This window comes from Cupriavidus phytohabitans, from assembly GCF_017815025.1.
Classification (GTDB): domain Bacteria; phylum Pseudomonadota; class Gammaproteobacteria; order Burkholderiales; family Burkholderiaceae; genus Cupriavidus.
In genome coordinates, this window is sequence record NZ_JAGIQB010000057.1 from 1 (window position 1) to 41,875 (window position 41,875).

At 64.4% G+C, this 41,875-nt stretch carries 32 protein-coding genes and 1 pseudogene; 13 read left to right on the forward strand and 20 right to left on the reverse strand.

The genetic code is table 11. The features are described from left to right. Positions 1–271 precede the first annotated feature (271 nt). The 9 genes from J8I34_RS28630 (at position 272) to J8I34_RS28670 (ending at position 10,618) form a co-directional block, all read left to right on the forward strand. Positions 272–1,171: an EboA domain-containing protein gene (locus J8I34_RS28630; RefSeq protein ID WP_051320608.1), complete on the forward strand. Its 900-nt coding sequence runs from the start codon at positions 272–274 to the stop codon at positions 1,169–1,171. Positions 1,172–1,277: 106 nt separating this feature from the next. After that, on the forward strand, positions 1,278–2,174 hold the full coding sequence (locus tag J8I34_RS28635; RefSeq protein WP_029049120.1) for a TatD family hydrolase: 897 nt from the start codon (positions 1,278–1,280) through the stop codon (positions 2,172–2,174). A 97-nt stretch (positions 2,175–2,271) separates the two neighbouring features. Continuing rightward, the gene (locus J8I34_RS28640; RefSeq protein ID WP_209775449.1) at positions 2,272–3,459 is read left to right on the forward strand and encodes a 3-dehydroquinate synthase; all 1,188 of its coding nucleotides are present in this window, start codon (positions 2,272–2,274) and stop codon (positions 3,457–3,459) included. Then, positions 3,456–4,598, forward strand: coding sequence for a metabolite traffic protein EboE (gene eboE / locus J8I34_RS28645; protein WP_209775450.1), 1,143 nt, complete (start codon positions 3,456–3,458; stop codon positions 4,596–4,598). The genes J8I34_RS28640 and eboE overlap by 4 nt, the downstream gene beginning before the upstream one ends. Further along, complete coding sequence (locus tag J8I34_RS28650) at positions 4,576–5,943, forward strand: alkaline phosphatase family protein (RefSeq protein WP_209775451.1); 1,368 nt, start codon at positions 4,576–4,578, stop codon at positions 5,941–5,943. Before eboE ends, J8I34_RS28650 begins: the two co-directional genes overlap by 23 nt. Before the next feature lie 50 nt (positions 5,944–5,993). Further along, positions 5,994–6,689, forward strand: a complete 696-nt coding sequence (locus J8I34_RS28655; protein WP_209775452.1) for a UbiA family prenyltransferase — start codon at positions 5,994–5,996, stop codon at positions 6,687–6,689. A gap of 103 nt (positions 6,690–6,792) precedes the next feature. Beyond that, on the forward strand, positions 6,793–7,569 hold the full coding sequence (locus tag J8I34_RS28660) for a VOC family protein (RefSeq protein ID WP_209775453.1): 777 nt from the start codon (positions 6,793–6,795) through the stop codon (positions 7,567–7,569). Between the two features lie 43 nt (positions 7,570–7,612). After that, positions 7,613–9,511, forward strand: coding sequence for a hypothetical protein (locus J8I34_RS28665; RefSeq protein ID WP_209775454.1), 1,899 nt, complete (start codon positions 7,613–7,615; stop codon positions 9,509–9,511). A gap of 54 nt (positions 9,512–9,565) precedes the next feature. After that, the gene (locus J8I34_RS28670; protein ID WP_035878402.1) at positions 9,566–10,618 is read left to right on the forward strand and encodes a ferritin-like domain-containing protein; all 1,053 of its coding nucleotides are present in this window, start codon (positions 9,566–9,568) and stop codon (positions 10,616–10,618) included. A 199-nt stretch (positions 10,619–10,817) separates the two neighbouring features. On the opposite strand, the gene J8I34_RS28675 is transcribed toward J8I34_RS28670, so the two are convergent. The 10 genes and pseudogenes from J8I34_RS28675 to J8I34_RS28720 all read right to left on the reverse strand — a co-directional run bounded on the left by J8I34_RS28675 (position 10,818) and on the right by J8I34_RS28720 (position 21,138). Further along, the gene (locus J8I34_RS28675; protein WP_051320606.1) at positions 10,818–11,153 is read right to left on the reverse strand and encodes a helix-turn-helix domain-containing protein; all 336 of its coding nucleotides are present in this window, start codon (positions 11,151–11,153) and stop codon (positions 10,818–10,820) included. A 183-nt stretch (positions 11,154–11,336) separates the two neighbouring features. Continuing rightward, on the reverse strand, positions 11,337–14,789 hold the full coding sequence (locus J8I34_RS28680) for an adenylate/guanylate cyclase domain-containing protein (protein WP_209775455.1): 3,453 nt from the start codon (positions 14,787–14,789) through the stop codon (positions 11,337–11,339). A gap of 266 nt (positions 14,790–15,055) precedes the next feature. Further along, positions 15,056–15,415, reverse strand: a pseudogene (locus J8I34_RS28685) (2-isopropylmalate synthase); the annotation flags it as partial. 15 nt (positions 15,416–15,430) lie between these two features. Next, positions 15,431–16,348, reverse strand: coding sequence for a catechol 1,2-dioxygenase (gene catA / locus J8I34_RS28690; RefSeq protein WP_209807594.1), 918 nt, complete (start codon positions 16,346–16,348; stop codon positions 15,431–15,433). A gap of 45 nt (positions 16,349–16,393) precedes the next feature. Further along, positions 16,394–17,452 carry a phenol 2-monooxygenase domain-containing protein gene (locus J8I34_RS28695; protein WP_209807595.1) on the reverse strand — a complete coding sequence of 353 codons (1,059 nt, stop codon included), beginning with the start codon at positions 17,450–17,452 and terminating at the stop codon, positions 16,394–16,396. Positions 17,453–17,487: 35 nt separating this feature from the next. Continuing rightward, on the reverse strand, positions 17,488–17,850 hold the full coding sequence (locus J8I34_RS28700; protein ID WP_029049110.1) for a phenol hydroxylase subunit P4: 363 nt from the start codon (positions 17,848–17,850) through the stop codon (positions 17,488–17,490). Between the two features lie 23 nt (positions 17,851–17,873). Beyond that, complete coding sequence (locus J8I34_RS28705; RefSeq protein WP_209807596.1) at positions 17,874–19,475, reverse strand: aromatic/alkene/methane monooxygenase hydroxylase/oxygenase subunit alpha; 1,602 nt, start codon at positions 19,473–19,475, stop codon at positions 17,874–17,876. 49 nt (positions 19,476–19,524) lie between these two features. Further along, entirely contained in the window at positions 19,525–19,797 is a 273-nt protein-coding gene (locus J8I34_RS28710) for an MmoB/DmpM family protein (protein ID WP_011297864.1), read from the reverse strand. Positions 19,798–19,813: 16 nt separating this feature from the next. Next, positions 19,814–20,836, reverse strand: a complete 1,023-nt coding sequence (locus J8I34_RS28715) for a ferritin family protein (RefSeq protein ID WP_209807597.1) — start codon at positions 20,834–20,836, stop codon at positions 19,814–19,816. 47 nt (positions 20,837–20,883) lie between these two features. Continuing rightward, positions 20,884–21,138: a phenol hydroxylase subunit gene (locus J8I34_RS28720; RefSeq protein ID WP_209807598.1), complete on the reverse strand. Its 255-nt coding sequence runs from the start codon at positions 21,136–21,138 to the stop codon at positions 20,884–20,886. Between the two features lie 340 nt (positions 21,139–21,478). Here J8I34_RS28720 and J8I34_RS28725 point away from each other — a divergent pair, with 340 nt between their 5' ends. Continuing rightward, complete coding sequence (locus tag J8I34_RS28725; protein ID WP_209807599.1) at positions 21,479–23,104, forward strand: sigma-54-dependent Fis family transcriptional regulator; 1,626 nt, start codon at positions 21,479–21,481, stop codon at positions 23,102–23,104. A gap of 93 nt (positions 23,105–23,197) precedes the next feature. On the opposite strand, the gene J8I34_RS28730 is transcribed toward J8I34_RS28725, so the two are convergent. From J8I34_RS28730 to J8I34_RS28760, 7 genes are all read right to left on the reverse strand, one after another. Next, positions 23,198–24,685 (reverse strand): M81 family metallopeptidase, encoded by a 1,488-nt coding sequence (locus J8I34_RS28730; RefSeq protein WP_209807600.1) that lies wholly within the window; start codon positions 24,683–24,685, stop codon positions 23,198–23,200. Positions 24,686–24,704: 19 nt separating this feature from the next. Then, positions 24,705–26,000: a Zn-dependent hydrolase gene (locus tag J8I34_RS28735; protein WP_245176206.1), complete on the reverse strand. Its 1,296-nt coding sequence runs from the start codon at positions 25,998–26,000 to the stop codon at positions 24,705–24,707. Between the two features lie 49 nt (positions 26,001–26,049). Beyond that, positions 26,050–26,754 (reverse strand): ABC transporter ATP-binding protein, encoded by a 705-nt coding sequence (locus J8I34_RS28740; RefSeq protein ID WP_209807601.1) that lies wholly within the window; start codon positions 26,752–26,754, stop codon positions 26,050–26,052. Continuing rightward, positions 26,751–27,521 carry an ABC transporter ATP-binding protein gene (locus J8I34_RS28745; RefSeq protein ID WP_209807602.1) on the reverse strand — a complete coding sequence of 257 codons (771 nt, stop codon included), beginning with the start codon at positions 27,519–27,521 and terminating at the stop codon, positions 26,751–26,753. Before J8I34_RS28745 ends, J8I34_RS28740 begins: the two co-directional genes overlap by 4 nt. Beyond that, positions 27,518–28,513 (reverse strand): branched-chain amino acid ABC transporter permease, encoded by a 996-nt coding sequence (locus J8I34_RS28750; RefSeq protein WP_029049102.1) that lies wholly within the window; start codon positions 28,511–28,513, stop codon positions 27,518–27,520. Before J8I34_RS28750 ends, J8I34_RS28745 begins: the two co-directional genes overlap by 4 nt. After that, positions 28,513–29,370, reverse strand: coding sequence for a branched-chain amino acid ABC transporter permease (locus J8I34_RS28755; protein WP_209807603.1), 858 nt, complete (start codon positions 29,368–29,370; stop codon positions 28,513–28,515). The genes J8I34_RS28750 and J8I34_RS28755 overlap by 1 nt, the downstream gene beginning before the upstream one ends. 114 nt (positions 29,371–29,484) lie before the next feature. Continuing rightward, positions 29,485–30,687, reverse strand: a complete 1,203-nt coding sequence (locus J8I34_RS28760; protein ID WP_029049100.1) for an ABC transporter substrate-binding protein — start codon at positions 30,685–30,687, stop codon at positions 29,485–29,487. A 434-nt stretch (positions 30,688–31,121) separates the two neighbouring features. Here J8I34_RS28760 and J8I34_RS28765 point away from each other — a divergent pair, with 434 nt between their 5' ends. After that, positions 31,122–31,952 (forward strand): FadR/GntR family transcriptional regulator, encoded by an 831-nt coding sequence (locus J8I34_RS28765; protein WP_029049099.1) that lies wholly within the window; start codon positions 31,122–31,124, stop codon positions 31,950–31,952. 753 nt (positions 31,953–32,705) lie between these two features. Then, positions 32,706–34,556 (forward strand): site-specific integrase, encoded by a 1,851-nt coding sequence (locus J8I34_RS28770; RefSeq protein ID WP_209807604.1) that lies wholly within the window; start codon positions 32,706–32,708, stop codon positions 34,554–34,556. 1,738 nt (positions 34,557–36,294) lie between these two features. Here J8I34_RS28770 and J8I34_RS28775 read toward each other — a convergent pair. Together J8I34_RS28775 and J8I34_RS28780 are read right to left on the reverse strand one after the other, a co-directional pair. Then, positions 36,295–37,266, reverse strand: a complete 972-nt coding sequence (locus J8I34_RS28775) for a ParB/RepB/Spo0J family partition protein (RefSeq protein WP_209778150.1) — start codon at positions 37,264–37,266, stop codon at positions 36,295–36,297. Continuing rightward, on the reverse strand, positions 37,263–38,474 hold the full coding sequence (locus tag J8I34_RS28780) for a ParA family protein (RefSeq protein WP_029049096.1): 1,212 nt from the start codon (positions 38,472–38,474) through the stop codon (positions 37,263–37,265). Before J8I34_RS28780 ends, J8I34_RS28775 begins: the two co-directional genes overlap by 4 nt. 1,186 nt (positions 38,475–39,660) lie before the next feature. Between J8I34_RS28780 and J8I34_RS28785 the strand changes: the two genes are divergently transcribed. After that, on the forward strand, positions 39,661–41,061 hold the full coding sequence (locus J8I34_RS28785) for a replication initiation protein (protein ID WP_029049095.1): 1,401 nt from the start codon (positions 39,661–39,663) through the stop codon (positions 41,059–41,061). Between the two features lie 253 nt (positions 41,062–41,314). Here J8I34_RS28785 and J8I34_RS28790 read toward each other — a convergent pair whose 3' ends face one another. Continuing rightward, complete coding sequence (locus J8I34_RS28790; RefSeq protein ID WP_209807605.1) at positions 41,315–41,551, reverse strand: hypothetical protein; 237 nt, start codon at positions 41,549–41,551, stop codon at positions 41,315–41,317. Between the last annotated feature and the right edge of the window lie 324 nt (positions 41,552–41,875).

Consider the following 41,875-nt stretch of genomic DNA (forward strand, 5'->3'; position numbering starts at 1 on the left):
TGCACTTCATCGGCGATGCCAGCTCGTTCTTCATGTGACTGGCATCTGACTCTCATTCGTGAAATTGGTTTACTCCGAATACTTATCTCATATTACTTATATCTGTATTTATCGATATCAGAATTAAATAATAAATATTTTATCAGGGTTACCACTATGCATTACTGATCAATCCATAGGCCTATATTAATTATCGCCGGAGCAGCGATTGCACCCTGTCTGAATGAAAACCTGTCTAACGCAGGCGACAGCCAATTCCTGACGATTACGCATGGATGCCCACACCAGATTCGATGCTGCCGCGGCCCTTTCGGACCTTATCGGTCCGCGCCTGTCGCGCGACGCCAACGCCTTCCGGCTCAGCGCATCGAATGAAGTCAGTAACGGCGCATCGAAGCTACGTCTCGCGCAACTGCTTGCTCTTGCGAGCCGCCATGTCCGCGCCGGCGTCCCGCTCAATCCGGGCCCCGACGAACTTCGCTTGCTCAGCGCAGGCATTCCCGGGTGGGATATGTCCCGTTGGAGCCTGCTGGAAGCGCTGCGCGTTGCCTTGCTGCTCGCTTCGCCAGACATGGAAGGCGACGCCTTCCCCATTACGCTTGAGCATTGCTTTCGTTTCGCCGACCATGGCGAGTCGTGCGCCCTATATCGCGCGCTCGCACTCCTGCCGAGCGGCGAGCGCTTTGTCTGGCGCGCAGGTGAAGGCTGCCGCAGCAATATGCGCTCTGTATTCGAAGCCGTCGCATGCGATTCTCCCTACCCTGCGCAGCATTTTGACGAAGTTGCCTGGCGCCAACTCGTGATCAAGGCCGTATTCATTGACGTGCCACTCTGGCGCATCGACGGCATCGACCGGCGGCTGTCTCCGGAACTCGCCCGGATGGCGCTCGACCTTGCCGATGAAAGGTGCAGCGCGGGGCGCGATGTGCCGCCGCAGCTATGGCTTTGCCTCGGTCCCCATGGCGGTGAACGCGGGCTCCAGGCCTTGCGCAAGGAACTGGCGCAAGGCCACGCCCGCGGCCAACGCGGCGCCCTTCTCGCGCTCGCCCGTGCTGGTGACACGATGAGCGGCGATTGCCGATGGCTGCGCACCGCGCTGGACAAACACGCCGGCTTCCTCGAGCAGGCCCGCCAGGCAAGCTTTACGCAGCAAGCCCTTCGCTTCCTTTAGCGTCCAAAGCGAGAAGGAACCACAAAGAACCACGACCCACAAGAACCACAAGAACCACAAGAACCACAAGAACCACAAGAACCACAAGAACCACAAAGGACACGCCGTGAGATTCTTCGATCCCCACATCCATATCAGCTCACGCACCACCGACGATCTGGAGGCCATGGCTGCCGCCGGCATCCGCGCGGTCATCGAACCAGCGTTCTGGCTGGGTCAGCCACGCACCAACGTCGGCAGTTTCTTCGACTACTTCTCGAGCCTGCTCGGCTGGGAGCGCTTTCGATGCAGCCAGTTCGGCATCGCGCATTACTGCGCCATCGGGCTCAATTCGAAGGAAGCAAACAACGTGGAACTCGCGCGCGAAGTGCTTGACCTGCTGCCGCAATTTGCGCTGAAAGAGGGGGTCGTCGCCATTGGCGAGATCGGCTACGACGAGATCACCGCCGCGGAAGATTTCGCGTATCGCGCCCAACTGGATCTCGCGCGCGAGCACGACATGGTGGTAATGGTCCATACGCCCCATCGCGACAAGAAGAACGGCACACTACGGTCGATCGATGTCGCACGGGAGCACGGCATCGATATGACGAAGCTGGTCATCGACCATAACAACGAGGAGACTGTGCGCGCCGTACTCGATTCCGGCGCATGGGCCGCCTTCACGATATACCCGAACACAAAGATGGGTTCCGAGAGGATGGTGGAAGTCGTCCGGCAATACGGATCCGAACGGATCATTGTCGACAGTTCAGCCGACTGGGGCGTCAGCGACCCGCTGTCGGTGCCCAAAACCGCGCGGCTGATGCTCGCCCGTGGCATTCCTGCCTCCGATGTCGAAGCCGTCAGCTGGAGCAACGCCTTGCATGCCTATGCGCAGTCCCAGCAGATCGATGTCGCTGCGCTTGACCAGAATCCTCGACTCGATCAGCGTCAGCTGTTCGCCGACAACTCCGTGCTCCGCGGACAAGTGCCACGTGTCGACGAGCCCGTGCCGAACTGAACCGGCGCCGGTTGACCGGACGCCAGCGGAATAGAAAAAACCATCCCGTCTCCCTCCAGTCACGTCTTCGTCCCGGTACGAAGCCCAGGAGCGCCGCATGCTCGAGCATCGCATCGAACAGAGTTTTGAAGTGCGCTACAGCTATCCGGTCTGCTTCACCCGCGGCGCCCTCACGCCTGCAAACCCGCTGCTGTCAGACCTGATGCGAGCGCAGCCGCCAGGCGCAAGGGCACGCGTGCTATTCGCGGTGGATGCCGGGCTTTCCGGCGCGCAACCCGGTTGCATCGACGCTATTGAGCAATACGCGCTGGCACATGCGGACACTATCGAACTGGTCCGCACGCCATGGATTGTCCGTGGCGGCGAGACTTCCAAGCGCGATCCGCGCGAGGTGGACGAATTCTACGGCTACGTGCGTGACCTCAGGCTCTGCCGTCACAGCTACGTCGTCGCAATCGGCGGCGGCGCGGTGCTGGACGCGATCGGATACGCTGCGGCAACTGCGCATCGTGGCCTGCGGCTGATCCGGATGCCGTCAACGGTGCTGGGCCAGAATGACGCTGGCGTGGGCGTCAAGAACGCGATCAACTGGCAGGGCCGCAAGAACTTCCTCGGCACGTTCACACCGCCGTTTGCGGTCGTCAACGACTTCGAGTTGCTGGCAAGCGTGGCCGCCGCCGACCGGCGCGCCGGCATTGCGGAAGCGGTAAAGGTCGCACTGATCCGCGATCGCGCCTTCTTCGACTGGCTTCACCTGCAACGATTCGCGCTCGCGGTCCTTGCGCCCCATGCGCTGGAGCCGATGATCGTCCGCTGCGCGGAATTGCATCTCGCACAGATCCGCAATGCCGGCGATCCCTTTGAGCGCGGCAGCGCCCGGCCGCTGGATTTCGGCCACTGGTCGGCGCACAAGCTCGAAGAACTCTCCGAGCACCGTTTGAGGCACGGCGAAGCGGTCGCGATCGGCATGGCGCTCGATGTCCAATACTCCCGCCGGCTTGGCATGATCGGCGATCTGGCCGCGGAGACCATCATGCAAACGCTGTGCGATATCGGCTTTACGCTCAATCACGAGGCGCTGGGCCACCTTGATGTCGAACAGGCACTGGACAACTTCCGTGAGCACCTGGGCGGGCAGTTGTGCATCACACTGCTAAAAGGGATTGGCGAAGGCGTCGAGGTCCATCATATCGATATCCCCACCATGCGCGCATGCATCGCGGACCTGCAGGCGTCGCAACGGCAAGCACGCCCCGAGACCGTCCCGCTGGAGGTCCTGTCGTGAACCAGGTGAACCAGGTGAGCCACGACTACCCGCTGACGTACTGCACCAACATCCACCCCGGTGATGCATGGGCCGATGTCCGGCGCAATCTGGAGGACCACGCGTTGCAGGTCAAGGAAGCCTGTTCCCCCGCGCGCACGTTCCCGTTGGGGATACGCCTGTCCGCGCAGGCCGCCTTCGAACTCGACGACGTTGAGATCCGCCGCTTTGCCAACTGGTGCGAGGCACATGACTGTTACGTGCTGACGTTGAACGGCTTTCCGCACGGGGCCTTCCACGGTACGCAGGTCAAGGAAGCGGTCTACCTGCCAGACTGGCGGGATCCGCGGCGCGCCAGTTATACGAACCGGCTCGCCGACATCCTCGCGCAATGGACGCCACGTGGCCAGACCCGATCGATCTCGACAGTGCCGGTTGCGTACCGTAGTGGCTTTGCCACGGAACACTGGGGACCGGTCAGGACGCATCTGTTGTACACGCTCATGCACCTTGCATACCTGCACGAGCGCGGCGGTCTGCTAATCCGCCTCGCGCTCGAGCCCGAGCCACACTGCGTACTGGAGCAGACCCACGAAGCCGTCGAGTTCTTCGAGCGGATGCGGTTTCCCGCCTCGCTTGCCGATTACATCGGCCTGTGCTTCGACTGTTGCCACCAGGCGGTGGAGTTCGAGCAGCCAGCTGACTGCCTCGCGGCACTGGAAAGCGCCGGGATCCGTGTGGTCAAGGTACAGGTTTCTTCCGCGCTGCGTGCCCGCGGCAAGGCGATTGCAAACCTGCTGGCCTTCGACGAAGCGACATATCTGCATCAGGCCGTGCTTTGCACGCTGGACGGCGAACTGCTGCGCTTTTCCGATCTGCCGGAACTCGCGCGCTGGCTCGAGCGCGGCGAGCCGGCCGAAGAATGCCGCGTGCACTTCCACGTGCCGGTCTTTCTGGCCGAACTCGGGAATGTCGGCACAACGCGCTTCTTTCTTGAGGACTGCCTGCCGCGGCTGGCGCCGGGGACGCCGCTCGAGGTCGAAACCTACAGCTTTGGCGTCCTGCCGCAAGCGCTGCGCCTCGACTCGGCGGGCGCGTCCATCGCACGCGAACTGAACTGGGTCAGGGAGACACTCGATGCAGCGCACGGCCGTCATTAACGTTGTCGGGCTCACCAGGAGGCTGCTCGGGCCGCACACGCCCAACCTTTCCGCCCTCAGCGACGAGGTGGCGACGATCGACGCGGTGATGCCTGCGCTGACCTGTTCGGCGCAGACAACCTACCTGACTGGCAAGCTGCCGACCCAACACGGCATCGTCGGCAACGGCTGGTATTTCCGCGAGCTCGACCAGGTGATGCTGTGGCGGCAAAGCAACCGGCTGGTCCAGGCACCGCGCATCTGGCATCTCGCGCGGGAGCGCGATCCGTCGTTCACCTGTGCCAACACGTTCTGGTGGTACGCGATGGCGACCGACGCGGACATCACGCTGACCCCGCGGCCCCTGTATTGCGCCAACGGCCTGAAGCTGCCGGACTTCTACACGCAACCGGCATCATTGCGCGAGTTGCTGCGCGAACGGCTCGGGCAGTTTCCTCTTTACGACTTCTGGGGTCCGCGCACCAGCATCCGCTCGAGCCGCTGGATCGCGGATGCCGCGCTCACGGTGGAAGAGCAGTTCTCCCCGACGCTGAACCTGATCTACCTGCCGCACCTCGATTACTGCCTGCAGCGCGTCGGCCCGCAAGCCGATATCGCGAGCGACCTGTGCGAGATCGACGCCGTCTGCGGGGACCTGATCGACACGTTCCGGGCGCGTGGAGTGCGCATCGTCGTGTTGTCCGAGTACGGCATCGTGCCGGTCAGCAGGCCGGTACATATCAACCGCATCCTGCGCGAGGCCGGGTTCCTTGCGATCAAGCGCGATCTCGGCCGGGACTATCTCGACACCGGCGCTTCGCGCGCATTTGCCGTGGCTGACCACCAGCTGGCGCACGTCTATGTCCGCGACCCGCGCGATGTCGGCGCGGTGAGCCGGCTTCTGGGTGACGTCGATGGCGTTGGCGAATTGCTCCATGAAGCCGGGAAGGTTCACTACGGCCTCGCGCATCCCCGTGCCGGGGAGATCGTCCTGCTGGCCGAACCGGATAGCTGGTTCACCTATTATTTCTGGGCCGACGACGCGGCTGCGCCAGACTATGCGCGCACCGTCGATATCCACAACAAGCCGGGCTACGATCCGGTCGAGCTGTTTGTCGATCCGGACATCCGCTTCCCCGCGCTGAAAGTCGGCGGCATTCTCGCGCGCAAGGCGCTCGGCATGCGGTACACGATGGACGTGGTGCCCCTCGACGCGTCGCTGGTACGCGGCTCGCACGGCATCCGCACGGCCAGCGACAACGACGCGCCAGTGCTGATCAGCTCCGAACGCGGCCGCATTCCCGACGACAACCTGGCAGCCACCAGTGTCTTCGCCACCCTGCTCGATCACGTCTTCCGCCAATGAATGCCCTACCGGTTCGCGCCAGCCTCAACGCAGTGTGTTCGCTGTGCCGCGTGAGCAATCTGCCCACCGTCTGGATGAACGTGCTGGCCGCAGCCGTCCTCTCGGGCGCTGCCTGGGAGGGAAGCCCGGCCGCCGCCCCCGCCTTGCTGGTCGTGCTGCTCTTGGTCGCGCTGTCGTGCTTCTACTGCGGCGGCATGGCCCTGAACGACCTCTGCGACCTCGAGCATGACCGCATGTACCAGCGCTACCGGCCGATTCCGGCCGGCCGCATTACCCCTGGCCGTGCCCGCGCCGTCACCCTCGCGCTGTTTGCCAGCGCGCTCGCCTGCCTGCTGCTCGTTTCGCATCATGCGGGGCTGGCTGCCGGTGTGATGCTGCTTTTCGTGATCTGGGTCTACGACCACTTCCACAAGCGCCACCCGTCGACCGTGTTCGCCATGGCCGGCGCGCGGCTGCTGGTCTACGTCGTCACTGCGTCAGCGCTGACCGGGGGGATATCCACGGGGGTCGGAATCGCCGCCCTCGTCCAGGGGGCCTACGTGCTACTGCTGACAGTTGTCGCGCGCCACGAAGGCCGCACCGCCGCCGGGCGTTACCGATGGCCAGTGATCCCATGGATGCTTGCCGCGATGCCGCTGCTCGATGGCGTCATGCTCGCCGTGCTGGCGGATCCGGCGTGGCTGCTTGCGGGCGTGGTCGGCATGGGACTGACCCGCGCGGGCCAGCGCTACGTTCGCGGCGACTGATCGCTGAAGCAGCAACCGTGGCCGCTTCCGGCACAGCGGCCCAGCATGAATCCGAAGTCATGGTGCCGGCTGCACATGAAGCCTCCAAACCAGAAGGAGCACCATGAGTCCATCCATCCCCACCTCCATCAGCCTGACATCGCGCTGGTTTATCCGGCCGGGATGCGAGCCAGCCGCCGAGACCGCGCTGCGCCAGCTCGCCGAGGATGTCCTGCAGCGGGAGCCCGATACGCTCGCGTATCTCATCCATACGCCCTACGGCGGTGACGCCCGACTGCAATCGCTGCCGCCGGCCAATCCTTTTTCCGTCGTGTTCTTTGAAACCTACCGTGACGCCGACGCGTTCCTGCGCCACGTCAACGGACCGGTGTTCACCGGCTTTGTGCGGCAGCATGGCGAGCTGTTTGTCGCGTCGAACGGCTCGCCTTTTACGTTCGTGGAGTTCCTGCAAATGCGCGCGGGCTTTGTGCGGACCGCGACGGCTGCCGCCTCCATCGCCGCGCCGCAAGCCGATGCCGTCAATCTCCATCCCAGCGTGATGTTCGAGATCATCGCGAAGGACCAGGCCACGCTGAAGGCCTTCTACGGCAGCGTCTTCGGCTGGCACTACCAGACCGGCACCGCCGGCTTCGCCTACATCCCGTTCCAGGTGCAGACCTTGCCGCTGCTCGGTGGCATCGGCCAGACAGAACCGAATACGCCTGGCTACGAGCCGGGCAAGAACTTCTACCTTCTCGTCGACGATCTGGACGCGGCGATCAACCGTGCTTTGCAGAACGGCGGCAGCCGCTATGTCGATCCGGTCAGCGTCGATGGCTACCACTTCGCGATGATCAAGGATCCGGAAGGCAATCCGGTTGGCCTGATCAAGCCATTCTGACGCGCCGCGGCAACCACGTCGCACCGCTAACAAGGAGGACCCCATGAGCTACCTCGATCCGCTGCGCCTGCATTTCGCAGGCCAGTTCCAGGCCAATGTGTCGACGGTCAATAACGACCCCGGGCACTTCGACAACGCTGCGTTCGAACCAAGCTACCAGAAGCTGCAGGGGCCGGGCATGAATCCGCCCAACGGCTGGTTCAACCCCACTGGCGACGCCGCCTGGCGGCTGCTCGGCTGCAAGGTCACGTCCGCCTGGCTGCCATCGGGCCCCGCCAGTCCAGCCGATCCGGTCCTGCAGTCCCTGGTCGCCGACTCGGACGGCCGTGTCTGCGCCAAGCTGGTCGATCTCGACAGCGAACAGCAGCTGGTATCCGAAATCTGGGGCCTGCAGGTGCGCATCGCCGACACCAAGGGCAACACGCTGCTGCGCGGCAATTTCAACCCGGCGCCGTTCCTCGACATCTGGGACCGCGCGACGGGCCAGACCTCCGGCGACGTGATTGCCGGCGCGATGTACCAGTCCGTGCTGACCGATCTGCAATGGGCGGATGTGTCGAACTCGCCCTTCCTCACCGCGTTGCAGGCAAGCGGCGACCTGCTCTCGATCAAGTTCAACGTGGACGGCATCAATCTCGACTACACGTCGCCCCAGTTCATGTGCGGTCGGATCGTCGGCACGATCGGCCCCTACGCCGCGGGAGAACCGAACAGCATGGTGATCGGGCGGCAGTTCATGGCCGCGGCGGCGCAGGGTGGCAACTTCTTCAAGCCGCAAGGCGGCATCAACTTCTTCGCGGCGCGGGTCGACGAAGCGTCCAGTTCCATCCTGCTAGACCTGGGCAACGCGCTGAGTACCGGCAACCCGGGCGGCACCATGAATGACGTCGGAGACCTGACGCTCAGTGTCGCTACGTCGACAGGCGCTCTCACGCTGGGAACGATCGCGGCCGGCGGTCAGAACGGCTACTCCGGCGACACGCCTTGGTACCCGACAACCGCAGGCGTGGTGCAGTTGCCGCTGAGCCCCCAGCAACTCGCCGCGGTGCAGAGTGCCCCGCTTACGTTGAGCGCAAACCCGGGCATCACGATCAGCGAATGGAACAGCGGCGTGTTCGTGCGCGCAGACACGTTCGTCTATCGTGCGAGTCCTGGCGACACGCTGCAGGTAGCCGTCTACGCGATGCAGTGGGGCCAGCCGATGGTCGAAGCGACATTGAGTGTCGTGCCGGATTCCTTACAACTTCAGCCTAGCAACATGATTCATCCGCGCGACGTGCCGCCGGTCGCGACACCGCTTTCCGCGTTGAGCTTTGTCGATGCCACGCACCGGCCGCCGACGGTCACACCGCTTTCCGAAGGCTTCAGCGGCACGCTGGTGACGGGCCAGAACGGTGTCGCGTTGCTGTCGCTGGCCACCGGCGACCCGGGCACACCGCGCTATTTCAACCATGGCAAGGACTATGGCCTGGACGGCCAGGTCTACGGCATCCGCGTCGGATTTGCGGATACGGGAACCTATAGCGGGCCGGTGAACCAGTGGAATTTCATCAGCGTCCTGCTGTGGAGCGGCTTTAGCCCCGCCCAGCCGGTCACGTGGACATCGGTGCAACCGATCTTCCAGCAATACGCAAACCTGTATCCGGTCATGGCGCGCTTTCTCGACATGGCCGACTACAAGCAGGTGGTCGCGAATGCCTCGCTGCTGTCGCTCGCGTTCGGACTCGATCCGGCGGATCCGAATTCGATGCCGGTCACACGCGACCTGTCGCCAGCGAAGCGCGCCGCGATCCAGTCGTTCCTCGCCAACCCCCAGTACGGCACCGGCGCACCGGCCCCCGCTGTGCGCGCGCATGCCGCCGCGCCCGTATCGGATGCGATACGTTCCGCCGCGCAAGGTGGCAAGGCGGCGGCCAGCGCACGCCGCCTGATATTGCGCTGATCCCTGTGCGCGCTTTGATCACCTCTTTGATCACCTATTTCGGAGGTAGCCAATATGATTCGCCTTCAACGCTCCACGCTGAAAGGACTGCGGTCCGACCAGCCGTCTCTGCCGGCCATGTATGCAGTGCTGAACCAGGCCATCGAACTCGAGCATGCGACCATTCCGCTCTACCTTTACGCGCTGTATTCTCTCGACCCGACCAAGAACAAGGCCATCGCTGACATCGTTCTATCGGTGGTGATGGAAGAGATGCTGCACATGACGCTGGCATCGAATGTGCTGAATGCGCTCGGCGGGACGCCGGTCATTGGCGGGCAGTATTTCGTCCCGAGCTACCCGGGTCCGCTGCCCGGCGGCGTCGAGCATGGCCTGACCTGCAATCTCGCCCCGTTCTCACCGGCCCAGCTCGACACCTTCCTCGACATCGAGCAGCCGGAGGACCCGCTGGACTTTCCGACCGCTCGGGCGTTCGCGCTGGACACATCGATCACGATTGGCGAATTCTACGATGCCATATCGGCGGCAATCGGCGTGCTCGGCGACGGCGCGTTCGTCAACCCGCCCCGTAACCAGGTCGGTCCTGACCTGATGCAGGAGGCCGTGGTCGTGTACAACGTGACAACCGCGCAGCAGGCAATCCGCACCATCGTCGAGCAGGGCGAAGGTACGTCGAAGTCCCCGGAGGAAGTGGTCGGAGATGGCTACGCCCACTACTACCGCTTCATGCAGATCAAGAACGGCAGGACACTGATAATGAACCCGTCCGGCAACCCGCCCTATTCATATTCGGGCGAGCCGATCGTCTTCGATCCGAGCGGCGTCTATTCGCTGCCTACCAACCCGAAGATCGCGAACTATCCCCCCGGTTCAGCGCAGCGGCTGGCGTGCAACAACTTCAACTACACCTACACAAGCCTGCTGTCCGCCTTGAACTCGCTGTTCAACGGTAACGCTACCTCCGCCCAGATGAATGTCGCGATCGGACTGATGATGTCGCTGAAAGGGCAGGCGAAGGCGATGATGTCGGGGATTCCGAACCCGGCCGTGTTGACGGGGCCGAGTTTCGAGTACCAGCCGGTCGACCCGGGTAGCGCCGCTGCCTGATCGGGCACCAGCGCTTTCCGACGTGATTTCGCAAGACGCGCTCACTGCCGTCCCGCGACGGCAGGCGCGCTCACCCGTGCAGTATGGGAGCCGAATTCGGTCCGACACCCATGCCGTTGGTGATTGTCGCATCGGTTGGGGCACGCACAAGAAGCAGTAGCTGGCACGACCCCGCAGGATCCGCACGCCTGTTGCATGCCTATTCCTCGCCCCGGACTTGCCTCTCCCTAGCCGCATTCTTGTCCATCCTGGCCGCATGAGCCGCTGCCTGTTCGAGCAAGGCCGCATGCGCTCTCGGCACGACGAGCATCGTCAAACCCAGTCCGTCCATCACGCGCAGCGCGTGCTCCAGATTGACGCCCTTGCCGTTCTCCAGCTTGGACAGCATACCGACGGAAACCCCACAATGATTAGCAGCCTGGTCAATGGGCATGCCTTCCCCTGCCCGCGTTGCACGTATCCGGTCCCCAAGCTGGTCAATGCTACGGATTGTTGCGCGGGATGGCGGAGTTGGATCAGGAAGCGGCCTCGGCATAGAGGTGTCATAACTTTCACGAAAGTGAAATTATACCATCGCCGTCCAATCCCGGATTTGGGGAGCACCGCGCGTCGGTTTGTTGCCCCGTCGGGAGCTGACATTGCTGTTGTGGGTGGCTTGCAGGCAATTGATTGCATCCGGACACCGCTTCGACTCACCGGGCCAAACGCCGCACCATCGCTAAACCAAGCCAAGGGGCGATGCACCCGTTAGCAGCTCGCTTGCCTGACGCGCGTCCACGGTATCGAATCCCTCCGTGAACGAGGCATGGACCTTGACTACCATTTGCCGCGCAGCTTCGTCCTTGCCTTGGCGGTGCCATAGTCGGGCAACGCTCAGCACGGCTTGCAACTCGATGGACTTAGCCGCCTGCTGATGCGCGAGGGCAATTGCCTTCTCGAAGCATGCTTGCGCTTCGTCGTCCCTGGCGGAGAGACTGGCCATTTCGCCCGGCAACTGCAGCATCCATTCTCCCTGGAAGCGATGCAGCGTCGCGGCATCGAAGCATTCGCCGGTGCTGCTGGCCAGGGTCAGCGCCTCACCCAGCACGCGCAGCGCCGCATCAGGCTGCCCTGCCCGGCCATAGGCGTCGGCAAGCAATCCCAGCAGGGATGGCCGCCCCAGTGCGGCCCCGGTGGCTTCGTGGGCAGCAAGACCCTGCTGGATCAGGTCAATGCCCTCCTCATGGCTGCCTTGCCGGCCGAGCGCCCAGCCGCGCAGTATCGTCGCCCAGGCCAGATAGAGCGGAAACCCTTGTTCGCTCGATAGCGCGAGCGCGGCATTGGCGTACTCGAGCGTCTGTTCCGGTTCGCCCCGGCGCTGATGCAGCTCGGCCGCGAAGATCAGGCTCAAGGCAAGCCCGAACGGGTCGGAGGCCTGCCTGGCCAGCGCCAGGGCCTCTGCCGAGCGGGCGAGGGACTGATCCGGCAAGCCCAGATACCAGAGCGCCCAGCTCAGCGCGCTGCGCATGTGGACCGCGGGGTTGCGCACATAGCGCAAGAGATGACCATAGGATTGCCGGTCGGGGCGGTGCAGTGCCAGGGCCTGCTCCATGTGGGTACGGGCCGCCGTGAACTCGCCCAGGCGGAACACGGTCGAGCCGAGCACGCGGTGTGCCTCGGCCATCTGTTCCGGGTCCTGCGTATCCTGCGCGAGGCTGAGCAGCCGCTCACCTAGTGCCTGCGCCGTCTTGAGCTGGGCGCGCAGCAGGTAGAAGGACCACAGACCGAGTTGTGACGAGAAGCACTGCGGCGTGTCCCCGCCCTGCTTGCTCAGCGCGAGGGCCCGCGTGTAGGTCGCCTCCACCTCCGGCGCGCCGAAGCCGCGCGCGGCCATCCAGGCCGGGCCGAGCGTTAGCAGCAGCGTCAGCTCTTCCTGCAGGCGTTCGGGCGTGTCAGGCAGGGTCTTGAGCAGTTCGAGCGCCGCGCTGAGATGGCCGATCGCTTCGAGCTGGGCGGAACGCTGCAGGGCCTGCTTGCCGGCCAGCTGCAGGTATTCGACCGCCTTCGGCACATTGCCGCTCTGGCTGTAATGATGCGCCAGCTCGTTGCAGTACTCCTTGAGCCGGTCCGGGAACAGCGCCTCGATGGCCTGCGCCGTGCGCTCGTGCAGGAGGCTGCGCTGCGCCGACAGCAGGGAGTTGCCCGCGACCTCCTGGGTCAGCGCATGCTTGAACGCGTACTCCACTTCGGGGTAAGCGGGCCGCTCATAGATGAAGTCCCCGGCCTGGAGGTCGACCAGCAGCGGGTGCAGCGCGGCTTCGGGCTGCCCCGTCACATGCCGGACCAGGCTGGACGGGAACTCGGTGCCGATGACCGCGAGCGTCTGCAACAATTCCTTTTGCGGGACCGGTAGCCGGTCGATCCGGGCCGCCAGCACCCCCTGCACGGTGGTCGGGATGTGCAGCGCCACAGGAGCCTTGTCGATCCGGTAGTGGCCGGGCTGGCCGAGCAGGGCATGTTCCTCGGCCAGGGTCTGGACCACTTCCTCCATAAAGAACGGGTTGCCCTCGGTCTTGGACAGGATCAGCTGCTTGAGCGGGACCAGCGAGGGATCATCGCCGAGCAGCGCCATGAGCAATCCCTGGGCCTCCGCCGGGCCCAGCGGTTCCAGATGCAGCTGGGTGTAACACGGCTGGCTGCCCCCGTCGTGGCGGTATTCGGGGCGGTAGTTGACCAGCAGCAGCAGCCTGGCGTGCGGCACCTGCGCGATCAGGACATCGAGGAACGCTTCGGTCTCGCTATCGAGCCATTGCAGGTCTTCGAACAGCACCATCAGCATCTGGTTCTGGCTCTCGCGCACCAGCAGTTTCACGATCGCCTCGAACGTGCGCCGGCGCCGGATGGCGGGATCCATCGTCGGCAAGGCCGAGCCCGGCTCGACAATCCCCAGCAGGTAGAGCAGGTAGGGCAGGTGTTCCTCCAGCGCACGATCCAGGATCAGCAGCTTGCCCGTCGCCTTCTCGCGACAGCGGCGTTCATCGTCCTGTGGCGTGATCTGGAAGTAGTTGCGCAGCAGGTCGATCAGCGGCAGGTAGGGGAACGCCTTGCCATGCGACACCGAGAAGGTTTCGAGCACCAGGCAGCCTTCCTGCGCGCGCGCCTTGAATTCGTGGAACAGGCGCGATTTGCCGACGCCCGCCTCCCCCACGACGCCGACGATCTGCCCTTGCCCGCCCTTGGCCAGCGCCAACGCCTCGCCCAGGCGCGCCAACTCCGCCTCGCGACCGACAAAGCGGGCCAGGCCGCGAAGCGCCCCCACCTGCAGCCGCGTGCGCAAGGCGCCCAGACCGAGCACCTCATACACGGCCAGTGGCTCGCGCAGTCCCTTGATCTGGGTACGTCCCAAGGCCTGGAACGCGAAATACCCCTCCGTCAGCCTGTGGGTCGATTCGCTGACCAGGATGGAGGACGGGGTCGCGACGCCTTCCATTCGGGCGGCGATGTGCATGGTGTGGCCCACCGGGTCGTAGTCGGTGCGCAAATCGTCCTTGCGGATCGAGCGGACCACCACTTCCCCGGTGTGAACGCCCACCCGGATCTGCAGCGGGATGCCCTGCTCCAGCCGGATCCGGTCACTATGGCGGCGCATGGCCTGCTGCATCCGTAGCGCCGCGAACAGTGCCCGCAGCGCATGGTCTTCGTGAGCGATCGGCGCACCGAACAGCGCGAGGATGCCGTCGCCGAGCGACTTGGCCACGTACCCTTCATAGTGATGCACGGCCTCCATCATCAGCGCCACCACCGGGTCGATCAGGCGGCGGGCTTCCTCCGGGTCCAGGTCCTGGATCAGCGCGGTCGAGCCGGCCATGTCGGCAAAGAGCGCCGTGATGGTCTTGCGCTCGCCGGCGGCATCCGCGCCCTTGGCTTCCATGGCGGCGCGTTCCGCGCGGATGCGCTCGGCCAGGTGGGGTGGAGTGTAAAGAATCGGGGCCGGTACAGGCGGGGCCGGGGGCGGAGTCTGCTGCGGCGCCGCAACCGGGTCCGGCAGCTGCGCCCCGCAGGCCGCGCAGAATCTGGCCGAGGGGCTGGACTCGTAGCCGCATTGCGGGCAGGCCTGCGCCAGCCGTTGCCCGCACGCCTCGCAGAACCTGGCGCCAGCGGGGTTCTCGAATTGGCAATGGGTGCAGCGCATTTCGTCCTCGGACTGCCGTTAGCCGCTACGCACTCATTCAAGGTCCAATCGATACTGTTAGCAAGATCTGGGAATGTCGGCCTTTCCGGGCAACGCTCGTCGATGGGACTGTCGCAACGCTCGCCAGCACCGCCGTCCGCGAGTTGGCTCCGTCGATGCAACCTGACAATGGCCCAGATTTCGGAGTTGTGCGGAAGGCCGCAGCGACTTAACCACTTTTTTTGTGCGCCTCACTCCACATAGAAGTGGCGGCAGTATGGCACGCGGAGGCTTGTCGGAACTGGATGATGCGCGGCACCGGGCCACAGGGTCTTGCGCACGCCATCGATCGTGACTTCCGGCGCAATGCCCTGCCCGCTCTCATCGCGCTTGTAGCCGTGGTACACGATTGCGGCGCCCGTTGCATCGGACGACAGATAGGTTTCCCGGAACAGCTTCCACAGTTCCGGGGCACTGATCTCCGTCTCGCTTGCGTCGGTGGCCTGCTGCACCACGGTGCTGAATTCGACCTGCATGCGCCGCGGCATCACCACGCCATGCTCGCGCTCAAGCAGGAAGGCGATGCCGCCCTTGCCCGACTGGCCGTTGACACGGATCACGCTGTCATAGGTGCGGCCAAGGTCCGCCCCCCTGCGTTCGCCTTACGCCGTCACGGCGGCGCGTTGCCGCGCCACTTCGGCCTGCGGCGCGCCCGCATTGTCGGCGTGCAGCGTGAAGTCGAAGCGGATCAGCGAGAACGGCTTGTCCACGCCCAGCGCCTGCATGGCGGCCGCATCCTCGACGCGCGTCACCGGCGGCACCAGTCCCTCGCGCGTGGCGAAGGCGAAGTCGTCCCACAGGTACGGGTCGCCGTCGATGTTGATCTGCGTGGTCAGCTTGCGATGGCCGGGCGCGGAGACAAAGAAGTGGATGTGGGCCGGGCGCGTGCCGTGGCGGTCCAGTTGCTTCAGCAGGCGGTCGGTGGCGCCGTCCGGCGGCACGCTGTAGCCCACCGGCACGATACTGCGGAAGCGGTACCGTCCTTCGCTGTCGGTGACGATGGTGCGCCGCAGGTTGAAGGCGCTCTGGGTCGGGTCGAAGTAGGAATAGTTGCCCATCGAGTTCGCGTGCCAGACCTCCACGTTGGCATCGGGCAGCGGCTTGCCGGCGCTGTCGAACACCTGCCCTTCCATCACCAGCACCTCGCCTTCGTCGCTGCCGTCGTCCAGGCGTGTTTCGCCCCGGGCGACGGGGGCGCCGGCCACGTACAGCGGTCCTTCGATGGTGCGCGGCGTGCCGCCCGAGATGCCGGCGCGCGCCTCGGCCTCGTCCATGCGCAGGTCCAGGAAATGATCGAAGCCGAGCCCCGGTGCGATCAGGCCGAGTTCACCCCTGCGGCCGGCATCGGCCACGTAGTTGAGCCCGGCCCAGAATTCCTCGGGCTGGATATCTAGGTCCTCGATCATGTAGAACAGGTCGCGCACCATCCGGTGCACGATGGCGGCGATGCGCGGGTTGGCATTCTGGCCGGTGCTCTCCTCGATGCGGTTGAGTACGGCGTCGATCGCGATCTTGTCCATGGTTGTCTCCTATGGCCTTGTGGGTGGGTGAAGTGGGAAACGTTGTCAGAGCGAGCGGAACAGCGGGCTGCGGGTGGCCTGGCTCGCGTCGGCCGCCGACAGGAACTTCTCGGTAAAGATGTCTTTCTCGAACAGCCGGCCCTGCATCAGCGTGGCGATGCAGGCCTCGATCATCGGCGGCGGCCCGCACAGGTAGGCACGCCAGCCGCGGAAGTCGTGGCTGAAGTGGCGGCCGGCCAGGTCGTGCACATAGCCACGCTCGCCGGACCAGTCGCTTTGCTCGGGCTCGCCCGACAGCACCGGCAGGTAGGTGAAGTTGTCGTGCTGCCCGGCCAGTGCCTCGAAGGCCTCGCGATAGTAGAGTTCGCCGGCATTGCGCGCGCCCTGCACCAGCACGATTTCGCGCGGATCGCCGGATTCCAGCAGGTCGAGGATCATCGAGCGCGGGCTCGACAGCCCCGATCCGCCCGCCATGAATACCAGCGGACGCGGATCGCTCTTGCGCACGAAGAAGCGACCCAGCGGGCCCGACAACTGCAGGCGCTCGCCCGTCTTGAGCTGTTCATGCACATAGGTGGTCGCGCTGCCGCCGGGCACCAGGCGTATGTTCAGCTCGATCTCCCCCGCCGACGGCGCGCTGGCGATCGAGAACGCGCGCGGCGCGGCTTCCTGGCCGATCCACACGTTGACGTACTGGCCCGGCTGGAACTGCAGCGGCTCGCCCTCGATGCGCAGGAACACGCCCTTGATGGTCGGCGTCAGTGCCTCGATGCGCACGACTTCGGCGGTGAAATCCATCAGCGGCAGGCATTGCGCGTCCGGATCGGGCTCGATGTCGGCCTCGATCACCATGTCGGACATCGGCGTGGCGCAGCAGGCCAGGCACTTGGCTTCCTCGCGCTCGAAGTCCATCAGCGCGAACGGCGATGCCTCGCCGTGGTCGAGTTCGCCTTCCAGCGTCTGTACCTTGCAGGTCCCGCACAGGCCGTGGCCACAGGCGTGCGGCAGCCACACGCCGGCGCGCAGGCAGGCATCGAGCACGGTCTGGCCTTCCTCGATGTCGATGGTCTGCCCGAGGGGCTCGATGGTCAGTTGGTAGGTCATGACAGCCTCCGTATTGACGTTGCGGCGACGACGCGTCAGTTGCAGGAGCCGGCAATGCCGGCAAGGCCCGGCGTGCGCAGGCGCAGCACCGACTTGTGCCCGAGCCCGTTGGCGGCCAGGCTGGCGTCCGCGTCCGGCGCGAAGGGCTCGCCGCCGCGCAGCCACTGCACCTGCGTCCAGTCGATGGCGGCGCCTTCGGGGTGGGCCGCCAGCAGCGGCGCGATGACGTCGCTGACCATGGCGCCGAACGGCATGTCGGGCGGCAGCGGCAGCGTGAAGGGGCTGCAGAACAGCAGGTGCTGGTCCCAGCCGAAATACACCAGCTGGTTGCCGTGGAAGTTCTCGACGCGGTCGCGGGTCTCGCCCGCGTAGCCCGGCTTCAGTGCGATGACTGGCATGGTGGTCTCCGGTGTCTCTTTTTTCAGTCGTGTTTGTGGTCGCAGCACGAGGCGCCGCCGCCCTGCTCCGACGCCTGCGCGCCGTCAGCGCCCGCTGCGCCGGTCCAGCGCTGCCAGTTGGCGCGGTCCTGCGAATCGGCGTAGTCGCCGCGGTCTTCCGGGCGCAGGTGGTACCAGTCCAGCACCTCGGGCAGCGTGGCGCCGCCGCAGTTGCCCTGGAAGATCTGGTGCACCGGCAGCCACGCCTGCACGTACTTCTCGGGCTCGCCGAGGAAGATGTCGCGGCAGCCGTCGGAACAGAAGTGGTAGTGGTCGCCGTCGTGCTCGGCCTCGCGATAGCAGATCTGCGTGGGATCGTCCGGCTCGGTGAAGGCCATCGGAATCTGGCACACCTGGCACAGCATCGGCAGGCCCGGGTTGTACCAGCGCTGCCCTGCCTCCTGCTGCTGCTTCCAGTAGTCGAAGCGCGGGCGATAGTGCTGGCCGAAGCTGTCGGGATACTTCTCGGCCAGCCAGTCCATTTCCGACGGTTCCGGCACCCAGGTGTGGATGGCAGCGGCGTGGTTGAAGTTGTAGAAGATCGACCAGGCGATGTGCGACAGGTGGTCCTTCTCCTTCGCAGCCTGCTCGTGGTACTTGGGCATGCGGATGCCGTAGCGCGCCAGGTCGGCGAACAGTGCGCCGCCGTTCTGCTCGAAGTAGATCTCCCACGCTTCCTTCCAGCTCATCACGCGCTTGGGCAGCATGTAGTCCATCATCATCGCCACCAGCGTCAGCAGCCGGTAGCCACGCCAGAACCACTTGTCGATCCACTTCTGGATGATCGGTCGGTTGGCCGGGTCCTGCTCCAGCATGAACTTGACCACTTCCAGCCCGAGCGTCATATGGCGCGACTCGTCCGACTGCGCCGAGAAGCCGAAGGTCACGGTGGCCATGTCGCCGTTGTAGGCCGCACCCGACATGAACGGCATGAACAGCAGGTTGGTCAGCACGTATTCAAACGAGAACGAGATCGCCGTGATGAACTCGAACGGCCCCGCCGTCATGGCGTCCTCGAAGTACGACTTGGGCACCGACAGGTACCACAGCCGGTCGTGCAGGTGGCGCCAGTCGGCAAAGCCGTTGAAGTACTTGTTGTAGTGGCTGATGGTGTGGATCTGGGTCTGGCAGTGGCGCAACTCGTCGACCGACTGCATCTGGCACGCAACCCGCGCGCCCACGCCGCGCAGCGTGCGGCCGGCCATCGCGAAGCCGCGGTGCGCGGCATATTCCAGCGGCGACACGCCGGTCAGGAACAGCTTCAGCGCGTTGACGTAGCGCGCGTCGGTGACGTTGAGCTGGCCGTTGTTCTGCTGGAACGCATCGATGATCGCGTACAGCTTGCGTTCCTTCTCGGACTGGAATTTCCAGTAAGCATCCATGGTCAGCCGGAACGGGTCTTCCCAGCCGTCCCAGTCATGGATCACGATGCCTTCGAACTTGTCGTGCGGGAACACGGCATCCATCGGCTGGTAGGTGGTCTCCCAGCCCAGGTCGCGTGTCAGCACGGCGTACTTTTCCTTCAGCGACAGCTTGGGCCTGGCGGCCTGCCGCGCGGCGGAGGCGATGGCGGTGGCGGTGGTCATGTCCTTGTCTCCTGGTATTTGCGGTTCGATTTGCGGTTCGATCCCCGGCTCAGTGCCAGGCCAGCACGAACTGGTCTTCGGTTTCGTCGATATTGCCGGCCAGCGAGATCAGGCCGAGCTGCAGCTCCTGCACGTCCCAGGCGCGTCCCATGCGTTCTTCCACGCTGGCGCGGTTGATCTCCAGCCGCCCGGGCGCGTCGATCTTGACCATGGCCGGATAGCGGTTGACGGTGGCGTGCGGGTTGTCGGCCTCGATGGCGTCGATGACGGGACGCATCTCCTCGTTGGCCTGCAGGGCGATGAATACGATCTGTGCGGTCATAGCGGTCTCCTCGGGGTCAGGCAGCGGCCCTGGCCGGCGTGTCGTCAGTGGCATGGGCCAGACCCAGTCCTGCCAGCCGCTTCGTCAGCGCGGCTGATGACTCGTCCAGCGCGGCTTCGGCCTCGCCGGCGAACAGGCGGCGCGCGAGCGGCACCAGCGCATGCTGGAAACGGTCGAGCCAGGCGAAGGCATAGCCGGCAATCACGCCGGCGTTCTCGGCAGATTCCTGCGCCGCGGTCTTGACCGTGGCGTCGACCCAGCGCGCGGTCTCGGCGTACCAGGCGTTCATGAAGTCGGTGACCAGCGCGAACGCCGGGCTTTCCGCCGACAGGCGTGCATCGAGGCGCTGGTAGATGAGCGGGTACAGCAGCCCGTCCAGCACCAGGTTCTGCGCCACATGCAGTTCGAACCAGTCGTCGCGCACCAGCAGGTCTTCCACCGCAAGGCGCAGCGGCTGCCACGCCAGGTCTTCCATCCATGCCGCCTTGGCGGCATCGACGGCCGCCTTGTCGCCCACCAGCAGGCCGATGCGGGTCAGGTATTGCGCGATGCCGAGGCGGTCCATGGTGTGGAACATGGCTGCTTCGGTGATGGCGGAGCCGAAGCCATAGGCGGTGATGGCAGCGTTGTTCATGTTGGCCGCCCATTCGAGATGACGCAGCGGCACCACGCCCAGCGTCAGCAGCTCGCGCAGCGGTTCGGGCAGCGATGCCAGCAGGCCGCGCTTTTCCACGAACTCCAGGTTCTTTTCCATCGCCTCCTGCTGGCGTGCGCGGGCGTTGACGTAGCTGCCGTAGTAGAACTGGCGCGGGTCCTTCAGCGCGTACCAGTCCTGCATCACCACCCGCGTGCGGCGCGCGTCGTAGAGCTCGTACTGCGGCTGCCACAGCGGGCGGTAGTGGAAGCTGGTTTCCGGCTGCAGGTCGTACATCGCCTCCTGGTAGCGCGTGGCGGGCTTGTCGGCGCCGAGGCGCCGAGCCAGGTTGGCGAAGGTCTGCCGGATCGGGCTGACGCTGTCGGTACGGATATCGATTTGCATGGTGGGTTGCTCCTGTCTCCCTGGTGGCTATTCGGTGCTGCCGCGGCTCAGGCCACGGTCTCGCTCCATTTGTCGCGTTCGCGTTCGAGCGCCCGTCCGAGCTGGTGTGAAACCGTAATGGCGCACTGCGCCGCGCAGAACGCGCTGAACTGCTCGGGGCGCATGACCAGCTCCACATAGAGAGCCGGGTCGCCGAGCGAGAACTCGAACTCGACCCACTGCTGGCCGCGCGACGTCACCCGGACGTAGGGCTGCGACCGGCGGGAGCCTGGCGAGGCGGGATGGACGATGGGCGTGATCATGTCTCGCTCCTGTTGCGGTGCACACCGGCTGGTGCGCGCTGTTTTTGGTGGGAGACATATAGCGAAGGCCGTGCCACGGGCCGTGAACCCATACGCCGCAAGGCTTGGCGGGAAAGCGCGCGGGGTATGCGCGTCGCGGTCGGTTGACGATTTGATGAGGTGAAAAAGCCGGTTTTCACCAAATGATCAAATCGGCCGTTACTGCGCCGCACCATGCCGCCGCAAAGCCCGATCATGGACTTGCGTGGCCCCCGAACCGGCGTGCTAGGCTACGGAAAACGAGGCAGGAACGCTCCCCTCCGGATCGATTCGCGCCCGCAGGCAATCCTGGAGGATGGAGATGACCGCGCCCCCCAAGCAGCCGCCGTTCGACCTGGCTTCGCTGCTGACGATCGACCCCAAGGCCGCGCAGATACGGCTCGGGGATTCCCGCATGGTGCTGATGCACACCGAGGCGCTCAGCTACCTGCGCAAGGAAATCCTGGACACGCTGGGCCTGGAGCGCGGCAAGGGCCTCCTGATCCGCATGGGCTACGCGCAGGGCATGCGCGATGCCGAGATGGTCAAGCGCGAACGCAAGGAAGAACTCAAGCATTCGCCCAATGACGCCTTCCTGCTCGGTCCGCAGCTGCATATGCTCGAAGGCGTGACGCGGGTCGACCCCGTGCGCCTGGAGATCGACCGCGACACCGGCCACTTCTACGGCGAATTCCTCTGGCAGGATTCATGGGAAGGCGAAGCGCCCTTCAACGAAGCGCTGAGCCGCGAGGAAGGCGGCTGCTGGGTTCAACTGGGCTATGCGTCGGGCTACAGCAGCACCTTCATGGACCGCCTGGTCATCTACAAGGAAACCGAGTGCCAACGCCGGCTCGACGCGCTGTGCCGCATCGTCGGCAAGCCGGCCGAGGAATGGGACGATCCCGACTACCTGAAGTACTTCGAGCCCGATTCCGTCATCAGCGACCTGCTGTCCCTGCAACAGGAAGTGAGCACGCTGCGCGAGACGCTGTGCGGCGCCAACCAGGGCAACCTGATCGGCCAGTCCCCTGCTTTCCGCGAAGCCTTCGGCCTGCTGTCGGCAGCTGCCGACAGCCATATCACGGTGCTGCTGACCGGCGAAACCGGCGCCGGCAAGGAGATGTTTGCGCGCTGGCTGCATGACCACGGCCCGCGCAGCGAGCAGCCCTTCATCGCCGTGAACTGCGCGGCGATCCCGCACGAACTGATCGAGTCGGAACTGTTCGGCGTGGAGAAAGGCGCGTATACCGGCGCCCAGCAATCGCGCCCCGGCCGCTTCGAGCGCGCGCACGGCGGCACGCTGTTCCTCGACGAGATCGGCGACCTGCCGCTGTCAGCGCAGGTCAAGCTGCTGCGCGTGCTGCAGAACGCCGAAGTCGAGCGCCTGGGCGGCGTCGAGGCACGCAAGATCGATGTGCGCCTGATCGCGGCTACCAACGTCAACCTGGCGCAGGCGATCCGCCAGGGGCAGTTCCGCGCCGACCTGTTCTACCGCATCAGCACCTATCCCGTCGCCATCCCCGCGCTGCGCGAGCGCCGCGACGACATCCCCGAACTCGCGCAGACGTTCATCCAGCGCTTCAACGCGCGCTACCAGAAGCAGGTGCGCGGCCTGAGCCAGCGGGCGCGTGATGCATTGATGCAATACCAGTGGCCCGGCAATATCCGTGAACTGGAGAACATGATCGAGCGCGGCGTGCTGCTCGCGCCCGCCGTGGGGCTCATCGATACATCCCACCTGTTTGCCAGCCAGCAGGCGGGCTCTGCCGAACCGCCCGAGGATGCCGACGCCCTGCTGCAGAAGCTGCTGGACCAGCAGGTGTCGCTGCCGCAGATCGAGACCGCGCTGATGAAGCTGGCGATCGACACCACGCGCGGCAATTTGTCATCGGCGGCGCGGATGCTGGGGATTACGCGGCCTCAGTTGGCGTATCGGTTGAAGAAATAAGGGGTTTTCGCTGCCGTCGGCGACGCTGAAGCGGGTCTGCCGCCGCCGGCACCATTGGCTATGAACTGATGTGCGCGCTGGCTTAGTGCTGCCTTAGCCAGCCCAGGCAGCGGTGTCGTCGAGCGGATAGACCGGCCTGCTGACCTGCCGGAACGGGAAGCGCTCGTAGCGCGAGCTGGTGACGCCTTCCCCGTCGCACTCGACAACCGCCTTCGCGATCGGGACGAACACCGGGCGACAGTACATTCGCGACTTCAGTAGCAGGAACTTCGCCCGATGCGGATCGATGCCGATATGGGTGAAGATCCCCATGTCCCAGTGCTCTTGGGGGGTCTCGGTCACCACCACCTGTGCCGCGCCGATATCGAGCAAGGCGGTGCGCCCCATGCGGATGCGCTGCCCCGTGTAGGTCGGCCCTGTGATGATGTACTCACCGTCGCTGATCGCGGCAACCTTGCCGGTCAGCGGCTTCGCTTGCGGATAGACATCCAGCTGCGGCAGCGGCACCTTGTCGCCGACCGGCAGCGTGATACTGGCCCCGACGCCGGCGTCCACCAGCGCTGCCACCGCTTCGGGGTCGCACACGGGCCCGACCGCGATGCCGGTCAGTCCTTGCGCCAGGGCCTCGTGCAGCACCGCCATGTTGTCGCAGGTCCCGCCGGACATGCAATTGTCGCCATGGTCGAGCAACAGTACCGGTCTCGCGTCAGCACTGTCGGCGCCGGCAAGCTGCGCGGCGCGCCGGATGGAACTGGCGAGCGGCTCTGCCTGGTAGGCAAAGGCATCGCGCTCGGCCCACGCCTGCGCCGCGATCCGGCTGGCGACCTCGTCGGCCTTGGCCTGGTCGCCGTCGCCAACCACGATCACGCTCAGGCATGGCGCGGCGATATCGGCCAGTCCGAAGCCGGCCAGCACCGACACCGCCAGCATGCCATCCCGCTCGGCCTCGCGCGCCAGCGCCACGGCGCGCAGCATGGCGCCTTCGTCGGTGCGGCTGCGCAAGGTGTGCGTGATCAGCGGCGGCCGCCGCCACGCCATCACCGGGCGCACGCGGCCGGCAACCATGTCAAGCAGCAGCCGGCCGGCATGCGCGCCGGTTTCATACATGTCGACGTGCGGGTAGGTCTTGAAGCTGACCGCGATATCGGCATGGTCGACCAGCGTCTGCGTGATGTTCCCGTGCAGGTCGAGGGCGACCGCGACCGGCGCATGCGGCAGCACTTCGCGCAGGCGCCGCAGCAGGTCGCCTTCGCCGTCGTCGCTGTTTTCAGCCACCATCGCGCCATGCAGGTCGAGCATCACCGCATCGCAGCCGTGGGCCGCCGCGATGATGGTGTCGCACAGGTGCGTGTAGGCGTCGGCGGCGACGCGTCCGCTCGGGTTGGCGCCAGCGATCACCGGCACCACGATCTCGGCGCCGGCGGCCTCGGCCAGGTCGATGAAGGCGGCGGCGGCGGTGCGGGTGCCCTTGGCGGCGCGACAGGCGGCGTCGCCATAGGCCGGCGCGAACGAAGCCAGCGGCGTCGGCACCGGTGAAAAGGTATTGGTCTCGTGATTGAGTCGGGCAATGAGGATCTTCATTGGGCAGTCCGTTCGGATGTCATGGCCGCGTGGCGGCATCGAGCATGGCGTGCAGCAGCACGTTGCAGCCGGCTTCAAGGTGCTCGGGCCGCGCGTCTTCGATTTCGTTGTGGCTGATGCCGTCCTTGCACGGAACGAAGATCATCGCGGCGGGGGCGACGCGGGCCAGGTAGACCGCGTCATGGCCGGCACCGCTGATCACGTCCATGGCGGAATGGCCGAGCCGGCGCGCGCCGCCCCGTACCGCCTCGACCAGCCGAGCATCGAACGGCTGCGGCGGGAAGTACACGACCCGCTGCAGATCGATGGCGATGCCGCTGCGCGCCGCCAATGCTGCAACCTGCTCGTGCAGTGCCGCGTCCATCGCGGACAGCACCTTGTCGTCGCCCGCGCGCAGATCCACCGTCATCGTGACCTTGCCGGGGATGACGTTGCGCGAATCGGGATGCACGCCCAGGCAACCCACCGTGCCGCGGCCGTGCGGGGGATGCTCCAGTGCGATGCGGTTGACGATGGCGACCAGCTCTGACGCCGCCAGCAGCGCATCCTTGCGCAGCGCCATCGGCGTGGGGCCCGCATGCGCTTCCATTCCGGTCAGCACCACGTCGTACCAGCGCTGGCCGAGCGCGCCGGTAACCACGCCGATGGTCGTGTCGTTGGCCTCCAGCACCGGGCCCTGCTCGATATGCGCTTCAAAGTAGGCGCCGACCGGGCGCGCCCCGACCGGCTCCTGTCCGGCATAGCCGATGGCCTGCAGTGCCTGCCCGACGCAGATGCCGTCGCGGTCGCGCTGCTGCAGCACGTCTGCCAGCGCAAACTCGCCGATGAACGCGCCTGAGCCCATCATCACGGGGACGAAGCGCGAACCTTCCTCGTTGGTCCAGACCGCGACCTCGAGCGGGGCATCGGTGACGATGCCGGCATCGGCGAGCGTGCGCAGGACTTCGATGCCGGCGAACACGCCATAGTTGCCGTCAAACTTGCCGCCGGTCGGCTGGGTGTCAATATGGCTGCCGGTCATCACCGGCGGCAAGGCGTCGTCGCGCCCGGCGCGCCGCGCAAAGATGTTGCCGATGGCATCGACGCGGATGGAGCATCCGGCCGCCTTGGCCTCGGCGACGAAGAAATCGCGCCCCTGGCGGTCCAGGTCGGTCAGCGCCAGCCGGCATACGCCCCCTTTGGGCGTGGCGCCGATTGTGGCCAGGCGCATCAGGGTGTCCCACAGGCGCTCGCCGTCGATGCGCAGGTCGATGCGCGCGCCGGCGGTCGCCGCTGCCGCTGCCACTGCCGCGTGGGCAGCTTGCAAAGTCGTCATGTCATTCCTCGTATCGGTCGGCCGGCATTGCGGCCTGCATGATCCAGGCTCAGGCCGCCAGGCCGACGCCGAGATAGCGGTCCTTGACCGCCTCATCGGCACGGAACGCGTCGTTGCTGCCGGTGTAGACCACCCTGCCCTGCTCGATGATCACGTGGCGGTCGGCCAGCTGCGTGCAGACCTCGAGGTTCTGCTCCACCAGCAGGATCGGCACGCCGGCCGCCTTGATGAACTTGAGCTGCGCTACGATTTCTTCCACGATCACCGGGGCCAGCCCTTCGACCGGCTCGTCAAGCATCAGCAGGCGCGGATGGTTCAGCATGGCGCGACCGATGGCGAGCATCTGCTGTTCGCCGCCGGACAGCTGCGCGCCGCCGTTGCCGCGCCGCTCGCGCAAGCGCGGGAAGATGCGGTAGATGTCCTGCAGTTGCCACGGCGAATCGCGGCGCGCGGCCAGCTTGAGGTTCTCCTCGACCGTCAGCAGCTTGAAGATGCCGCGGTGCTCGGGCACCAGGCACAGGCCATCGGCGGCAATCCGGTGTGCCGCCATGCCGGCAACGTCCCTGCCGCGAAAGATGACGTGCCCGCCCTTGGGCTGCACGACGCCGGCGATCGCCTTGAGCGTGGTCGACTTGCCGGCGCCGTTGCGCCCCAGCAGCGTCACCAGTTCGCCTTCGCCGACCGCCAGCGACACGCCTTGCAGCACATGGCTCTTGCCGTAGTAGCCATGTATCTCTTGTACGTCGAGCATCATTCCTTGCCTCCGGTAATCATGTTGCCGAGATAGGCGGCGCGCACGCGCGGGTCGCCGCGCACGACCGCGGGCGGCCCTTCCATCAGCACCTTGCCTTGCTGCATCACCGTGACGGTGTCCGAGATATCCATGACGATGTCCATGTTGTGTTCGATCAGCACGACCGTGTGGTCCTGGGCCAGCCCGCGGATCAGCCGCTTCATCGCGCCTAGGTCGTCGACGCCCATGCCCGAGGTCGGCTCGTCCAGGAAAATCGCGCGCGGCCGCGCGGCCAGCGCCATGCCGACCTCCAGGCGCCGCTGCTGGCCGTGCGACAGCACGCCCGCTGCGCTGTCGGCAACGCGCGTCAGTTCCAGCCGTTCAAGCACCCGGTCGACGATCTCGCCGCAGGCAAGCTCGCCAGCCGGCAAGCGCCATCCGTGCATGGCCTTGCGCGGCGAGGTGCCGAGCGCTGCGAGGCGCAGGTTCTCGCGCACCGCCAGGCTCGGGAACAGGCTGGTGACCTGGAACGAACGCGCGATGCCGCGCTGGACCCGCTGGTAGTCGGCTTCAGCCGTGACGTCCTTGCCGTCGAAGACGATCCGGCCGGCGCTGACTTCCTTGGTGCCGGTCAGCATGTGGAACAGCGTGGTCTTGCCGGCGCCGTTGGGGCCGATCACCGAATGGATCGTGCCCGGCATTACGCGCAGGTCGACCCCGCCCAGCGCCATGAACTTGCCGTACTGCTTGATGATGCCGGTGGCTTCAAGGATAGGGGTGGTAGTCATGCGCGTTCCTCCTGCGTGACGGGCGCGCGGCGCACGCCGCGCAGACGATCCCATACGGTGGCACCCAGCCCCCACAGACCGCGTTGCATGAACAGGCTGACGGCGATCAGCAGGAAGCCGAGCAGCATCAGCCAGCGCGGCCACAGCGTGGACAGCCAGTCCGCCAGCAGTACATAGAAGGCGGCGCCCAGCACCGAGGCGAAGATATTGCTGGTGCCGCCGATCACGGTCATCACCAGGATCATTTCGCTGGCGTGGTAGTCGATATTGGTCAGCGGCGCGATGCCGGTCAGCATGGCATGCAGCGCGCCGGCCAGCCCGGTGACCGCGCCGGAGACCATGAACGCCAGCAGCTTGAACGTCTTGACGTTGTAGCCGACAGCCAATGCACGCTCTTCGTTGTCGCGGATCGCCAGCAGCGTGCGGCCGAGCACGGACTCGGTCACGCGCAGCGCCACAAAGAACACCGCCAGGAACAGCACCGCGACAAAGCCATAGAACTGCCACGGCGATGCCAGCGATACCAGCGCATGGCCCGCCACAGACAGCGGCGGACGCGGGATGTCCAGCAGGCCGTTGTCGCCGCCGGTGATGCCGGGCGCCGTGTACGCCAGGAAGTAGAACATCTGCGAGAACGCCAGCGTCAGCATCACGAAGTAGGTGCCGCGCTGGCGGATCGCAAACCAGCCCACCAGCGCCGCCGCCGCCGCGCCGATGGCGATCGCCAGCAGCAGCGCGAGCGGCATCGGCAGGCTTGCGCGGGTCAGCGCCAGCCCCACCGCATAGCTGCCCAGGCCGAAGAAGATCCCCTGGCCGAACGAAAGCAGTCCGGTGTAGCCGAGCAGCAGGTTGCACGCCATGGCGGCCATCGCGTAAATCAGCACTTCCGTGGCAAGCGTGCCGGAGCGCATGGTCAGCGGCAGCAGCAGCGTGACGGCAAGTGCCAGCCACCAGAAGCGGTAGCGCAAGAACCCTTGTTTTTCCGTAGCCATCATCCCCTCCCCAGCAAGCCATGCGGACGCAGCAGCAGCACCGCGGCCATGGCGACATAGATCATCAGCCGCGCGCCTTCCGGCCATAGCGTGCTCATCAGGCTCTGCACGACGCCGACCAGCAAGCCACCCACCAGTGCCCCGGTGAAGCTGCCCATGCCCCCCACCACGACCACGATGAAGGCCACACCAAGCGCCTCGACGCCCATGAACGGCTCGGCGCCGCGGATCGGCGCGGCCAGCACGCCGGCGATCGCCGCAGTAGCGGCGCCCAGCGCGAACATCAGGCTGAACAGGCGGAACACGTTGATGCCGAGCAGCGACACCATCTCGGTGGATTCGCTTCCCGCGCGCACCGCGCTGCCCAGGCGCGTACCTTCCAGCAGCCACCACAGGCCGATGGCCAGCAAGCCGGTGAAGCCGATCACGAACAGGCGGTACTTGGGATAGACGAAGTCGCCCCACATCACCACGCCCTGCAGCGCATCCGGCGGCGGTACGTCGACGCCGAGCGGCCCCCAGCCGACGATGATGAGTTCCTGGATGGCCAGCGCCAGGCCAACCGTGACCAGGATGTGGAATTCGTGCGGCTGCGCGTAGACGTGGCGCAGCATGACCTTTTCGGTCAACCAGGCAAGCGCGCCGATCACGATCGGCGCAACCACCAGCGCCATCCAGAAGGTCATTCCGATCTGCAGCGCCTGGAAGCAGAGGTAGGCACCCAGCGCATAGAAGGCGCCATGCGCGAAATTGACGAAGCGCAACAGGCCGAACACGATCGACAGCCCTACCGCCAGCAGGAAGTAGAGCATGCCAATTCCGACGCCGTTGATCACCTGTAACAGATAGACGTTCATGAGTCGTACGGATGTAGGAAGCCGCCACGCCGCGCGGTGTGCGCGCGGCATGGTGCTTCGGTGTGCTTCAGTGTGTAGTCTGCCGGGGCGGCGGCCCCGCGCAGTGTCAGGGCATCAGGCCATCTTGCACTGGGTCTGCTCGACCGGCAGGAAGGCCTTGCCAATGCTGACCACCTCGGCGTAGTCGTCCTTGTCCTTCATGCGGGACTTGGCCTTGCCCTTGAGCAGGTAGTAGTTCTTCAGGACCTGGTGGTCGGCGGCGCGGATTTCCTCCGGCCCGGTCAGGCCCTCGTACTTCATGCCTTCGAGCGCCGCCACCACGGCCTTCGGGTCCGCGCTGCCGGCCTTGATCATGCCGTCCACCATGATCTTGGTGCAGATGTACGAACCAGCCAGGCTGTAGTTGGGGTTGGCCTTGAACTTGTCGTGGGTGCGCTTGACCAGTTCGCGGTTCAGCGGCGTATCCACGCCGTGCCAGTACTGCGCGCCGAAATAGACGCCCTCGCACAGATCGGCGCCGAGCGACTCGAACTGCTCCAGCCCCGACGCCCAGGCCAGCAGGATGGTGGTGTTCTTCTTCATGCCGAAGCTGACGGCCTGGCGCAGCGTGTCGGCGGACTGCGAGCCGAAGTTCAGGATCAGCAGCACATCCGGCTTGGCGGCCAGCGCATTGGTCAGATAGCCGCTGAATTCCTTCTCGGTCAGGGCGTGGTAGCTGTTGCCGACGTGCTCGATGCCCTTCTCCTTGAAGATTGCCTTCGCCGCCGACAGCAGCCCCTCGCCAAACACATATTGCGGCGTGATGGTGTACCAGCGCCTGGCCTTGGGCATCGATTCGATCAGCGGGCGCACGGTGCGCTCGATCGCGCCGAAGGTCGGCACCGACCAGCGGAAGGTGGCGCGGTTGCAGTCCTTGCCGGTGATCTCGTCGGCCCCGGCAGTGGTAACGAACACGCCGCCGAATTTTTCGGCCTCCTTGCCCATGGCCAGCGACTCGGACGACAGGATGCCACCCGCGAAATAACGCGCCGCCTTCTGCTGCGCCAGTTCCTGCACCTTGCGCACCGCGGTGGCAGGCTTGCCTTCGGTGTCGAGCACGCTGTAGCGCAGCGGCCGGCCCAGCACCTGGCCGTACTGGTCAAGAGCGAGCCGCATGCCCAGGTCGGCAAACTTTCCGTTGGCGGCGAAGGCGCCCGACATGGGCACGGGGCAGCCGAATTCCAGGGCCTCGCCGGCGGCAAAGGCGCTACGGCCATGGATCAGGGAGGTGGGAACGGCAGACAGCGCCGCCAGTTTCAGCAGGTCACGACGGTTCAAGGCTCACTCCTCGGTATGTGGGGATTGGGCTGCACGGGGCGAAAGTCTGGACAACGCCATGTCCCTGGCGCGACACCGTCTCCCCGACTGGTGACTTTCGCCCGGCGCCAACAGTGACCGAGCAAGAATCGAACCTGTTTATTCTATTTATACGTATAAATAGAATAGAATCATCTTAGGAGTCGGTCGGAATCGTTGTCAACAAAGGGAAAGTCAGGGTTTACGCACCCTCCGCGCAGGGTGGCCAGAGAGTCCGATCACCCCTTCGATTCCACGACAGGCAGGCTGCGGAAACGGTGCAGGCATGCCAGCCAACCAGGCAGCATGCACAGACAGGGGGCAATCCGGCGCCGCGCGCAAGACGCCACCACGCGTGGTTAGAATGCAAGCGCCCCAAGCCGGCATGGCTTGCGGCGCATGACAAGGAAAGAGCAATGGCGATGTTTCGGGAGGGCAAGACCGGAGCCATCGAGATCCGCAAGCAAAAGCGCGCGGACCTGGTGGCGGAAGAACTCAAGCGGCTGATTACCCAGCGCAACCTGCGCCCGGGCGACAAGCTGCCGCACGAGGTCAAGCTGCAGCAGATGTTCTCGGTCAGCAAGAGCACGATCCGCGAGGCACTCAAGTCGCTGGAAGTGCAGGGCCTGATCCGGGTCAGCACCGGGCCGACGGGCGGAGGCACGATTGTGGAAGTCCCGCTGGATCGCACCTTCCAGCTAATGCAGAACTACCTGTTCTTCAAGGACGTCGGCATTGCCGACATCTATACCGTGCGCCGCCTGCTGGAGCCCGAACTCGCCGCCGGCGCGGTGCCGCACCTGACCGAGGACGATTTCAAGGCGCTGGAGCGCACCATCGACCTGTGCGACCCGGCATCTGCCGCGGCAGCGACGCCGCTGCTGGACCAGCGCCAGGAAGACCTGACCTTCCACGACATCCTGGCCGCCGCAAATCCGAACCCGATGCTGCGGTTCTCGTGCGAGCTGATCAACGAGATGATCCGCCAGCTGGTGGTGTTCGGCAACGACACCCCTGCCTGCGAGCACGAGAAATTCGGCGCGGCCAACGTCAAGTTCCACAAGCGCATTGTCGAGGCGGCACGCCAGCGCGACGCCGAGAGGGTACGCGCACTGATGTCGGCCCATATGGAAGAGTGCACGCATTACGTCACGCGCATGAACGGAAGGGTCCATGGCCGCCTGGTGCTCGACTCCGAAATGCCCCGGCGCGGCCGGATGCTGCCGGCAGACGACGAGCTTGGATGAAGCCGGTGGCCGCGCCGGACGTATCCCGACGCAACAGTGCCACCGCTTCGCGGGAGCGTTAGAAACCTTGGGGTTCAAACTCCGAGAGCCCGAGTTGCTCCAAGAACTCAACTACTTCCCCTGACCTGGGTTCCGTGGGTGGCTCATACCTAGCGAGTCTCTCGACGAGGTCACCGTTGATCACGGCACAACGCACCTGAGCGAGCATATAGACATCGTTCGGCGACCAGCTCATTTGTTGACGCTTGCACAAGCGTGGCATGCGCCGGACGCCTGCGAGATCGCGACAGGCCCACTGCGCCCGTGGTGGAGTGCAAGGCACCGTCACGCTGCCTGCCTCGTCGAGCCTGTTATGGGCGTCGGCGAGACGTGGAGGCCCATCGCCCGGCCTGGCAAGGCAGCGCGCACCGCGCGATGTCCTCAAAAGCTCGATCCTATTACCTGATAACTGCTATTATCAGGTTTAATTTTTTCCGTACTATATGGGGTTTCGCACACTTCACTTGGAGTTTGGTACCGCTTGGAGAGGTGCCGGGAACGGCGCTGGCGGCGGAGAAGAAGGGGCGTCCAGGCCGCGTATCAGGAGGAGTATCAGCGCCGGACACGAGAAGTCTAGCGGGAAAATGCGGCGATTTCCAGCCTTGCCGGGCGGCCTTGCCCTCACCTTCACGCGGCTATGCCCGCCACTGCCGTGCTTGTCTTAAACGTTATCAGGTAAGAAGTAACCACCGACCACAGCCTCAAGCATTTGTTATGGCTCAACACAACCACGTCGCTGCCGACACCCCGCGTTATACCCGGGCCGACTTCACGGCACTACGCTTTCGGCTCAATCGCATCCCGACCGCGGACATCCTGGTGCGCGTCTATGACGAAGACGCTTTGCTCGCCGCCGGCATCGAGACATCGGCGCAGCTGGAAGCCAGGCTCGACGCCATGCGCGACCATCTGGTCGAGCGCGTTTGCCTCAGCAATCCGTATCTTTCAGAGAGCCTGGCAGACGCCCGCCGTTTCAATCGCTGGCCCAAGACCGCCATCGACTATTTGGTGCGTGCCGCCGACCAGGATTTCTCCCAGCCGAAGCCTGATGATCCGGTGTCGGCATGGCTGCGTCCCATCGTATTCCAGGCGCTGCGGCACGAGCACATCCTGACTGTCGCCCAGTTGCATGCCTATATCGCGCTGCGGGGCAGGCGCTGGTATTTGCCCGTGCCGAGGCTGGGTGCCGGCAAAGCCCGTGCGATCGAGCGCTGGCTGCAGGCCCATGCGGCCACGCTGGGCCCGCTCGTCATCGTCGACGACACGCCCCAATCGGGATCGGTCGACCTGGGCGCCGATGTCGCGCGCAACCTGGTGCCGCTGGAGCAGATACAACGGATCGTGCCGGCGCTCGACGGCAGCCAGGGCCGTAACCGGGCGCCGGGCTTCTGCCTGATTGCTGCGCGTCATGATTTGGAGGCTATCCAGGCCTACCTGTACCGGTTCCGTGACCGGGACAAAACCGCGCGCGCCTACCAGAAGGAGTTGGAGCGCTTCCTGCTCTGGTGCGTGGGCGTGCGCCGCACCGCGTTGTCCAGCGTGGGCGCCGACGATTGCGAGCGCTACAAGGATTTCCTGGCGCAGCCAGATCCAGCATGGATTGGCCCCAAGGCGCCACGCACCTCGGCCCGCTGGCGCCCGTTTGCCGGCGCCCTCAAGCCGGAATCCCAGCGCTACGCGGTGCTGGTGCTGCGAGGCTTCTTTGCCTGGCTGGTGGGCGTGCGGTACTTGGGCGGCAACCCCTGGCTGCTGGTTCAGGACCCGGTGACGGCGCGCCGGGAAGTGCCGATCGCAGTCGAGAAGGCCCTGCCTGGCCAGTTGTGGGAGGCACTCATACGGCCCGAAGGCATCCTCGACCGGCTCTGCGCGAAATGGTCCTCGCCGCCGCAGGCAGCTCCGCTGGCCGCGAAAGACGCCGATGCACCAGGTGCCCAATACCGTCTGGCGCGCGCAGCCGTGTTGCTGTTGGGGTGCAGTGGCGCGCGCCGCGAGGAGGCGGCCCGCGCGCTGCGATGCCATCTCCAGCCGGTCCCGGAACAGGCCGGCATACCCGCGGGCCTTTGGGAACTGGCCCTGCTCGGTAAGCGCAACAAGTGGCGCACCGTGTTTCTTCCAGCGCGAGTCATCGACGCGTTGCGCACGCACTGGGCCGACCGCGGCCACGATTTCGAGAATCCCGACCAACCGTTGGCGCTGCTCTCGCCGGTGGTGGTGCCTTTGACGCGTACGGCCCAGGCAAAGCACCTTAGCTTGGAGGGCGGCGCGCCCGTGCTGAATGGCAAGGGATTCTCACCGGATGGGCTGTATCAACTGCTGACGACGACGCTGCTGCGTATCGCCGACGACGCCACGCTCCCCCTGGCCGCGGCAGAGCGTGACCTGCTGCGCCAGGCCGCGCCCCATGCGCTGCGGCATACGTTTGCCACCCATGCAGTGGCAAACGAGATGCCTGCTGACGTCCTCCAGCGGCTATTGGGGCACGCCTCACTGCAAACGACCTCTCTGTATGTCCGCGCCGAACGGGCACGCGGCCTCGCCGCGGTGTCGAAGCTCTTCCCCAGTTAGGGCGCCTCCGGAGGACCCCTTCCGATTTGTGCCGAGGCCGCTGCCGTGTCCACCAGTAGGCTTGCCTGCGATCGTTGGTGGCTGCGGCGTAGCGCCTCAGTCGTCTGTGCGGGCACGGCCAGCTGGGGCTTCTTCTAGGAGGGCCGCGCCAAGCCCAGCATTCCTCATCAGTGCCCCGCTGCGGAGCATCGGCTGGGAATTGGCGGCAGGCGCACCGCGCTGGTTAGCCGAGCGGAGGCGGCGACTGTCCCGACTCGGGACAGTCGCCGCCTCCCGATCCGGACAACGCCAGCACATCATTGCCACAGGCGAAGGTTGCGCCCTGGAGGCGACCCGCTGTCAGAGATTCCGCGCCGAAGTGTCCCGACTTGGGACAACGCGGCCCGGGACGGCGGCGGTACACCGCGTATTGGCCCCCCTGCTGCGGCACGACATCGGCCTGCAGGCGGCGGCGGTGGATTGTGCGAAGCCGACCTCAGATTGCCAGTAACCATCGCCTGGCCCGTGGGACATCGAGGGCCCGCGCTCTGGGCAGGGAGTTGGATGCGGCTAAGCCGACCCACGTCCCAAGTTGGGACAGCTGCTCTCGCGCGCCGCGGCGTCTCACATGTAGTTCAGAAGGTGGCATCGATTGCCGGATCCCGCGACCTCGCACTTCAGCCCATTCTCGGCACGAGGCCGCCTGATCCCAAGTGCGACGCTGGCCTGCCACTCGCCCGGTCGTTGGTCATGTCGAGGGCAAGGCTCGCTCGAAGCATCGGAGGTTGTGGTCGCAGTGATAGCAGCTGCGGGTTCATCGGCCGATAGGCCGTCGCACGCTTCACCGGGGCAGACATGGTCTCCTATCGGTGCCTATCCCAAGCTGCGGAGTCCATCCCGACCGTCTGGCGCCACGCCGCTGCAGGCAACGACAGCACGGCTACAGCAACGGCCCGCGCACCTAAGCGCGAACTTCCGAACCGCCACCGTACGACGCCTGTCCCAACTTGGGACAAGCGTCGCAGGTATGTCCTTGTTCCACGCGGGCACATCGCGGCAACCGCGAGGGATCGCGCCGTGGAGGGGCTCACAAAGACTCGAACATGATGTCCCGAGTTGGGACAGTCCCTTCAAAGACCGCCCGTTTCGGCAACCTTCGATATCGGTGTGTTTAGCGTCAGGGGGCACTTGGCGGCGGCACGACATGGGTTAGCCAACGCAATTCACGAGTCCCCGGGAGCGTCGCCGGCGCTTCGGCCTACCCAAGGCACCAAGTCGCACTGTCATATAGCTGGCGGCAGCGCGGCCGATGCCAGTGTCCCAAGTCGGGACAGTTTCCCCACTTTCGGCCGCAGCACACTTGGCCCGCCTGGCGGCAGGTTGCCCCGGTTGGGCTGAGTTTGCCGGATCGCTTGCGTCTCACCGCTTGCGCGATTGACAGCCTTTCCGCATGCCGCTCGCCTGAACGCCATCAGCGTCCGGCGAGAGCCCATTCGGATGAAGGCGTTCGTTCGTCGTTGCAGCGACAAGCGAGCCTGTGGGCGGGTGTCCCAACTCGGGACAGTCTCGCGCTCTGGCCTACCGGCCGCTGTGCGGTGGTCAAGGCCTACACCAATGGTGCCACCGCCCGCCCGCAGAATGTCTCGCTGAGACTGTACGTCGGGGCAGAACCGAGTGTCCCAACCCGGGACAGTTGCCGCACTAGCGGCCAAACAAAAAGCCCGCCATGTGGCGGGCCTTTTTGTCGCGTCGCGCCAGATTATTTCGGCTGGTGGTGGAACGTCTCACTGATCAGCTGGCGGATCTGGGTCTCAAGCGCCTCGGTCAGTGCACCGAACTTGATCTTAACCGTGAAGCCATTGGCATCCTTGGTAATCGAGCCGGCGTGCTCCTTGCCGGCAAAGAACTTGTCGATACTTCGCTCGCTCGCTGAATTGGGGGCATCAATTCGACGGGTTGCCAGCGCTTTGATTGCACCAGCCACTTTACCCTGGTCCATCTTGCCAGACGCCACCAGCGGCCAGATTTCCTTCGCCGCTGCATCGCCCGCCTCACCATACTTGCGGATCGTCATGACGATCGCTTCGGCGGCCGTCCCGCCAAGCAGGGTAGGCTGAAGGTCCAGATCCCGGATCACATAGTCGGGGAGTTGTGCGAAGCTCAGGAATCTGTAGAGGCCGCTCCTGGACAGCCCGAGGGCCTCGGCCAGTCGTGAGCGGGATGGGAATTCCTTCTCGGTCTGACGAATAGAAAGCGCAATCTCATAGTCAGAGAGATCGTCACGGCTGACGTTCTCTACGAGGGCCAGCACCGCCATATCGGCGTCAGACGGATCAGCGACCACCGCTTTGATGGTATCGGCACCCAGCATCTTGTGGGCGCGCCACCGGCGCTCACCTGCCACGATCTGATAGCCCGCTTCGGCACGGCGCACCACGATGGGTTGCATCAACCCAACCTCGCGGATGGACTCAGCAAGGTCCGAGAGTTTGGAATCGTTGAAGACGCGCCGAGGCTGCCAAGGGTTCGGCATGATGTCAGCGACAGCCAGTTGCGATGCAACCCCGGCGGCCTCCAGCTCCTTCACACGCATCTGTGCCACGGCCAGGGCCCCAGCCAGGCCAGGTGCGGTCTGCGTACGGTCGTTACGCTTGATCTCGTCCTGCTGAATTGCCGATGTTTTCCGGATACCAGCCGTCTTCGCCAACAGCTGTTCTCGCATATTGCTCATTGCGCGCTCCTCCATTTTTCTGCGTAGATTTCATCCAACCATCGGCAATAGTCCACAATCGGCTGGCGCACCCGCTGCAGCGATTTTGCTGCGCTATGGGTACTACTCACGTCGAATACGGTTGAGAACGCCAAGGCCCCCGTGCTCATCACAGAACTGGCGGGCACCTCGATTGAATGCAGCCAGCTTTCATAGGCGCTCTGCGCCCACGCCCGAACAATCGGTGCGGAGGACGTACGCCCATAATCGACCCGCGACAACAGCAACGACACAAAGTCGTACTTCTTGTCCGCTTCGTATTTGATGAAGCTCTTGGAGACATCCGAGAACAGACGCCAGAACGACAGGGAGCTAATGAAGTCCAGGTTCTCCGGGACCATTGGCATAACCATCGCGTCTGCCGCCAGCAGGGCATTCAGGTTCATGTAGGAAAGCGACGGCGACGTGTCCATGAGGATGTAGTCGTAGTGCTTCCGTAACGGCTCCAGTCCCTCCCTGAGGACGGTCCAGAAGCGGAAGCCCGGCTTGACCTTCTGCATGGCAGGTAAATGGAACTCCGCGCCGATCAATTCGGTGTGCGCGGGAATCAGATCCAGGCCGTCCCAGTATGTCGATTGCACCTGGCCAAGCAAGCCGCCTTCGATCTGCTGATCGTAGATATACGGCAACACGGAGTCTTCCGGCGAGACGTCTTTCTCGGCGTACAGCCCACATAGTTCGGACAGCGACGCCTGTGGATCCAGGTCCACCACCAGCACTTTCCTGCCGCGTAGCGTCAGCCCCTGGGCGAGGCACATCGTTGTCGTAGTCTTGGCCGACCCGCCCTTTAGCTGCGCCGTAATGATGATTTTCCCCTCGGGCTCGCGCGTACCGGTGACTAGCGGTGTCTGATAAATATCCGAGACTTTCTGCACCCACGTGCGAGCCTCCTCCAGGGTGAAGGTGCGGGTGCGTCCGGTTCCCGCCGCGGTGCCTGGCGGCAATTCCCCATCGCCCTTGGTGGCCAGGTATTGCACCTGGGAATGTGAGATGTTGCACATCTCAGCGATCTCCCCGGTCTTGAATACCGGCGCCGTTTTTCTGGGGCGCGGCGCTAGAATCGTTTCGCGAAGTTCATCCGTAAAAATGGTGACCTTTTCCGCGAACTGGGATATCTGCTCAAGCGGGACAGTTCGGTCGACTGCAGGAAGTTGGCTCGTTTTCACCATTCTGAGGTTTTTCCACAAAATTCTGGAAAGCTCAGAATACAGGAAACGCTTGAGTAATGCCTCATAAACTGTTGTTTTTGAAGCTAACTTTTCTAAAAAAGCGTTCGTTTTGCTCAAATTTTAAGCAAATTAGGGGCGCCTAGCCCTGCACAACCAGATACGGCAGGTTTCCCACAGGCAGCCTCTGCGCATGCCGGCGCGACAACCGAGCACAAATGACCTCACCATGCCCGGCGCAAGCCAGCAGCCAGGCCACGGATTACCTGGATGCCGGAAGCCTATTTCTCGGATTCTGCACAACTGACCTCACCTTCCACGCGATCCTGGTGGGCTTCGCGGCGTGGGAGTCCGCCAATATCCGCCTGGTACCCGATGGCTCAGGCACGAATTTGGCGCGGAAACCGTAAAGGTGAGGTTCATTGTGCGCGCTGTACGCGGGCACTCCTCCGCACCGCACAATGAACCTCACCTTGCCCGGAAACTGTCAGAGGCGACTTGCACAAGCAACCTCACCTTTGGCGCAGCACAAAAAACCTCACCATCCGACGATGCTATCCCATGAGAAATTGCGAGCAGGGGCCGCGATGGCGAAGCATTGGGCAAGCGGTCTGCCCAATCCGCAGTATCGACGGGTGGGCGAACCGGGACGCCGTGACCATCTCCCCGTTGTTCCATGTGTTTGGCGAGCGGTCAGCGTCGTGTGCGATGCGAGTAAGCGTGCTTCTGCTTCCTGCCGGTTTGTTCGGTTTTTTTTGAAGTAAACCCACCGACAAACAAACGGAGGAAACCAAAAGCGTTTCAGATCAAACACTTAATGTCGGCAAGGTGAGGTGCGGTGTGCCAAAGGTGAGGTGTGTTGTGCCACAACCGTGCGGTTTGTTGTGCGACCAAGGTGAGACCCATTGTTTCTTAAGGTGAGAGTTCTTGTGCCGAGCCAACAAAGGTGAGGTACGTTGTGCGCGGCCTGTGGATATCCCCGCCGGGCATTGGTGTGACGCCACGGTAGCCCCTATTCGCCTTGCCCCACGGTGAGGTCCATTGTGCGTAGGGTGAGGTTCGTTGTGCGGGCACCGTAGGGGCAAGGTCAGAACCCTCCTACCGGGCCTCTATGGTGAGGTTCATTGTGTTGAGAACCTCACCATCACGTGCTAGAGTCACCCCAGCCCAAAAGAGGGGAACCAAAAGTATGGCGGCCGAGAATCCGGTGGAGATCAAAGCGAGGACCACGCCTCGGCAAATGGCGCTCGCATTGTTCGAAGACATGTTCGACCTCGGCATGTCCATCAACGAGGCGAACCGCGAAATCGGCTATCAGCGCAATAACTTCTTCACGGAAATCGTGAACATGGGACTGGCGGCGCGGCGGTTCCTCGATGCCGCCTACTTCATCGTCGCCCAAGAGCCGGAAGTCCCCGATCAGTATGATGTTGAGCTGAATTACTTTAAATGGCTCATGCGGTACGACAGCCGCAACCTGAAGCATCTGCGCACTATCGCCGATGAAGCCCAGAACGCGAAAATCCGCGTTACCAACACGCCCTCGGACCGTGAGCCGGCCGAGGATGACATCTGGGTACAAGTCCAGTTGATCGGCATGGTGGCGATGCACCGTGGGCGTATCCGCTTCGATGTGCACCACAGCCTGATCCCACATATTCGGGACCCACGCAAGTCGCACTGGCTGAGCCTGCGTATCTCGACCGCGTTTACTCGTAGCCTGGCACGCGCCATCTACGACAAGGTATTACCCAGCGTGCCGGCAGGGCGCACTGACTGGATCAAGCTTGACGAGATGCGGACCTGGCCCGGCAAGATGGGCGCGAACGCCAGCATCTTCAAATACTTCAAGCGCGACTGGCTCGAGCCGGCAGTCCGGGAAATTAATGAGATCTCGGACATCGAACTGTCCTACGAAACCAGGACGGAATCTACCTCGTCGAAGAAGGTGGACCGGATCCGCTTCCAGCTGCAGCGCAAGGACACGGCGGACGCAGTGATGGCGAGCCTGTCTGATGCGAGCCAAATCTACAAGATCCTGAAAGACGAGTTCAACCTGTCGACACGCCAGTTCACCGAGATCTCTGAGAACCGCGAAACATGGAATGATGACCGTATTCTGCAAGCCATCGAGTACACGCGCTTCAAGCTCAATCGCGGCCAGGTGAAGAAGAGTCCGTCCGGCTATCTGATGAAGGCGTTGCGCGACAACTGGCGCATGTCCGAAGCTGAACGGACCATGGTTCAGGTTCAGACCAAGCTACTGACGGAGGAAACTGAGCAGGAAGCCCTCAAGGCAGCCGTAAAGACGTCCGTGGAGCGTAGCGTCGCTTCGCGAGAGGACGAAACGCGCGCGCGCATGAATGATGAATCTCGCCAAGGGCGAGAGCATTTCACGGCGTCTGATGCCAAAGCCCGCCGCGAGCATGTTCGGGCCTGGCTTGCGTCGAGGGAAGGCAAGCTCGTGCTGCGGCGGATGAAGCTGGAGGCGCCGTCCATCACCGAGGAAATCATTCTGACAACGCCTGATCTGTCCTGGTACCTGGGACAGTTTGTGTTTGGCCGAATCAAGTCCCAGGTAACGCAGTGACCTGGGTCGCATAGTTCGCGTATGCACGCCGGCACGTGCAACGGAATTGCCCGTCAATCTTCACAGTGGCGCAGCGCCAGGCCGCCGGCGACCGGGACGCGGTGAGACGGACCTGGCGGCGGCCCAGCGCCGGGCCGAGCGCGCCGAGGCGGAAGCGGCGCTGGCGCGAGAGCTGCTGGCAGAATTGCACCGGCCGCGCGAGGGGGAGGGCGCCGGTGGTGGGCGGTAACGGCAGACTGGGCGGCCGTACGCGTCAAAACCAGCTGTCCGCGCGCCAGCTCCTGCGCATCAAGGCCCACCGCGGCGCCAAGAAGGCCATCCTCGCCGTGGCCGCCTCCATGCTCACCGCCGCCGACCACGTGCGCCGGGATGCGTTGAGTATGCCGACCTTGGCCCCGGTTACTTCGACCGCCATCGTGCCCAAAAGGCCATTCGCCGCCTGCTCAAACGCCTCGCCGACCTCAGGTGTAACGTGAATTCCATCGCTCATGCTGTCTGACGCTTCCTCTGGTAGCCATGGCGTCTCGGCGGGCAACAAGTGATAAAAGAGGCTCTCCAAAATTCCCCTTCCAAAAAGACTTGCAAGTTCGCCGTTGAGGCATTAGTATTCGCCCCCCGTTCGCAAGGCACCGCGCAACGTGGAGGGGAAAAGGCCTGCAAGGCGTTACTCGCCAGAATAAAGATTTTTTCGAAAATGATTGATTGATCGAAGAAATTTCTTTATAGTCTCGCTCCTCCGCTGCTGACAAAACAGCGACGCGACAAGCAAAGCGAATCGCGAAAGTTCTTTAACAAACAAACACCGATAAGTGTG

Excerpts from the sequence above, each read along its gene's own strand:
- J8I34_RS28630 (WP_051320608.1), top strand. The coding sequence starts at position 272 with ATGGATGCCCACACCAGATTCGATGCTGCCGCGGCCCTTTCGGACCTT.
- J8I34_RS28640 (WP_209775449.1), top strand. The coding sequence starts at position 2,272 with ATGCTCGAGCATCGCATCGAACAGAGTTTTGAAGTGCGCTACAGCTAT.
- J8I34_RS28650 (WP_209775451.1), top strand. The coding sequence starts at position 4,576 with ATGCAGCGCACGGCCGTCATTAACGTTGTCGGGCTCACCAGGAGGCTG.
- J8I34_RS28660 (WP_209775453.1), top strand. The coding sequence starts at position 6,793 with ATGAGTCCATCCATCCCCACCTCCATCAGCCTGACATCGCGCTGGTTT.
- J8I34_RS28665 (WP_209775454.1), top strand. The coding sequence starts at position 7,613 with ATGAGCTACCTCGATCCGCTGCGCCTGCATTTCGCAGGCCAGTTCCAG.
- J8I34_RS28670 (WP_035878402.1), top strand. The coding sequence starts at position 9,566 with ATGATTCGCCTTCAACGCTCCACGCTGAAAGGACTGCGGTCCGACCAG.
- J8I34_RS28675 (WP_051320606.1), bottom strand. The coding sequence starts at position 11,153 with ATGCCGAGGCCGCTTCCTGATCCAACTCCGCCATCCCGCGCAACAATC.
- J8I34_RS28680 (WP_209775455.1), bottom strand. The coding sequence starts at position 14,789 with ATGCGCTGCACCCATTGCCAATTCGAGAACCCCGCTGGCGCCAGGTTC.
- catA (WP_209807594.1), bottom strand. The coding sequence starts at position 16,348 with ATGGACAAGATCGCGATCGACGCCGTACTCAACCGCATCGAGGAGAGC.
- J8I34_RS28695 (WP_209807595.1), bottom strand. The coding sequence starts at position 17,452 with ATGACCTACCAACTGACCATCGAGCCCCTCGGGCAGACCATCGACATC.
- J8I34_RS28700 (WP_029049110.1), bottom strand. The coding sequence starts at position 17,850 with ATGCCAGTCATCGCACTGAAGCCGGGCTACGCGGGCGAGACCCGCGAC.
- J8I34_RS28705 (WP_209807596.1), bottom strand. The coding sequence starts at position 19,475 with ATGACCACCGCCACCGCCATCGCCTCCGCCGCGCGGCAGGCCGCCAGG.
- J8I34_RS28710 (WP_011297864.1), bottom strand. The coding sequence starts at position 19,797 with ATGACCGCACAGATCGTATTCATCGCCCTGCAGGCCAACGAGGAGATG.
- J8I34_RS28715 (WP_209807597.1), bottom strand. The coding sequence starts at position 20,836 with ATGCAAATCGATATCCGTACCGACAGCGTCAGCCCGATCCGGCAGACC.
- J8I34_RS28720 (WP_209807598.1), bottom strand. The coding sequence starts at position 21,138 with ATGATCACGCCCATCGTCCATCCCGCCTCGCCAGGCTCCCGCCGGTCG.
- J8I34_RS28725 (WP_209807599.1), top strand. The coding sequence starts at position 21,479 with ATGACCGCGCCCCCCAAGCAGCCGCCGTTCGACCTGGCTTCGCTGCTG.
- J8I34_RS28730 (WP_209807600.1), bottom strand. The coding sequence starts at position 24,685 with ATGAAGATCCTCATTGCCCGACTCAATCACGAGACCAATACCTTTTCA.
- J8I34_RS28735 (WP_245176206.1), bottom strand. The coding sequence starts at position 26,000 with ATGACGACTTTGCAAGCTGCCCACGCGGCAGTGGCAGCGGCAGCGGCG.
- J8I34_RS28740 (WP_209807601.1), bottom strand. The coding sequence starts at position 26,754 with ATGATGCTCGACGTACAAGAGATACATGGCTACTACGGCAAGAGCCAT.
- J8I34_RS28745 (WP_209807602.1), bottom strand. The coding sequence starts at position 27,521 with ATGACTACCACCCCTATCCTTGAAGCCACCGGCATCATCAAGCAGTAC.
- J8I34_RS28750 (WP_029049102.1), bottom strand. The coding sequence starts at position 28,513 with ATGGCTACGGAAAAACAAGGGTTCTTGCGCTACCGCTTCTGGTGGCTG.
- J8I34_RS28755 (WP_209807603.1), bottom strand. The coding sequence starts at position 29,370 with ATGAACGTCTATCTGTTACAGGTGATCAACGGCGTCGGAATTGGCATG.
- J8I34_RS28765 (WP_029049099.1), top strand. The coding sequence starts at position 31,122 with ATGGCGATGTTTCGGGAGGGCAAGACCGGAGCCATCGAGATCCGCAAG.
- J8I34_RS28770 (WP_209807604.1), top strand. The coding sequence starts at position 32,706 with ATGGCTCAACACAACCACGTCGCTGCCGACACCCCGCGTTATACCCGG.
- J8I34_RS28775 (WP_209778150.1), bottom strand. The coding sequence starts at position 37,266 with ATGAGCAATATGCGAGAACAGCTGTTGGCGAAGACGGCTGGTATCCGG.
- J8I34_RS28780 (WP_029049096.1), bottom strand. The coding sequence starts at position 38,474 with ATGGTGAAAACGAGCCAACTTCCTGCAGTCGACCGAACTGTCCCGCTT.
- J8I34_RS28785 (WP_029049095.1), top strand. The coding sequence starts at position 39,661 with ATGGCGGCCGAGAATCCGGTGGAGATCAAAGCGAGGACCACGCCTCGG.
- J8I34_RS28790 (WP_209807605.1), bottom strand. The coding sequence starts at position 41,551 with ATGAGCGATGGAATTCACGTTACACCTGAGGTCGGCGAGGCGTTTGAG.